The 56,654-nt window shown below is 30.3% G+C and carries 44 protein-coding genes, 1 other RNA gene and 2 riboswitches; of the genes, 14 read left to right on the forward strand and 31 right to left on the reverse strand.

Annotated elements, in window-relative coordinates:
- Positions 1-479 precede the first annotated feature (479 nt).
- The 7 genes from ACMHJW_RS12835 to ACMHJW_RS12865 form a co-directional block, all read right to left on the reverse strand.
- A complete protein-coding gene (locus tag ACMHJW_RS12835) occupies positions 480-2,171 on the reverse strand; it encodes a helix-turn-helix domain-containing protein (RefSeq protein ID WP_413533814.1) in 1,692 nt (563 codons plus the stop codon).
- A 362-nt stretch (positions 2,172-2,533) separates the two neighbouring features.
- Positions 2,534-3,727 carry an AbiH family protein gene (locus ACMHJW_RS12840; protein WP_280038131.1) on the reverse strand — a complete coding sequence of 398 codons (1,194 nt, stop codon included), beginning with the start codon at positions 3,725-3,727 and terminating at the stop codon, positions 2,534-2,536.
- Positions 3,728-3,747: 20 nt separating this feature from the next.
- The gene (locus tag ACMHJW_RS12845) at positions 3,748-4,944 is read right to left on the reverse strand and encodes a GIY-YIG nuclease family protein (protein ID WP_413533815.1); all 1,197 of its coding nucleotides are present in this window, start codon (positions 4,942-4,944) and stop codon (positions 3,748-3,750) included.
- Complete coding sequence (locus ACMHJW_RS12850) at positions 4,937-6,931, reverse strand: DEAD/DEAH box helicase (protein WP_413533816.1); 1,995 nt, start codon at positions 6,929-6,931, stop codon at positions 4,937-4,939. Before ACMHJW_RS12850 ends, ACMHJW_RS12845 begins: the two co-directional genes overlap by 8 nt.
- Before the next feature lie 24 nt (positions 6,932-6,955).
- Positions 6,956-8,071, reverse strand: a complete 1,116-nt coding sequence (locus ACMHJW_RS12855; RefSeq protein WP_413533817.1) for a Fic family protein — start codon at positions 8,069-8,071, stop codon at positions 6,956-6,958.
- A 391-nt stretch (positions 8,072-8,462) separates the two neighbouring features.
- On the reverse strand, positions 8,463-10,151 hold the full coding sequence (locus tag ACMHJW_RS12860) for a hypothetical protein (protein ID WP_413533818.1): 1,689 nt from the start codon (positions 10,149-10,151) through the stop codon (positions 8,463-8,465).
- A 9-nt stretch (positions 10,152-10,160) separates the two neighbouring features.
- Positions 10,161-12,863, reverse strand: a complete 2,703-nt coding sequence (locus tag ACMHJW_RS12865) for a class I SAM-dependent DNA methyltransferase (RefSeq protein WP_413533819.1) — start codon at positions 12,861-12,863, stop codon at positions 10,161-10,163.
- A 159-nt stretch (positions 12,864-13,022) separates the two neighbouring features.
- Here ACMHJW_RS12865 and ACMHJW_RS12870 point away from each other — a divergent pair, with 159 nt between their 5' ends.
- Entirely contained in the window at positions 13,023-13,391 is a 369-nt protein-coding gene (locus ACMHJW_RS12870) for a hypothetical protein (protein ID WP_280038140.1), read from the forward strand.
- A gap of 41 nt (positions 13,392-13,432) precedes the next feature.
- Here the strand turns inward: ACMHJW_RS12870 and ACMHJW_RS12875 are convergent, their stop codons facing one another.
- The 7 genes from ACMHJW_RS12875 to ssrA all read right to left on the reverse strand — a co-directional run bounded on the left by ACMHJW_RS12875 (position 13,433) and on the right by ssrA (position 19,381).
- Positions 13,433-13,984 (reverse strand): hypothetical protein, encoded by a 552-nt coding sequence (locus ACMHJW_RS12875; protein WP_280038142.1) that lies wholly within the window; start codon positions 13,982-13,984, stop codon positions 13,433-13,435.
- Positions 13,985-14,117: 133 nt separating this feature from the next.
- The gene (locus ACMHJW_RS12880; RefSeq protein WP_280038144.1) at positions 14,118-14,723 is read right to left on the reverse strand and encodes an ATPase; all 606 of its coding nucleotides are present in this window, start codon (positions 14,721-14,723) and stop codon (positions 14,118-14,120) included.
- A 15-nt stretch (positions 14,724-14,738) separates the two neighbouring features.
- On the reverse strand, positions 14,739-15,599 hold the full coding sequence (locus tag ACMHJW_RS12885; protein ID WP_413533820.1) for a transcriptional regulator: 861 nt from the start codon (positions 15,597-15,599) through the stop codon (positions 14,739-14,741).
- Between the two features lie 448 nt (positions 15,600-16,047).
- Positions 16,048-16,320 carry a helix-turn-helix domain-containing protein gene (locus ACMHJW_RS12890; protein ID WP_413533821.1) on the reverse strand — a complete coding sequence of 91 codons (273 nt, stop codon included), beginning with the start codon at positions 16,318-16,320 and terminating at the stop codon, positions 16,048-16,050.
- Positions 16,321-16,500: 180 nt separating this feature from the next.
- On the reverse strand, positions 16,501-17,316 hold the full coding sequence (locus tag ACMHJW_RS12895; RefSeq protein WP_413533822.1) for an RteC domain-containing protein: 816 nt from the start codon (positions 17,314-17,316) through the stop codon (positions 16,501-16,503).
- Between the two features lie 132 nt (positions 17,317-17,448).
- Positions 17,449-18,675: a site-specific integrase gene (locus ACMHJW_RS12900; protein WP_413533823.1), complete on the reverse strand. Its 1,227-nt coding sequence runs from the start codon at positions 18,673-18,675 to the stop codon at positions 17,449-17,451.
- Positions 18,676-18,983: 308 nt separating this feature from the next.
- Positions 18,984-19,381, reverse strand: a transfer-messenger RNA (tmRNA) gene (gene ssrA / locus ACMHJW_RS12905).
- Positions 19,382-19,514: 133 nt separating this feature from the next.
- Between ssrA and ACMHJW_RS12910 the strand changes: the two genes are divergently transcribed.
- Together ACMHJW_RS12910 and ACMHJW_RS12915 are read left to right on the forward strand one after the other, a co-directional pair.
- On the forward strand, positions 19,515-21,020 hold the full coding sequence (locus tag ACMHJW_RS12910) for an aldehyde dehydrogenase family protein (RefSeq protein WP_413533824.1): 1,506 nt from the start codon (positions 19,515-19,517) through the stop codon (positions 21,018-21,020).
- A 33-nt stretch (positions 21,021-21,053) separates the two neighbouring features.
- Positions 21,054-21,425: a DUF779 domain-containing protein gene (locus ACMHJW_RS12915; protein ID WP_413533825.1), complete on the forward strand. Its 372-nt coding sequence runs from the start codon at positions 21,054-21,056 to the stop codon at positions 21,423-21,425.
- Between the two features lie 55 nt (positions 21,426-21,480).
- On the opposite strand, the gene gltX is transcribed toward ACMHJW_RS12915, so the two are convergent.
- The gene (gene gltX, locus ACMHJW_RS12920) at positions 21,481-22,989 is read right to left on the reverse strand and encodes a glutamate--tRNA ligase (RefSeq protein ID WP_413533826.1); all 1,509 of its coding nucleotides are present in this window, start codon (positions 22,987-22,989) and stop codon (positions 21,481-21,483) included.
- A 119-nt stretch (positions 22,990-23,108) separates the two neighbouring features.
- Here gltX and ACMHJW_RS12925 point away from each other — a divergent pair, with 119 nt between their 5' ends.
- From ACMHJW_RS12925 to ACMHJW_RS12940, 4 genes are all read left to right on the forward strand, one after another.
- Complete coding sequence (locus ACMHJW_RS12925; RefSeq protein ID WP_413533827.1) at positions 23,109-23,978, forward strand: MBL fold metallo-hydrolase; 870 nt, start codon at positions 23,109-23,111, stop codon at positions 23,976-23,978.
- 86 nt (positions 23,979-24,064) lie between these two features.
- Entirely contained in the window at positions 24,065-25,726 is a 1,662-nt protein-coding gene (locus ACMHJW_RS12930) for a stage 0 sporulation family protein (RefSeq protein WP_413533828.1), read from the forward strand.
- Positions 25,710-26,171, forward strand: coding sequence for a gliding motility lipoprotein GldH (locus ACMHJW_RS12935; RefSeq protein WP_084106949.1), 462 nt, complete (start codon positions 25,710-25,712; stop codon positions 26,169-26,171). Before ACMHJW_RS12930 ends, ACMHJW_RS12935 begins: the two co-directional genes overlap by 17 nt.
- Positions 26,172-26,177: 6 nt before the next feature.
- A complete protein-coding gene (locus ACMHJW_RS12940) occupies positions 26,178-28,514 on the forward strand; it encodes a penicillin-binding protein 1A (protein WP_413533829.1) in 2,337 nt (778 codons plus the stop codon).
- A gap of 53 nt (positions 28,515-28,567) precedes the next feature.
- Here ACMHJW_RS12940 and ACMHJW_RS12945 read toward each other — a convergent pair whose 3' ends face one another.
- Positions 28,568-28,795, reverse strand: coding sequence for a hypothetical protein (locus ACMHJW_RS12945; protein ID WP_413533830.1), 228 nt, complete (start codon positions 28,793-28,795; stop codon positions 28,568-28,570).
- Between the two features lie 87 nt (positions 28,796-28,882).
- On the opposite strand from ACMHJW_RS12945, the gene metG reads away from it, so the two are divergent.
- Positions 28,883-30,919 (forward strand): methionine--tRNA ligase, encoded by a 2,037-nt coding sequence (metG, locus tag ACMHJW_RS12950; RefSeq protein ID WP_413533831.1) that lies wholly within the window; start codon positions 28,883-28,885, stop codon positions 30,917-30,919.
- A gap of 67 nt (positions 30,920-30,986) precedes the next feature.
- On the opposite strand, the gene ACMHJW_RS12955 is transcribed toward metG, so the two are convergent.
- The 7 genes from ACMHJW_RS12955 to ACMHJW_RS12985 all read right to left on the reverse strand — a co-directional run bounded on the left by ACMHJW_RS12955 (position 30,987) and on the right by ACMHJW_RS12985 (position 37,963).
- Positions 30,987-31,286 carry a hypothetical protein gene (locus tag ACMHJW_RS12955; RefSeq protein WP_413533832.1) on the reverse strand — a complete coding sequence of 100 codons (300 nt, stop codon included), beginning with the start codon at positions 31,284-31,286 and terminating at the stop codon, positions 30,987-30,989.
- Between the two features lies 1 nt (position 31,287).
- Positions 31,288-32,259 (reverse strand): SPFH domain-containing protein, encoded by a 972-nt coding sequence (locus tag ACMHJW_RS12960; RefSeq protein ID WP_413533833.1) that lies wholly within the window; start codon positions 32,257-32,259, stop codon positions 31,288-31,290.
- Positions 32,260-32,316: 57 nt separating this feature from the next.
- Positions 32,317-32,643, reverse strand: a complete 327-nt coding sequence (locus ACMHJW_RS12965) for an iron-sulfur cluster assembly protein (protein WP_291046743.1) — start codon at positions 32,641-32,643, stop codon at positions 32,317-32,319.
- A gap of 173 nt (positions 32,644-32,816) precedes the next feature.
- The gene (locus ACMHJW_RS12970; protein ID WP_413533834.1) at positions 32,817-33,548 is read right to left on the reverse strand and encodes a M57 family metalloprotease; all 732 of its coding nucleotides are present in this window, start codon (positions 33,546-33,548) and stop codon (positions 32,817-32,819) included.
- A complete protein-coding gene (locus ACMHJW_RS12975; protein ID WP_413533835.1) occupies positions 33,479-33,898 on the reverse strand; it encodes a hypothetical protein in 420 nt (139 codons plus the stop codon). The genes ACMHJW_RS12970 and ACMHJW_RS12975 overlap by 70 nt, the downstream gene beginning before the upstream one ends.
- Before the next feature lie 71 nt (positions 33,899-33,969).
- Positions 33,970-35,127, reverse strand: a complete 1,158-nt coding sequence (locus ACMHJW_RS12980; RefSeq protein ID WP_413533836.1) for a hypothetical protein — start codon at positions 35,125-35,127, stop codon at positions 33,970-33,972.
- Between the two features lie 28 nt (positions 35,128-35,155).
- Positions 35,156-37,963: a TonB-dependent receptor gene (locus tag ACMHJW_RS12985; RefSeq protein WP_413533837.1), complete on the reverse strand. Its 2,808-nt coding sequence runs from the start codon at positions 37,961-37,963 to the stop codon at positions 35,156-35,158.
- Positions 37,964-38,111: 148 nt separating this feature from the next.
- Here ACMHJW_RS12985 and ACMHJW_RS12990 point away from each other — a divergent pair, with 148 nt between their 5' ends.
- Both ACMHJW_RS12990 and ACMHJW_RS12995 read left to right on the forward strand, forming a co-directional pair.
- Positions 38,112-38,792 carry a response regulator transcription factor gene (locus ACMHJW_RS12990; RefSeq protein WP_413533838.1) on the forward strand — a complete coding sequence of 227 codons (681 nt, stop codon included), beginning with the start codon at positions 38,112-38,114 and terminating at the stop codon, positions 38,790-38,792.
- Positions 38,793-39,062: 270 nt separating this feature from the next.
- A complete protein-coding gene (locus ACMHJW_RS12995) occupies positions 39,063-39,830 on the forward strand; it encodes a sensor histidine kinase (protein WP_413533839.1) in 768 nt (255 codons plus the stop codon).
- Here the strand turns inward: ACMHJW_RS12995 and ACMHJW_RS13000 are convergent.
- Positions 39,827-40,237: a hypothetical protein gene (locus ACMHJW_RS13000; RefSeq protein ID WP_413533840.1), complete on the reverse strand. Its 411-nt coding sequence runs from the start codon at positions 40,235-40,237 to the stop codon at positions 39,827-39,829. The genes ACMHJW_RS12995 and ACMHJW_RS13000 overlap by 4 nt on opposite strands.
- Before the next feature lie 110 nt (positions 40,238-40,347).
- Between ACMHJW_RS13000 and leuS the strand changes: the two genes are divergently transcribed.
- Entirely contained in the window at positions 40,348-43,203 is a 2,856-nt protein-coding gene (gene leuS, locus ACMHJW_RS13005) for a leucine--tRNA ligase (protein ID WP_413533841.1), read from the forward strand.
- A gap of 135 nt (positions 43,204-43,338) precedes the next feature.
- On the opposite strand, the gene ACMHJW_RS13010 is transcribed toward leuS, so the two are convergent.
- The gene (locus tag ACMHJW_RS13010; RefSeq protein WP_413533842.1) at positions 43,339-44,415 is read right to left on the reverse strand and encodes a hypothetical protein; all 1,077 of its coding nucleotides are present in this window, start codon (positions 44,413-44,415) and stop codon (positions 43,339-43,341) included.
- Positions 44,416-44,592: 177 nt separating this feature from the next.
- Between ACMHJW_RS13010 and ACMHJW_RS13015 the strand changes: the two genes are divergently transcribed.
- Both ACMHJW_RS13015 and ACMHJW_RS13020 read left to right on the forward strand, forming a co-directional pair.
- Positions 44,593-45,132 (forward strand): GNAT family N-acetyltransferase, encoded by a 540-nt coding sequence (locus ACMHJW_RS13015; RefSeq protein ID WP_413533843.1) that lies wholly within the window; start codon positions 44,593-44,595, stop codon positions 45,130-45,132.
- Positions 45,133-45,142: 10 nt separating this feature from the next.
- Positions 45,143-46,084, forward strand: coding sequence for a hypothetical protein (locus tag ACMHJW_RS13020; protein ID WP_413533844.1), 942 nt, complete (start codon positions 45,143-45,145; stop codon positions 46,082-46,084).
- A gap of 82 nt (positions 46,085-46,166) precedes the next feature.
- Here the strand turns inward: ACMHJW_RS13020 and metE are convergent, their stop codons facing one another.
- Positions 46,167-48,488: a 5-methyltetrahydropteroyltriglutamate--homocysteine S-methyltransferase gene (gene metE, locus ACMHJW_RS13025; RefSeq protein WP_413533845.1), complete on the reverse strand. Its 2,322-nt coding sequence runs from the start codon at positions 48,486-48,488 to the stop codon at positions 46,167-46,169.
- An 87-nt stretch (positions 48,489-48,575) separates the two neighbouring features.
- A riboswitch (cobalamin riboswitch) is annotated at positions 48,576-48,723 on the reverse strand.
- Between the two features lie 98 nt (positions 48,724-48,821).
- Between metE and ACMHJW_RS13030 the strand changes: the two genes are divergently transcribed.
- Positions 48,822-49,283, forward strand: a complete 462-nt coding sequence (locus ACMHJW_RS13030) for an Lrp/AsnC family transcriptional regulator (protein ID WP_413533851.1) — start codon at positions 48,822-48,824, stop codon at positions 49,281-49,283.
- A 55-nt stretch (positions 49,284-49,338) separates the two neighbouring features.
- Here ACMHJW_RS13030 and ACMHJW_RS13035 read toward each other — a convergent pair whose 3' ends face one another.
- The 5 genes from ACMHJW_RS13035 to ACMHJW_RS13055 form a co-directional block, all read right to left on the reverse strand.
- Positions 49,339-50,877: a DUF5074 domain-containing protein gene (locus ACMHJW_RS13035; protein WP_413533846.1), complete on the reverse strand. Its 1,539-nt coding sequence runs from the start codon at positions 50,875-50,877 to the stop codon at positions 49,339-49,341.
- Between the two features lie 80 nt (positions 50,878-50,957).
- Entirely contained in the window at positions 50,958-51,818 is an 861-nt protein-coding gene (locus tag ACMHJW_RS13040) for a DUF4465 domain-containing protein (RefSeq protein WP_413533847.1), read from the reverse strand.
- Positions 51,819-51,835: 17 nt separating this feature from the next.
- Complete coding sequence (locus ACMHJW_RS13045) at positions 51,836-52,975, reverse strand: PKD-like domain-containing protein (protein ID WP_413533848.1); 1,140 nt, start codon at positions 52,973-52,975, stop codon at positions 51,836-51,838.
- Positions 52,976-52,989: 14 nt separating this feature from the next.
- Complete coding sequence (locus tag ACMHJW_RS13050) at positions 52,990-54,126, reverse strand: YncE family protein (protein WP_413533849.1); 1,137 nt, start codon at positions 54,124-54,126, stop codon at positions 52,990-52,992.
- Complete coding sequence (locus ACMHJW_RS13055) at positions 54,123-56,120, reverse strand: TonB-dependent receptor (protein WP_413533850.1); 1,998 nt, start codon at positions 56,118-56,120, stop codon at positions 54,123-54,125. The genes ACMHJW_RS13050 and ACMHJW_RS13055 overlap by 4 nt, the downstream gene beginning before the upstream one ends.
- A gap of 98 nt (positions 56,121-56,218) precedes the next feature.
- Positions 56,219-56,401: riboswitch (cobalamin riboswitch) on the reverse strand.
- Positions 56,402-56,654: the final 253 nt, after the last annotated feature.

Below are 56,654 nucleotides of genomic sequence, written 5' to 3' on the forward strand. Positions count from 1 at the left end.
ATGACACTAAAAATAAACCTAACGGAGTAAATCTTTAGCACAAAAATGATTGTTGCGATACTATCATACTTCAACAAGGGCAAAAAACGATTTTGTTAATCTTGGATTTTGTTTTGAAAACGTAAGGCGGCTATTTTACATAATGTGATTATAGTGGGCTTGACCCCGATAGCCCGTAGGTGACTATAATGCCACATTATGTAAACATAGCTTTGATGGGCGGCTGGGTTTCGAGTTTTGGTTGATGAGTTTTAAGTTTTTTTGTTGTTGTTGGCAAATGAAAATAATCCCCAACTGAATAAAAATTTAGTTGGGGAATTCTAATATTTAAAACAATATAATTAGTTTATCATCTTAGTACATTATTAGATTGATCTTGGTACCAAAATATACATATATAAATCGTTTAAGCCTATTTATCTTTAGAATCACGCCTATAATATGTATATTATCTTGGTACCATTAAAATAATTTGTATTCTATTTTAAACGTACACCTCCAAGAAATAATTTTCCTTTGTTAGATGTTTTGTAACGTTGATATTTTGAATTAGGTTTATCAGGAAGTGTCCTCTCTATCAAGTCTTCAGCCAATAATCTACCTAAATATCTTTCTCTAAAAGATTGTTTATTCGAATATCCCATTTTATTTAAAATCTCATCTAAAGGAAGAGGGTCTAAACAAAGAAATAATATCTGTAATAAGTACATATTCTTTTTAGGTATAATCTTGGTACCTTTTTCATCCCATCTTGGTACCTCTTTCCATTTATCCTCGGTAAACTGTTTGTTTACTGCCCAATCTAAATTTTGCATCTTGATACCTTCTTCATCCCATCTTGATACTAAATTAAAAATTACATCAGATTGTTCAATTCCCTCTATCTCATCGGATAAAGGTATATGACTTAGATGTTCTTCATTTATATAATTATATGATTCAATACCTAAGAATTCAAGTAAACTATTCGAAAAAGGTGATAAATCTCTTTGTAGCAGAGGAATCTCTGTTTTAAAGATATTATCTTCAAAGAATATAGGTACAGCACCTTTAGCATATTCCGCTAAAAATTTAGCTATGTTTCTGACCCCTGATCCAATTTCGTCAGTCCATCCGAATGCAGTAAAGAATTTTCTAATATTTGGATTTTTAGCAAAAGGAGAAAAATTTTGAATATCCAATGCTCCGGTAAAAGTTGCTTTATTTGGATTTGTCGCTATTACTTTGTTTTTAAGGATAATAATTTCAGTAGGATGATTATTAGTATACTCTCTATGAACAATTACATTCCCAACTAATTCACGAAATATATTTTCTCTTAAACTTATTCTTTGCCCATTTTCATCAATATAAAATCTCTCTTCTAAATGTTTACGAATAAATTCCATTAAATATAAATACGTATCAATTAGATTTGTTCTCAATGGTGGAGTTATTCTATCATCCCATCGGTCTGTATTATCACGTCTTACCATTGCTTCAACTTTGTAAGCTGGTAATAAACTCTGGATGGTCTCATCTCTCCCAAAAATAAGCGCAGCTGCTAACGTGAAACCTTCTTCTCCTGTTTTAAAATCCTTACGATATAATGATGAACTTCTAAGAATATCTAAAGGTTCCATATTAATCCAAGGATGTGATGGATTAGAAGTTTTAATTAAACTTTTAGCTTTTTCAAAAAGCGAAAGATCTAAGTCTTCAAATTTTAAATACTCATAAATTTCACCTTCCGTGAAAATTTGTCTTTTACGAAAATATATTTCATTTTTTTGAGTATCATCAATTATTTTGATATCAGCTTCATCAACTCTATCATATATATCATTATTATAAAAATGAACTTGAGAACTTACAGCTAATTTTATAATGATGATATTCTTCCCCTTATAGTTGTAACTAATTGGAGAAATTGTAATAGGTGGATTTATTGTGGATGGATTATTTACAGTAGTTGTAAGTGTTGTAATAAAATTACTAATTTTATCTTCTGGAATACCAAGTATATCTCCATTATCTTCAACCCCTGCAAGTATTACCCCACCTTCTTTATTTAGAAATGAACATATCGTATCATAAATTGCTTTAGGTACTTTTCCATCTTCACATCTTTTAAATTCAATACGGGTACCTTCCCCTTTGGCTAGTATATTTTCAATTTCTTGGTTTGTCATTATTTACAAAATTACATTAACAATCATCAATTTAAAATCTTATAATATAAAAGAAACAAAAGGTTATTAACATGTTGTTAATTGTCTTGATATAAATCTATTGAACATTTATTTAATAAAATATTATTCTAAAAATAATTCCTCTGTTTCTTATGTTAACATAGCTTTGGTGGGGCGGCTGTCTACGAGTTGTGAGTTTTGATTGATGAGTTTTAAGTTTTTTTGGTTGTTGGCTTTATAGTGATTAGTAGTTAGTGAATAGTAATTAGTTTATGATTATAAAACTTATTGTAAATGGGTTTTATAAGAAGATCATTCTCATCGAATTGGCAAGCAAATAAATATGCTTTAATAAATCAATCTTATCTTACTTTCCCAATCTTAGGTTTAGGTATATAATTTAAATTCATACTTAACTCTGTTGAATCATTTTCTGAAAAAATTAGTTTATCATTTTTCATATAAGCATCTACTTTTTCTGGACTTAATATATCAATTAGATTTACCAATAACTTCCCTTTTGAGCTTTGATTTCTAATGATTATGATAACTTTTCTTTCATAGGAATCATCATCTAAAAGAGTAAATATTTCCTTTAAATATACTGCGTCAGATGAATCTAATGAATGTCCCCAAATGAATACATAAAAATCATCATTTTTATTATTCGTCCCTATAAACTTATAATCAGTTGAATAATTTAGTTTTTGATATAATTTAGTAAAGGGTATAAAGTATTTTTTATCTTCTATATCTTTATCCAAACTATCAATTCCTAAAACAATAGAATGATATTCACCGATTTTGCCATGAATATGTCTTGTAAAATTCTTTTCATATACTTTATCAAAAGTTTGGGTATAATTAAAAGTATAATGTTCATTAATATTTCTAACTATATCCTCATTAATCTTATATTTATTAATCTCATAAAAGGGAGTGACAAAACAATCAAAATACATATTGAAAATTAATTTAAACTTTTCAAGCTCTGAAATTAATAGTTTTACAATTCTATCAATATCTAAATAACTCAGACTGTTTTTACAAATCAAATAAGTATCATTAATCCAAAATCTTAAACCAGTATGGAGGAAACTGTCAAAATTTAATATATTAAGCTTTAGAAGTGTAACTTTTACTAATTCATTACCATTAAGATATCTTTGAAAAAGATGATTATTTGCTAAATTTCCTGAAAAATATTTTATTGGAAAAATTTCAGAATTAAATGCCTTAATAAAAGATTGTATTATTTGAATAACATTTAGTATCTCATTTTCAAAATCTATCCAAGTTAAATCACTTTTAATTTCTTTAAAATGTTTATACCAAATATTATCATTTAAAAGCTCTTTTAACTTTCGTATCTTTTCTATGTTTAAATCAAATTGATTATCACTTTGAATATCTTTATAAACGGTATTAAAAATTTTCTCAAAATCAAACTCATTTGATTCGTCTACAACCCCTAATATATCAATAAAATTATTATATGAAGTTGGTAATTCATGATGTAAATCAAATCCATTTCCAGTAACTAATATTTTTTTCATCTTTTAATTCAGAATAAAAATTATTTTAACTTTATTGATTGAGAATCATTATCATACTTATAATTAACAATAGTTCCGTTAATTAATAAATTAATTGCTTCTTGAATTATAGGCAATGGCACTACAAACCATTCTCTTGGATTAATTCTTTCACCATTGTTATATATATCTAAATCAAGGCAAACATTGCCAAAAAAGCGATGTAAAAGACTTTCAAATTTATGTATGTTGACATTCGCTATTTCGCAAGAATAAACTTCTTCTACTTCATCAAATAAATAAGTCGATGATTTTGAAGCATTTTTAATTCTTTCTTTGACACTTATTGTGCTTAAACCAATTTTGTATAAATCATTTATTGAAGCTATTTCAGGATTCTTTGATTTTGATTTTAAGATGTATATCCATCCTGAAGAGATATCATCTTGATGATCAACTCCTGCATTTTTGAATAATTCTTTTTCACCACCATCAATCACATCAGTAATTAATTTTCCGTTTTTTTGAATTGCTTTTCCTAATGACCGAAACAACATATTTGAAATAGTTCCATTCTCAAAAATTGTAACTGTTCTACCTTCTAAACGAATTCTATCACCTGAAGTATTTTCTTTTAAAACTTTTTCAGCTTTAGAAACTTCTAAATAAGCTAAAAGACCGTCAACTAAATAAAAATTACCTTCTTTAAGATTAGTTTCAGCATTTCTAAATTCTTTGAATTTTCTTTTTCCTTCTTTTAATTCCTGATGAACTTGTTTGAACATCATTTCATATTTAGTAAATTCTTTTTCAGGAATTGATGAACGCTGTGCGATATAATCAGCTTTATCTCTTGTAGGTTCTTTAGGAACATAATTAAAATCAAAAATAGAAGAATCACCATCAGTATCTAATAAACCTAACTCATCATCAGCTAAAATATCTTCCAATGATTCTATTTTTGGTTCATAATCGCCTAATAAATTGTATCGATCAAAAGCTTTTAATACACCTTTTTTGTTATCATTTGTTCTTAATTCTTTTAATCTAGAAGATAAAGTATATTCAGACATAGAGCTATTCGAAGGCTCTCTTTTATTCGTTTCATAAAAGGAATTGATCTCTTCAAATGCTTCAATTAACCGATCTTCATCTGTTTTTATATAATTCTGAGGTTGGTTTGAATTTAGTAAACCCAAATCATCATCATCAAAAATATCGTCTAATGTTTTAGCCATTTTGTGCTTTTTTACGTTTAGCATCTTGAATGAACAACAAAGCCTGAGCTAATCTTTGCTCTTTTGGATCATAAGATTGAATACTTGGTTTATCTCCAGTATGTTTAACCCATTCTTTGATTTTAGGCCATAAAATAACAGCTTCTTCCTCAGTCATATCAATTTTGGTCACATTAATTGTGTCCTGAATCGATTTTAAAACAGAAGTTGTTACGTTTTTTGAAAGAATCTCGAATGCTTTTTGGAATGGGTTGATTGTATCAATCAAATCAATCTTAATATTATCTATATTCACAAAGCTTCCAGCCATTTTAATGAATTTTTTTGAACCTTGCTCTTCAACTTCTCCATTTTTAATGACAGAATCAACCACTACATATTGACGAACTGCTTCCACATCTTCTTCACTTAGATCAGGATAAACTTCACGAATAATACGAGGTATTAAAACTGTATTAATTACTTCAGGTTCTATATTTCCTGGCATAGCCTTAATCATTGTGTCATCTTGAAGAATACGAGCCTTTAGATCATTTAAATCACTTTCAATAATATCTTTCGCTCGTTGAGATTTAGGTTTCTTAAAGCCTTTAATTTTGATTGTATTTTCATCGTCATTTTCTAAATCATCCTCTTCATCATCGTCCATTGGTTTGAATTTGAAGTTAGGCGCTAATACTTGCTCCATTAATAAAGAAGCTGTAATTGCTTTTAGCATATTGTTTACCGACAATTTCACATCCTCTTGCATTGCATCTGGTTGTGCAATTAGATTTGTAAACTGAGCATGCGTTTTATTGTTACTATCTCGTGTAGCACGACCAATAATTTGAATAATCTCCGTTAATGAACCTCTGTATCCAATTGTTAAAGCATGCTGACAAAACGGCCAATCAAAACCCTCTTTTGCCATTCCTAAAGCAATAATCATATCGATATCTTCAGGAGTTTTTACTCCGCGTAAATAAGCTGTTATTTTATCACGCTCTTTTTGATTATCATTTACTAAATCTGCGATTTTTAAGATTCTACCAGATCTTTTACTCTTTACATATAACACACCCGTTTCCGTATCTTGGTATTCTAACTCGCCAATGCAATCAATGATGTGATTTACCTCTTCCAATTTCTCTTTTGAAGATTCAGCCGAATTTACACTTGGTATATGAATAATAGTTTTAAGATTTTCATCTAAAATCTCTTCTAATGCAGACATTCCTCTTTCATCGTCATGTTTATAGTATCTCCCACGATAGAAATGATAGCCTATTCCTAAAGATTTTAAATATTCATATCCATTTAATTGATCGTAATAATTATATGTTACTTTGATAAACTTTTCTTCATCCTCTGGTAATAATACAGGTACGCTGTCTCCTCTAAAATAAGAACCTGTCATTGCTATAATATGTGCATTTGACTTTTGCATTAAGTTACGCAATACGTTTCCTAATTTATTATCCCCATCAGCTGATACGTGGTGAAACTCATCAATCGCGACTAAACAATCGTTAAAATCTGTTTCAGTTAAACCCTCGAATGCAAAACGTAATGTAGCGTGTGTACAAATTAAGATCTTTTCATCTGATTGCATAAAGTCTTTGAATGCTTGAACTTTACTTGTATCACTTCCAGGAGAACATAAATTATACTTTAGATTTAAGTCCCAATCAGCAAAGAATCCATATTTTGAAAGTTCAGTTGGAGCAAAAGAATTACCAATGGATCTTTCTGGAACTGCAACAATTACTTTTTTTATACCTTGATTAATTAATTTATCTAAAGCTAAAAACATCAAAGCTCTTGATTTTCCTGAAGCAGGAGGAGCTTTTAATAATAAGTACTGTGCAGAACGAGCTTCAAATGCTTTTTCTTGCATTTCACGCATTCCATATTCATTTGTAGATTTACTTTGTCCAGTTTGTTTATAATTAACATTAACTAGATTAATTGGTTGTTTATAGTTGTTTGTTGTATTGGTTTCCATATTTGTTGAATAGAGTATTTTGTTTTACACGCGTACTAATTGCATTAAAGGTTCGAAAGAATAAAGGGCCGCTCTTCTACCAGCAGCTTTTTCTCTTAAAACCAAGTATCCATTTTCTTCTAATTTTTTAATAATCAGAACAGCAGTAGCATTTGGGATTTTCGTTGTATTTACAAACTTATTATTTCTAAACACAGGATATGTAAAAATAAAATCTAAAATTTCCATATTCCATTTGGATGATAACAAATCAGAAAATTCAACTTTAGTTGCTTCATATAAATTCTTTATACTTTCAGCAATTTCTAAATTACGGATAGCTTGACTTTCAACAGCATTTAAAAAGAACTTTATCCATTGATTCCAATCATTTGAACGAGAAACCTCTCTCATCTGTTCAATATATTCATCTTTATTTTCTTCGAAATAACCACTAATATAAAAATGAGGTTGAGAAAGAATTTTTTCTTGCCATAAATTTAGCGTTATTAGCATACGACCAATTCGACCATTTCCATCTTTAAACGGATGTAATGCTTCAAATTCTAAATGCATTATTGCTGTTTTAATTAAAGGCGGTAGATCGGAAGTTTTGATATACTCAAAAAGATTCTCTAAACCTTGATCTAAGTTTTCGGGATTAATTGGTATAAACTGAATTTCTTTTTTGCGGGTATCTGCTAAATAATTTTGCTCTTTTTTAAATTCTCCTGGTGATTTGTTTGCACCTCTACCTAAATATAAAAGTTGTTGATGCATTTGTTTGATAAAACTTATAGAAAAACTATATCCACTTTCTAAAGCACTTTGTGCATTCTTTAAAGCACGTTGATATAAAATAGTCTCTATAACATCAGCTTTAGCATTCGGATTATCTTGTCCTTCATTATCAGCTTCATATAACATAATTTCATCCATTGTACTTATTGTACCTTCGATACGAGAAGAAATTACAGCTTCTTGATTTCTTAAAGGAGCTAATAAAATTTCTGTATTATGTAAATTTTTTAGCATCTGATCAAATCGTGCAAGAGCATCCGTAGCACTTACAAGTTCCTGTATAAAAGATGCATAATTTATATTTTGTGGAGGAAAATTATTGTAATGATATTTAACTGCATTATCTATATTAAAGTCCATAGAATATTATTTGTTTACAAATTTAGTCTAATTATTGTTTACAAATGTATTTGATTACAATTTTTTTTGTGAATTAACTACTCAAAAATATTTGATTACAAAAAATGTAAACAAAATTTATTGCTTACAATTTATAAATAAAAGTTGTAAACAAATTTTGTTGCTTACAACTTCTGTAAACAAAATGAATAGATTACAATTTGTCTTTATATTTTGTAAACAAAATATAATCCATTATTTCTTCTTCCCTTTTTTCTCTTTTGCAAACAAAGTTTATTTCGTTGTCATTTCGTCATAGAGTTTGAAAAGATACTTTAATCGCTCTTCTTCTAAATGAAGCGAAGCCAAACGGTTATTAGATCACAAAATTAAATTTGATTTATAGAATTATTTATGCTTTTTTTAATTGTAGTGAATTGATAATCTCTCTAAATCTTGAACTCATCTTATCATTATATCCTTTCGCTTTTGCTTCTCTCATTACATATTTATTAAAAGGAAGTAATTTATTTTGTTCAGATTTTTTGGTTTCTATTATATAGTTATCAATAAGATCGTTCAGAATAATTGTACCATCATTAAAATAATCCTCTAGCTTAATTAAGATTTCAAGGGGTAGCATTATAAAATCTTTGATTAAATAATCTTCAGAAATTACTCTATCTTTCTTTAATAAACTAAATCTATTGTTTAGTAAATATCTTACACCTTCAATATCAAAACTAGAATCTTGATAAATTACTATAGGATAAACATTCAATTTATCTAATACTTCAAAATTATCATATTCATTAAGAATAGTAGATAATTTATTTTCAATGACATTTAATAATTGAGTAATTCCTTTAGGTTTATCCTTTTTTTTATCTGATGTGGTAAGTTCAAATTTTTGTAATATTTCATTATTAATTCTTTCCAAATCACCACAATGTTTAACATTAGCATTTAGCATAACATCTTTAAATTCGAAAAGAAATATATTTTTTCCTTTCCTAATATAAAAATCAGGCTCTCCATCTCTTAAATGCTTTTTCAATTCTTCACCTTCAATAAGTTTTTTATAATTATTAGAAAAGCAACCTTTCATAATTTCATAAAAAAGATATTTTTCTGTAAAACGCTCTCCAATTAATTGTTTTAATTGGGGGTAATTCTTAATTTTATTATCATTTCTACTAATCAAAATTGAAACTAAATCAAATAAAAAACTTTGGAACAATTTATCTATGAAAAACTTAGATGAAATAATACTATATAGATTATTACCGTTGTTATAAACAGGTTTACTTCTTAGTCCACTAAAATCTGGTTTTCGTCTAAAGTTTTTAATATCAACACTCATTGAATCTAAAAACTTTTTACCATCATGATAAGTATTTGGATTTATTTGTATCAAATTTGAAGCTCCATCTTCATTAGTAACATTTTTGAGATAAGTATTCAAGATGAAAATTAAATAATCTTCCCATTTTTCAATTTTATTTTCTTCTAGGAATGCTTTTAAATATTCTCTAAATTCAGGATCTTCTTTACAGAAAATCATAAAGTAATAAAATCGTATAAATTCAACTCTATAATCTTTAGGAAATATTATATCATTTATTTTTAATTGCTCTGGTAAATGATGTAAAACTTGAGATTCAGGATCTTTAATTTTTAATAAATCTTGAGATGAATACTTAATTCTTTCATCACAACAAATTAAATAAGCAATAAATAAATTAGAAAAATCATCTTTTGATTCAAGTACTTCTACATCATTATCATTGTGATTTTCTAAAATATATTCAATCAGAATAAGTATGGCAGTCTTATCTATGAATTGATAATCACTTATTTCATTATTTATAAACTCTAAAATTATATGCTGTAATTTTTTGTTCATATTAAATAAAAGAGGAATAAGAAAATGAAATTCATCTTGATTATTTGTCTGTAAATCTTTTTTTAATAATAAATAAGATAGCCATCTAATAGCACTTTTCGAAGGTATTATTTTAATTAACTCTTTTAGATTGTCATTCCCATTAGGAAATATGCAAGAATATGTAATTTGCCTTTTTACTATTAAACGCTCCATTTTTTTATGTTATTTCTTCTTTACTGTCTTTCTAGGTTTCGCAAACAAAGTTTCTTTCGTTGTCATTTCGTCATAGAGTTTGAACAGATACTCTAATCGTTCTTCGTCTGAATGGAAAGGTGCTAAACGATAAATTTGTTCTATTGCCAAATCCAATTCTTTGTGCGCTTGTTCTAGTCCACTTGGCATTGTTTCAGGGTTATATAACCACGCCATTGTTTTCTCGGGATATTTGGAACGTTCGTCTAATATTGCAAATACATATTGGTTAATGGTTTCTTTTTTCTTTTCGCTTAATGTAGGAAATGGAAATGTATTGTAACAAAGTTTTGCAGAATAACGGTAACGTGTTTCTAATTTTCCACCTACAGCATCTACCCAAATCATGTGCATTTTGGAGTGGAGTACGCCGAATAACCAAGGTTGAGCGTCGTAAATAGCTAAAGCTGAATTTAAAATAATAGTTTCTTTTGGTAAAAAACCTAAGGGTATATATTCTCTTCTTTCTGATGAAGTAGAGGGAACAATTATCGCAGATTCTATTGCAGTATTTCTATCTCTAAATTGATGTGCTCGTAGTGCTAATTTATTTGTTCCTTTATCTTTACTTGACAAACGGTGATTTCTACTTTTCTCAATCTTATTTTTTATAAAATCAATTTTTAGTATATCGTCTAAATCTTCATCTTCAATCCAAAAACAATATCTATTAATTCCATTTATAAATTCTGTTGAACCAACTAATCTTCTAATATATTTTTCTGAATTTGGATAATTAAAAATTAAATTATTTTTTTCTTCTTCATCTAAAATTAATCCACCTCCATCATTTGGCATATTACCAAAGTTCATTCTCATAAAACCAGCTATTGATTTCATTCTTTCAGTAATAATGATATTAGGAGCATCTAATAAATAGGCATTAATATTTTTAACTTGTTTAGCTATTGATTCTGTAAAAATATATTTCGGTGAATTGGAAATATTTCTTAAACCGACAATAATTACTGTTACCCCCGCATTACCTTTGGCATTGTTTACCCATTTAAATGATTGATAAGCAAAAGAAATTTCTAAGGAATCTCGTAATATTTTATCCCATAATAAAGCAACTTGCTGACCTTGTGAAATAGAATTTGTAGATACAAATGCTAATTGAGCGTTAATACCTTCAATAAATTTTGAACCTTTATAAAGCCAAATGGATATATAGTCTAAATCCTTAAATTTTTTAAAAGAATTAAAAACTAATTCCATATCTGATTTTTGTTCAGCGTCTTGAATTCTTGCTCCTAAATAAGGCGGATTTCCAATAATGTATATTTCGTCGTTTGCTTCTTTCGGACAAGCTATTTCCCAGGCAATACGAGCCGCATTACCAGCAGTTATATTTCCGCTTTCTTTCAGTGGTAAAATAGGATTTGATTTACCGTAATCCAATAATTCCAACTCAAATACCTGATTCATTTGGTGTTCGGCTAACCAAAGCGAAAGTATCGCCATTTCGTGTGCAAAATCTTTGATCTCTATTCCGTAGAATTGGGACAATTTGATTTCAGAAAAATAAATTTTACGTTGTGTTGCATTCAGATCCAATAATTCTTTGATAATCTGAATTTCGAGATTTCGTAATTCTTTGTACGTAATAATCAAGAAATTTCCACTACCACAGGCAGGATCGAAAAATTTAATTTTTCCTAATCTGTCCAATAAAGCCTCTAATCCTTTTATTTTTCCTTTATTTTTTTCGAATTCTTCGTACAATTCATCCAAGAATAAAGGTTTGATTAACTTCAGAATATTGACAACCGAAGTATAATGCATTCCCAAATTATTACGTTCGGCTGGATCTGCAACTGCCTGAATCATCGAACCAAAAATATCAGGATTAATTTCGGACCAATCTAATTCGCCAGAATCCAAAAGAATTTGACGTGCTTTAGCCGAAAATTTAGGACACTGAATATCATCACGAAATAAACCACCATTTACATACGGAAATTTATCAAAATGAAGTTCAAAACTTCCCTTTCCATCAGGTGTATTTAACTTTTTGAAAAGTGTCGTTAAAAATAAATCAACATCAGAACCATCTTTTTTGGTGTTATTTGCAAGTGTTTCTGTAAAAATACTTTTCACTTCAAAAATCCCCGTATCCTCTGCAAAAAAACAAAACAATAATCGTGATAAAAAGATATTCAACTGATGACTTCCTTGCGCTATCCAGTCAGGATTATCAACCACCAAAATATCATATAATTCTCCTAATTTATAGGCAGCATCACGATCTAATTTATTGTCATTGCTAACTCGGTAAATCTCTGCACCAGAAAGCGGTAAGAAAAAATCTGTCTGTTCGCCTAACTGTTCTATCGGGAACTCTTTATTATTTCCTAATTTGGTATCAACAGCTAAGACATCTTTAAAATCGGTTACAACAATAAAACGAGGTTTTTGTTTCTTGATTTTTTCATCTTTTGCCAACTCATCAATCAGGTTCAAAAGATTAGCCTCTTTTTCTACTTTGAAAAATATTTTCCCTTTGTAAAACAATTCACCATCTACCTTAGAAAGATTATAATCACCTTTTTTAAGACGTGTAATTGTTGTTTTTGACAACCCAAAAGATGATAAGAAATCGTAAATAAAGTTTTCTTGCTCAATATTTTGAGATAAAGTATGTAGATTTTGTTGAATTTCTGTTTTTTTCATTGAAAGTTAGTTGGGGCTTTAGTTTTCTTGAATTGTAAATTTACGGAATTATTTAGTAAAAATATTTAAATTGTAAAATAGCAATATATGTTTGAAGAAAATTATTATTTTAGATGTAATAATTAATTTTATTCATTAATACATATAATATTAATACAAATGCTAGATAAATTCTTTAAAGTAAATCTTCCTTATGGATTAATTAAAAATGAGCAAAACGAATGGGCAGTTTTTAATAGAGAGTATCAACCTTTAGGTTTTACTATTCGTGAAAAAGGGAGTGTATCACAAGGCTCTTTTGACCATTTACCTATTCACACAAAATATAATCGTTTAACAGAAAAACTTTTATTAGAAATAACTTTTGATGTTGAAAAAGGAATTAAAAGAAATGATAATGGAGAGATTTACCAAGTTTTCTTATATAATGACGGAACTAATCCTGTAAATATTGATGAGAAAAAATTGTGGGATGATTACTTCAAACGATTAAAGAAATTATGTAAGCTTTCTTTGAAAGAGTATTAATAAAAAAACCTCAATTAATAATTCAATTGAGGTTTAATCTTCTATTGCTTTCCTACGATAGGATTTAAACGATTTCTTAATTCATTTTCTAATACAGGAACAATCCAATTGTAATTATTTACGTCAATTTTTACTGCTGAAATACGAAAAACTTCATATGATAGATTATGCCTAGCTTTTAATTTCATTGCAAAAGTTGTTTTCTCAATAGGTTTGTATATATGTTCATGTATTCTTTTACCTACTGATCTTGATTTCCCGATATACAAAGGAATCCATTCTTGATTACTATCAGTCAATTCTTTTAGCCTTTTTTTACGAACATTTGGAACAAATCTTCTTAAGAATTCTTCATCACACCAACGTTTTGTAAAATCATTTTTCCAATCATTAATATCTTCAAAAAAACCATTGTTTTTAATTTCAAACATATATAAGCCTTTAAAATTAAACTCTTTAAAATCTAATTCTCGGTTTGAAAAATCTTCGAATTTAAAGGTTTCTATTTCTTGAAATTGTATTTCATCCATCATTGCTTTTAAATCGAGATCTAAAGCTGTTAATTTATTGTCAAGTTCTTTTAATTTATCCATTTTGTTAAGTTGTATTCGAATTATTATTTAAAGATAAACAGAGAATTATGATTCTCTAAAATTATTTTATATTCTGCTTTTGCACTTCGACTAGACCCTTCGACAAGTTCAGGATGACAGTTGAAGGATCTCATCAGCTTCTCTTATCCTTTCTGTCTGGTGGGATGGCGAGAACATTCATCATTTTACGGAGACGAGAACGAACACGTTCTGTATAGTATTTTTCGATTTCGGAAGCGGAGAGATTTGTTGTTAAATGAGTTTTGTATCCATAATCCATGAACAAGTCATAACGACTAAGAAGGATTTCTTGCATAACGTTACATTCGTTTCCGAAGTATTTGATGTTATTTTCTGTTCCTAAATCATCAAAGCAAATACTACATTTTTGGAATTCGTTAGGTAAACCTTTTGTGTATTTTTCGATAACATCGAAACCTCTGCGTAGGAATTCGAAATTGACATCACGACAGGTGATGTAATAAAATTTATGTTCTTTAGCTAAGATGAACTGCATTAGCCTAAACCATGTTGTTTTACCTACGCCCATTGGTCCAGTTAAAAGAATTCCTTTGTTCAGGTCTAAATCTAATTCTTTACACTTCGCCTCATCTTTAAAGAAATAAGCTGCTAAGCGTACGATGTATGATAAATCTTCTTTTTGAAGTGTATAATTAGGGCCATATTTTTTACGCCCTAATTGCTCGAAGTGATATAGAAATTTTTGGTAATTGATCATTGCTTTATGTTTTTGTTATAATGGTTCGTCGTAACGTTTGTTGATTGATGTATCTAATGGTTTTTGCACACCGAAACTTGGTGGATTCGTTTTGGTGTAACGATCAGCATTAATCATCCAATTATTTGCAGCTGCTTTCCAATTTATCATTTTGGTTTTCCCACCGACTAACCAACCATTGGACTCGAAGTAGTAATAAAATTTTTCACCCTCTACTGTATTTTGATACTTCTCTTGGAAAAAAGCAATGACCTCATCTAATGTTGGAATTGTACCTTTTTCTTTTTTGGCGGAACTTTTTTCTTTTTGGTTCATTTCGATTTTATCAGTAGACTGATTTCTAGTTACGTTATTTTTTTCTTTTTCATTAAAAATTAATGAAGGGATTTGTGCTTGCGAACACAAGCTCTGCTTGTGGTTTATATGTTTGTTGTTTATATGTTTTATAAAAGGCTCGATACCTTTTTCTATGGCTGTATTGGTATCTGTTTTAATAGCTCTATCATTTTTTACTTCAGTTTGTTTTTTATCCGTTGTCATAGGTTGAGTATTTTTTTTACTGCTTATTCTTGAAAATTGAGCTGAATTTGTAAAATCGATTAAGTACACTTTACTCCCTAAAAATGGATTGTACGATGGTTCGTAAATAATATACCCATTGTTATGTAAAATTTTCATTGAACGGTGATAGGTACTCTTTGACATAATTTTACTTAGACGCATAATTTCGTCTCGAATCACAATAATTGGATTAGAGAATTGCTGCCTGTTCCAAGTATTGAATAAGGCTAAATAAATTGAGATTTGACTTGGAGACATCTCATGGTCTCCTTGTACTTTTTGAAAGAAAAATGATAAGTGTTTGATGTAATTCATATTATTAGTTTTTAGATGTTAATATTGGATGTTAGATATTAGATATTAGATTTGAGATGTTAGTGTGATGAGATCCTGAAAGAAGTTCAGGATGACAGGTTTTATCTTCTTTTTGGATTGATAAAAAAGAACCAAAAAATCAATTTTATTATATTCTATATGTTCTTTTTTCCTTGATGAAAAAAGAAACCAAAAAAATCAAGACTTAGATTTTCGACGGTCAATCATCATTTCGCTACTCTAAAATGTTTAAATCACTCCCTTCGGTCGGTAAACATTTTTCCGTTTCGCTCAATGGATTGACACTCGCCTGCTAATCTCATGTCTTTTAAAGTTGAATGTGTTATATGGTTTAGTATTAATAGGAAAATAAAAGGCAGGGTTATTACTTTTTGAATCGTAATTAAACCTGCCTAACCTAAACCAACTAACCAAATGAAAAATATCTTTAAAGTAACCTACTTACTTTATTCTGTTCGAGTAAATTATCTATATCTTCTACGTCATAGTAATACACTTTACCAATGCGTGAGAATGTAATTTGATTATTTATTCTCATTTTTTTGAGTGTAGAATTTGAGATACCTAATTGTTCGCACACATCTTTGGTACGTAACCATTTGTGTTTGATGTTATGCTCTAAATAATCTTTAAGATCAGTACAAATCAAATTTGTGATTTGTTGAATGTCTTCTGGATGAATACGTTTACATTTTTTCATTTGTGTCAGGCTTAATTTTTTACTGAAACAAAGTTGAAGAAGTTGAAAATATATTTTTCTATAGTAGAACTCAAGTAGAGAAAGATTTTTTTATAAATTTATTTTATCCCTTTATTCATAAGGTATTTTAAAAACAAAAAAAACCGTAACAAGTAGCTACGGTTATAGAATATTAAATTATTAGTAAGAATTGAATTTGTCCTCTAATTTACTTTTAAACAAATCAATGTATTTTAGTTGATTTCCTTTTTTCGCTTTAATATCGTTGAGTTGAGTATGGAAATTTTTAAGTTCAATGCTGAATATTTTTTCAAATAATTCGATTAATTGATTTAGTTCGACTTCCCCTTTATTAACAGAGTCTGATAAATAAATACCATAAATTAATATAATTAAATTAACTTTAGTATCCGTCCATTTTAAATTAGATGATATTATAGAGTTTGGATTTTTTAACTGGTACAATCTTTCATCAATATATTTAATTAATGCTTTTATAGCATTTCGTTTACCTATAATTTCTGAAATAGAATTGATGGCATAGCTCTCGTTTGATGCAAAAATAAAATTGTTCTTTCTCCATTTGTAATGCCCACGAAGAAAGAATTTTTCTTCATCTTCTACTAAATTAAAGTATGATAACATTTGAACTTCGTGATCCTGTAAAGTCTTTAAACTTTCTCTTTTTTTTTGTAGAAGTTCTACTTCTTGTTCATCTGTAATACAAAATGATAACTTTTTAGCTTCTAAATTCTGTATTGATTTAAAGTAATGAAGCTTTTCATATATTTTGGGATATTCTTTTTTAAAAAAATAAACTTCTGTGTCGGATGAACTAAATTCATGAGAACACAAGATGTTTTGAGTTTCATCTAAAAACTCAGTAATTAATCTAATCGCAATTTTAGCTCCAGTTATTGGATCATTGCTTTTAAATATTATTTCAGCTAATTTACTCTCAAAATTGCCAAAATTAGAAATCAAATTCTTACCCATAAAAATTTTGGTTAGTATACTAGTATGTTAATTAACATAAAGTTAACAATTATTTAATCATTCTAAATTAAATATTTAAAAACATATACAACACTCCATAATTGGAGCTTTAAAGTATAGTTTGTTTTATACTCACATTATGTTCTTTTTTTGAACAATGTTTTTGAGCTGCTGCATATCGTTGCTCACTTTCTGTTCGGTAATCCTTGCATAATGTTGAGTAGTTGTAATGCTGTTATGTCCTAACATTTTTGAAACTGATTCAATAGGAACACCATTAGACAAAGTAACCGTAGTAGCAAATGTATGTCGCGCACAATGGAATGTTAATTCTTTATCAATACCCGAAAGTGCTGCAATCTCTTTTAAATAAACATTCATTTTTTGATTACTGAATACAGGTAATAATTTGCCATTACTACATAAAGGATGATTCTTGTACTTTTCTATAATCTCTATTGGGATATCTAATAAAGGAATTTTTGTTGGAGTTGAGGTTTTTTGTCTGTACGTATGAATCCATAATTGTCCATCGATTCCTTTTACCATATGATTTTTGGTCAAGTTATCCACATCTACATAAGCTAATCCGGTATAGCACGAGAATATGAAAATATCACGAACTAAGTTTAATCGTTCAGCTGGATGTTCTTTTTCATAAATTTTGATGATTTCTTCTTGTGAAAGAAATATACGTTCGACCTTTTCAATCTTTACTTTATAATTGATAAAAGGGTCTTTCTGAATCCAATCATTCGCTAAACAATAATTAATAATCTTTTTGAAGTTCTTGATGTATTTAACTGTTGTATTGTTATTGCAGTTACGAACAGAGCGAAAATAGAAATCTAAATCCATAATAAATGCATGGTCTATTTTGTCTAAACGGATATCGTCTTCTTTATATTGATGCTTTAAGAAATCTTGTAAATGCTTTAAAGTTGTTTCGTAACGGAGTACAGTACCAGGTGCAAATTCTTTGTTAGCCAATTTAGCCATTTGTTCGTTGTGTAGCTTAAAGATTGGAATGAGCATACGAACTGCTTCTTCTTTTTTATGGTTTAGAAGGTTTTTGACATCATCTAACGTAAGTTGTTCATCTCGTAAACTGTATTCGATTTCGATGTTAATAATCTTCATTTTTAGGACATCAAGGTAACCATTGATTGAACTGGCTTCTTTAGAATTACCCTTGATTTTGGAATTTTTTGCATCCCAAGTTCTAGGATCGATGAATTTTTTGGTACTGAATTCCCAACGTTTTCCATTAATGGTGATTCTTACATACAACGGAGTTAAGCCTGTTTTATTGGCTTTAGCACTTCTTGGGTAAATGTGAAGTTTTAAATCTTGTTTCATTTGATCAATTTTTGATGGTTAATAAAAAATTAATTGGTTTTTTCTAAAGAATCAAGATGTTCGATATATGAATAGGTTATAAAAAAGGCTATTAATACACCCATTAAAAATGTTAAAGAAACTGTTTGTAAGCCTTATGAATAAAGGGATTTTCAATTTTAGCGAGACCCTAATTTTAGGAATTCTTTTGGGTCTCGATTTGGTCTCTCCTTAAATGTCTAAATATGTCCGTTAAAGGTATATTATGTACATAAAAAAAGCCCTATTTCTGCTGAAATAAGGCTTTTAACTGCTAAATGCTGTTAAAAAAGTGGAGCTGGCGGGATTCGAACCCGCGTCCAAACAAGCAACAAATAAGCTTTCTACATGCTTAGTTTATTCTTAATTTTCGACGATATCCTGAGAACAAACACTCTGTCAATCGCTTATCATCTAAAATCTCGAAACCTGTCCGATGCACTAAGGTTTCTATTCTTACTTTCCCGTGTCCCTGAATCAAACGCCGTAAGTCAAGGCTTTTGAGGGACATTCAGCTTCTATACCTTGTATAGACGTGGCGTATTCTTACTAAAATTCAGAATTATGCAGCTAAAGCGTACTCTTCGTTGCCAGTTAAAAAGTTGAAGTGCCTGATTAAAGTGAGTACACAACCTATCACTGCATGCTTACTTACCCATTGGCCCTGCTGTCAAAACCAGTCAGCCCCAAAATTATGGTTGTCAATAAATAATTGACGGATGCCAAATGTACAAATTTCTTTCAAATAAAATTAACTTTTTTTAAACATCTACATATTACATAAATAAGTATTTTAGTATAAATTATAAAAATTGAATATCATGGGAAACTTAATTAATGTACCTACTTTCAAAGATCATTATGATAATTACATCAATGGTGAATTTACACCTCCTATAAACGGAAAATACTTTGACGTTATAACTCCTCTTACAGGAAAAGTATTTACAAAAGCTGCTCATTCTTCTGAGGAAGATTTAGACAGAGCTGTAGATGCAGCTTACGAAGCTTTTAAAACGTGGGGGCAAACATCTCATACTGAGCGAAGCATTATTTTAAATAAAATTGCAGATCGTATGGAACAACATTTACAAGATCTTGCAGCTGTTGAAACCTATGATAATGGAAAACCAGTAAGAGAAACTTTGAATGCTGATATTCCTTTAGCAATTGATCATTTTAGATATTTTGCTTCAGTAATTCGTGCAGAAGAAGGTTCTATAAATGAATTAGATAAAGATACTGTTTCAATTATTATTCACGAACCACTTGGTGTTATTGCTCAAATTATTCCATGGAATTTCCCAATATTAATGGCTGTTTGGAAATTAGCCCCTGCTTTAGCTGCCGGAAACTGTGTTGTTTTAAAACCAGCTGAATCAACTCCTATTTCTATTCTTTATCTTTTTGAATTAATTGGAGATTTATTACCAGCTGGTGTAGTTAATATTGTCAATGGTTTCGGAGGCGAATTAGGACGCGCTTTAGTTACAAATCCTAAAGTTTCAAAAGCAGCATTTACGGGTTCTACAGCTACAGGACGTTATGTAATGCAATATGCTACAGAAAATATTATCCCTGTTACATTAGAATTAGGAGGAAAATCGCCAAATGTTTTCTTCGAATCTGTAATGGAACATGATGATGATTTCTTAGATAAAGCAGTTGAAGGTGCTGTATTATTTGCTTTAAATCAAGGTGAAATTTGTACATGTCCTTCTCGTTTATTAATTCAAGAATCTATTTATGATAAATTCATTGAACGAGTTGTTGAACGAGTAAATGCCATTAAAGTTGGAAATCCTTTAGATCCAGAAACAATGATTGGAGCACAAGCTTCTCAAGTTCAATATGATAAAATATTAAGTTATATCAAATTAGGAAAAGAAGAAGGTGCTGAGCTGTTAACAGGTGGAGATGCTAGTCACTTAGAAGGTGAATGCGAAACAGGCTATTACATTAAACCTACTTTATTCAAAGGAAATAACAAAATGAGAATTTTTCAGGAAGAAATTTTCGGACCAGTTTTAGCCGTTACAACATTTAAAGATGAAGCAGAAGCAATAGAAATCGCTAATGATACTATTTATGGTTTAGGTGCTGGTGTTTGGACACGTGATGCACATCAATTATATAAAGTTCCACGTGCAATTCAAGCTGGTCGTGTTTGGGTGAATCAATACCATAGCTATCCTGCTGGAGCGCCTTTCGGAGGTTATAAATTATCTGGTATTGGACGTGAAAACCACAAAATGATGTTAGAACATTACCGTCAAGCTAAAAATATGTTGGTTTCTTACAGCAAAAAGAAATTAGGATTTTTCTAGACAAAACAGTCAAATCATCAAAAAAATAACAGAATGAAAAGAGTTGATGCCACTGAAAAAGCAATAAATCTTCTTCAACAATTAAAAGAAAAACATGGCGATCTAATGCTCTATCAAGCGGGAGGATGTTGTGAAGGTACTCAACCACAATGTTTCCGAAAAGGAGAGTTTTATCTTCGCTACAAAGATGTTTGTATTGGCGAAATAGATGGTGTTGAATTTTGGGTGGATAAAGATTTGTTCGAATACTGGAAACATGCTCATTTCGAATTGGATGTTATTGATGCTATTGGTGCTGGAGGTTTTTCGTTAGAAGTTCCGCTTGGGAAAACATTTAAAATCAATTATCGAATATTTTCTCAAGATGAACTGAATCAATTAGACGAAGTTAAAATCAATTTATAAAAAGAAAGCCATTTGCATTGCAAATGGCTTTTATAGTTTAAATACTCGAATAATTTTATCCTAAAACTTCAATCGCTTTATTGATACGTGCAATTGTTTCCTCTTTACCTAAAGTTGACATAATTACAGGAACATCTGGACCTTGTAATGCACCAACTAAACTAAGACGTAAAGGCATTCCGATTTTACCGAAACCTATTTCTTGTGCTGCAACAAAATCTGCCATTGTATCATGTAAAACTTCCGAAGTAAATTCTGATGAATTTAAAACTTCAATAAATTTCCCTAAAATATCTTTTGAATCGTCTTTCCAAGCCTTTTTAGCTGCTTTTTCATCATAAGAAGAAGGAGCAATATAAAAGAATTTACCTTGTTCAAAAATATCTTTCACAAAATTTGCTCTTTCTTTTAGTAACTCAATCACTTTTGTATCTAAAGAAGGATTAGCTTCAATTCCATTTTCTTTCAAAACTTCTTCAAAAGATGGTAATAATTCTTCAACAGATTTTTGTTGCAAATATTGATGATTGAACCATATTGCTTTCTCTGGAGAAAAACGTGCACCTGATTTTGAAACTTTTTCTAATGAAAATAATTGAATCAATTCTTCCATTGTAAAAATTTCTTGCTCAGTTCCTGAATTCCATCCTAATAAAGCTAACATATTAAGTACTGCATCAGGAAAATAACCTTCTTGTTTATATCCTTTTGCAACACCTTCTTCTGTTTTCCATTCCATTGGGAAAACTGGGAATCCATGTTTATCTCCATCACGTTTACTCAATTTTCCTTTACCTTCTGGTTTCAAAATCAATGGTAAATGTGCAAAACGAGGTGCTTCCCAACCAAATGCATCATACAACAATTCGTGTAATGCCATTGATGGTAACCATTCTTCTCCACGAATAACATGCGATATTCCCATTAAATGATCATCTACGATATTTGCTAAATGATAAGTTGGCATTCCATCAGATTTAAACAATACTTTATCATCTAAAGTAGACGCATCTATTGAAATTTTACCACGAATCATATCATCTAACAAAACTGTACGAGTTTCATCAATTTTAAAACGAATAACGTAAGGTGTTTCATTTTCAATTAAAGCTTTTGTATCAGCTTCTGTCATTGATAATGAATTTTTCAATTTTCCTCTTGTCGACCAATTATAGATAAAAGTTTCTTTATTCTCTTCTGCTTTTGCTCGCGCTTCATCTAATTCTTCAGCTGTATCAAAAGCATAATAAGCTTTTCCGTTTGCTAATAATTCGTTTACATATTCTTTGTAAATCTCTTTACGTTCAGATTGACGATATGGCCCTAAATCTCCGCCAAAACCAACACCTTCATCTGGTGTTAAACCTAACCATTTCAACGAATCGATAATATATTGTTCAGCACCTTCCACATAACGTGTTTGGTCTGTATCTTCAATTCTCAATAAGAATTTTCCGTTATTATGTTTTGCGAAAAGATAATTGTATAACGCTGTACGTACTCCTCCAATGTGTAATGCACCAGTTGGACTAGGCGCAAATCTTACACGAACTTCTTTTGCCATTGTAATCAAATTTTTTGCAAATTTAAGTTGTTCAAATCTATAATAGATATTTATTTTAATAATATTCTATTTTTTTATCTTCGTTAAATCAATAAGATAATTTTTAGAAATCACAAAAAATGAAATTATACACAATAGAAACTGGAAATTTTAAATTAGATGGCGGCGCAATGTTTGGAATTGTCCCAAAATCGATTTGGAATAAAACAAATCCCTCAGATGCTCGCAATTTAATCGATTTATCAATGCGCTGTTTATTAATTGAAGATGGTGATCGATTAATTTTGATTGATACAGGAATAGGAACAAAACAAGATGCTAAATTCTTCGGATTCTATTATTTATGGGGAGATTTTTCATTAGATAATTCATTAGCAAAACACGGATTTCATCGCGATGATATTACAGATGTTTTCTTAACTCATTTACATTTTGATCATTGTGGAGGAGCTATTCAGTATAATAAAGAAAAAGATTATTTAGAAGCAGCTTTTAAAAATGCTAAATTTTGGTCAAATGCAAATCATTGGGATTGGGCAGTACATCCAAATCCACGCGAAAAAGCTTCTTTTTTGAAAGAAAATATTTTACCAATACAAGAAAGTGGCCAACTAAATTTTATTGATTTACCTCAAAATGGCTCTATTTTAGAAAATTCTCCGCTTGGTTTTGATATACTTTTTGTTGATGGACATACCGAAAAACAAATGTTACCAATTATTACATACAAAGGAAAAAAAATAGTGTACATCGCAGATTTAATCCCAACCGTAGGACATATTCCACTAATTTATGTAATTGGGTTTGACACACGACCTTTAATAACAGTTGAAGAAAAAGGAACGTTTCTACAAAAAGCTGTCGAAAATGAATATATTTTGTTTTTTGAACACGATCATGTTAACGAATTGGCTACGTTAAAATTAACAGAAAAAGGAGTTCGATTAGATCAAACCTATTCATTTTCAGAAGTTTTCGATTCTATTTAGAATCAATTTTATAAGCGAAATGATTTCACAATTTCAGAAAAATATTTTCATACCTTTGTGTTGTCATTAAAAAAAATTATAGAAGCATGGGATGTGGATCTTGTGGAACTTCTAATGGCCTTCCGAAAGGATGTAACAATAATGGTGCTTGTGGCACTGATGGTTGTGGAAAATTATCAGTTTTTGATTGGTTATCGAACATGCAACTTCCAAATGGACAAGAAAAGTTCAATTTTGTAGAAGTTCGATTTAAAAACGATCGAAAGTTTTATTATAAAAACGAAAACAACATATCTCTAAATATAGGTGATGTAATCGCTGTTGAAGGAACGCCCGGTCATGATATCGGGGTTGTTACACTTACGGGTGAGCTTGTTAGAATCCAAATGAAAAAAAAGAATCTTTCGTGGACTGCGGAAGATGTCAAAAAGGTATATCGCAAAGCGAACCAAAAAGATATCGAAACTTGGATAGAGTTTCGTGATAGAGAAAAACAAACAATGGTAGATTCTCGAATTATGGCTAAAAACCTTAATTTAGAAATGAAAATTTGTGATGTTGAGTATCAAGGAGATGGAGCGAAAGTTACATTTTATTATACAGCAGAAGGACGTGTCGATTTCCGTCAATTAATCAAAGAATACGCAGGTAAATTTGGCGTAAGAATTGAAATGAAACAAATTGGATATCGTCAAGAAGCTGCAAAAGTTGGAGGAATCGGATCTTGTGGACGCGAATTATGTTGCTCTACATGGTTAACAGATTTCCGCTCTGTGAGCACGGCTGCTGCACGTTATCAACAATTGTCAATTAACTCTCAAAAGTTAGCAGGACAATGTGGTAAATTAAAATGTTGTTTGAATTTTGAATTAGATTCATATTTAGATGCATTAAACAGTTTTCCATCAATGGAAAGCCGTTTCGAAACTGAAAAAGGTTGGGCACATTGTGTTAAAATAGATGTGTTCAAAAAAGAAATGTGGTTTGCTTACGACAAAGGAGGAATTGTTTGGTATAAATTCTCGGTAGACGACATTCAAGAATTTTTAGCAATCACTGCAAAAGGTCAAAAAACCGAACCTTTAGAAGATTTAGCTAAAAATGTAGAAGAATCAAAACCAGATTTTAAAGATGTAATCGGAGAAGATTCTTTGGAACGTTTTGAGCGCAAAGAAAAGCAAAACAAAAAACGTAAAAGAATTAAGAATAATCAAAATTCTGGAAACGAAAAAGTTGCGGCAAATGCGAATAATCAAAAACCTCAAAAGGCAAAACCAAAACAGCCAAATGAGCGTAAAGATCAAGCAAATCGCCCTGAAAATAAACAAGGAAAGAATCCAAATCAGTCTAAAAAGAATAATCAAAATAGACCAAACAAAAATTCGAATCCTAATCAGAATCAGCAACCAAATCAGCCAAAAGAGAAGCAACAGCCAATTCAAGCGAAAAAGCAAGAAGCTCAACCAAATACTGATCAGCAAAAGCCGCAAGGAAATACTCGCAATCGTAATCAACAAAAACGAAAACCGAATAATCCAAACAATAATAGCCAACAAAATAATCAGGCTAATCAGTTAAATCAACAACCTAAAAAACAACCTCAGCAAAATAATCAAACCGCTGAGCAAAAACTGAAAGTTAAGGAAGAGAATCAACCAAATAATTCTCAACCAAATCCAAATAAATCGAAAAATCGAAATAAAAAAAGATTTAATCGTGGACCAAAACCAGATGATACGCAACAGTAGTTTGCTTTTTATTTTAGTCTTTTTATTGTTTAGTTGCGAGGCTAAACATTATTATCAAGACACAAAAGATGTAAAAGACGAATGGAAAAGTAATCAACCTCAAACCTTTACGTTTGATGTTAAAGATCCTAAACCTTCGGCAGTTAACATTGGATTTGTGTTAAGAAATAATACGTCATATGAATATAGTAACTTATATTTGTTCACGAAATTCATCGATCCTAAAGGAAATGAAATGATTGATACTTTACAGTATTACATTGCAAATCCTGATGGAAGTTGGATTGGTAAAGGAATGACAACAAAAGAAATGATGTTGGTTTATCGCGAAAATTTACCAATAAAAGACTCTGGTCGCTATCAACTAAAAGTTTGGCAAGGTATGCGAACAAAGAATTTGAAAGGAATCGAAGACATTAGTTTGATTGTTGATAAAGCTGAATAATACAGAATGGAAAACAATAAAAATCCTAAAACAAGCAAAACTTCTAAAGCAAAAAAGAAGTTTAATAGCTTTTCATTAGCCAAAAAAATAATCGTAACCATTTGGGTACTATTTTTTGGTGCAGTATTAGGCCTTTTCGGAATCTTTTGGGCAACATCTAACGGCTGGTTAGGTGAAATTCCCAATGTACGTGATTTAGAAAATCCTGATATTTATGTATCATCAGAAATTATTTCTTCTGATGGCGTTTTGTTAGATCGTTTCGAAGCAGAACGTAGAACACCAGTTGATTACAAAGATTTACCTCCTTATTTGGTGGATGCATTGTTATCAAAAGAAGACGTTCGTTTCTTCGACCATTCTGGTGTAGACGTTAAAGCGGCTGCTCGTGCAATTACTTCTGGAGGAGAATCTGGTGGTGGATCTACAATTACACAACAGTTAGCTAAACAGTTGTATACAAAAGATCCTTCTTCGAATAAAGTAAAACGTGTTATACAGAAATTAAAAGAATGGGTTACTTCTGTGCAATTAGAAAAATTGTACACAAAAGAAGAAATTATTGCAATGTACTTCAATAAGTTCGACTTTATCTACGGGGCAAAAGGAATTGAATCTGCTTCTAAAGTTTATTTCAATAAAACAACAAAAGAATTGAATTTAGATGAAGCCGCAACATTAGTTTCGATGTTCCAAAATCCTGTTGCTTATAATCCTGTAAAATATCCAGAAGTTTCTAAAAAGCAAAGAAATCTTGTCTTAAAGCAAATGATGAAATACAACAAAATTTCTCAAGCTGAAGGAGAAGCTGCTCAAAATGCACCATTGGTTACAGATAAGCAAGATATTATGAAACATGATGAATCACATTCAGCATATTTCAAATCTGCTTTGAGAAAGGAAATTCAACAATGGATGGTTGATTATGAAAAAGAAACAGGAAAATCTTATAATCTTGAAAAAGATGGACTTAAAATCTATGTTACGTTAGATTCTAGAATGCAAGCGCTAGCTGAAGAAGCAGTAAAAAAACAATTAAAAGTTTTACAAGATCAATTCTTTGGAGAACAACGTGGACGTAGTTTAGCTCCTTTTTATAATGTTTCGGCAGCTAAAAGAACTCAAATCTTTAAACAAGCTATGGCTCGTACTGATTTGTACAAAAAGATGAAAGCTGAAGGAAAATCTGAAGCTGAAATCGAAACTGTTTTCAATACTCCCCGCGACTCTGTTCAATTCTTTACATGGAATGGAGTTCAGTACAAAAAAGGAAAAACTTTGATGGATTCTATCGAATACCACAAACATATTTTACAAGCTGGTTTGATGTCTATGGATCCAAAAGATGGAACAATCAAAGCTTGGGTTGGAGGAATTGATTGGGATTATTTCAAATTTGACCACGTAAAACAAGCACGTCGTCAAGTTGGTTCAACATTCAAACCGTTCGTTTATGCAACAGCGATTAATCAATTAGGTTTAACACCTTGTCATACGGTTTCTAACGAGAGAATCCCAGGAAATTGGTCTCCTCGTAACGCAAATGGTAAATATGGCGGATCTCAAGATTTAAGAACTGCATTAGCATATTCAACAAATATTGTAGCAGCCAGATTAATCATGCAAACAGGAACAGAACCTGTTATTCAAATGGCTCGTGACCTTGGTGTTGAATCTCCTATCGTAAAAGATCCAACAATTGCATTAGGTTCTGCCGATTTATCTTTATATGAAATGGTTGGTGCTATGAGTGCTTTTGCAAATGGTGGTATTTATATCAAACCTCAATTAATTTTGAGAATAGAAGATAAACAAGGAAAAGTTATTAAAGACTATACCCCAAAAACACGTGAAGTTGTAAACGAAAATGTAGCGTATACGATGATAGACCTTATGAAAGGTGTTGTAGATAGAGGTTCTGGAGCACGATTGAGAAATCGTTATGGTATAAATGCTGAAATTGCAGGTAAAACAGGAACAACGAATGAAAACTCTGATGGTTGGTTTATGGGATTAACACCAAACTTAGTCACAGGAGTTTGGGTTGGTGCAGAAGACCGATTTGCTCACTTTGCGAGCACAGCTACTGGACAAGGAGCAAATACAGCTTTACCTATTTGGGCATACTATATGCAAGGAGTATATAAACAAGGTGGAAAATTTGGTGTAACTCCTGGAGATAAATTCGAAAAACCAAAAGACATCGAAAAACATTGGGATTGTTCGAATACATACGGATTTCATAATTATAATGAAATGTATGATCCAGGTCCAATTATCGAAGGAAGTGGTAGTGAAAGCGTAGGCGAAAACTATGAAGTTCCAGATGAAGATGGTCAATAACTAATTGATATAAACAAATAGCCACTCAATATTGAGTGGCTATTTTATTTTATTTAGATTTCTTCGTTTTCTTTCTCTTCATCATAATCAAACTGATTGTTGTATGCTTCGCGCTCTTGCGCTAATTTCTTTTCACGTTGTTTTTTCTTAAAATCTCTAATCGTCATATACGTTAACAACACAACAAGCCCTGCAACCAAAAAATAATTAGCATACGTAAATAAATTCGTAATTGTATCAGTTACCACTTCATCTGGGGTTACAGTTGCTTTTTCTTCCATAGTATAGTTTTACCTTATAAAATTAGAAAAAGGTTTTAACAAAACAAACAACAAATCGTATCTTTGTCACTTATAGATTTTAAGTAAATGAGTCAACCAAAAAGATATACAATTACAGCAGCTTTACCTTATGCTAATGGACCTTTACATATTGGTCACATGGCTGGTGTTTATGTACCTTCTGATATTTATGCACGTTTTTTGAGAAGAAAAGGAAAAGATGTCGCATTCATTGGAGGATCGGACGAACATGGTATTCCAATCACTATTCGTGCTAAAAAAGAAGGTGTTACACCACAAGATATTGTTGATCGTTATCACGAAAACATCAAAAATACATTAGCTAATTTTGGGGTTACTTTCGATATTTATTCTCGTACAACATCTGAGAAACACAAAGAAGTTGCACAAGATTTCTTTAAAAATTTGTATGATAACAACAAGTTTACAGAAGATGTTACAGAACAATTTTACGACGAAGAAGCGCACGAATTTTTAGCAGATCGATATATCCGTGGTGAATGTCCGAAATGTGGAAATCCTGATGCTTATGGTGATCAATGTGAAAAATGTGGTTCTACATTAAGTCCAGAAGAATTAATCAATCCACGTTCAGCTTTATCTGGAAATACACCAATCAAAAAAGAAACAAAAAACTGGTATTTACCGTTAGATCAATACCAAGATTTCTTATCAAAATGGATATTAGAAGGTCATAAAAATGATTGGAAATCGAGCGTATATGGTCAAGTAAAATCTTGGTTAGACGATGGTTTAAAACCTCGTGCAATGACACGCGATTTAAACTGGGGAATTCCTGTTCCTGTAGAAGGAGCTGAAGGAAAAGTAATGTATGTTTGGTTTGATGCGCCGATTGGTTATATTTCTTTCACACAAGAATGGGCTGAACAAAATGGAAAAAATTGGAAAGATTATTGGCAAAACGAAGAAACAAAGTTGGTTCATTTCATCGGAAAAGACAATATTGTTTTTCACTGTATTATTTTCCCAACCATGATGAAAGCTCACGGCGATTACATTATGCCAGATAATGTTCCTGCAAATGAATTCTTAAATTTAGAAGATGATAAAATCTCAACTTCTCGTAATTGGGCTGTTTGGGCGCACGAATATTTAGAAGATTTCCCAGGTCAACAAGATACATTACGTTATGTTTTAACGGCAAATATGCCAGAAAATAAAGACAATAACTTTACTTGGAAAGATTTTCAGACAAAAAATAATTCTGAATTAGTTGGTATTTTAGGAAACTTCATCAATCGTGTAATGGTTCTTTCTCACAAATATTACGAAGGAATTGTTCCTAAAAAAACAATTGAATTTGAAGAATTAACTGAAATCAAATATTTTGCAAAACGCATTGGCGATCATTTAGAAAAATATGAATTCCGTGCTGCATTAACAGAATATATGAATTTAGCTCGTCTTGGAAATCAATTTTTACAAGCACAAGAACCTTGGAAAAAAGGAGATGATCCAGAAGCTGTAAAAGGAATTATGTATGCTGCAACACAAATTGCTGCTGCATTGGCACAATTGGGAGAACCTTTTATCCCTTTCGCTTCAGAAAAAATGTTAACAATGATGAACTTAGAAAAAATGAGTTGGGATGATTTAGAATCAACTGACGAATTTGTAGCAACAGGACATCAATTAGGTCAATCTGAATTGATTTTTGGAAAAATCGAAGATGAAGCTATCGAAGCACAAATCAATAAATTAAACGAAAGTAAAGTCAAAAATAATATGACAAATCCAAACGCAGAACCTCAAAAAGAATTGATTTCTTTTGATGATTTCCAAAAAATGGATATCCGTATCGGAACTATTTTAGAAGCGAAAAAAGTGGAAAAAGCAGATAAATTATTCGAACTAAAAGTTGATACAGGAATGGACGTTCGTACGATTGTTTCTGGTATTGCAGAACATTTTACGTTAGAAGAAATCGTAGGAAAACAAGCGATGGTATTAGCAAATTTAGCACCTCGTAAAATTCGTGGAATAGAATCAAATGGTATGTTATTATTCGCCGATAAAGCAGACGGAAAATTAACATTTGTAAATCCAGAAGAAGAAACGCCAAACGGTGTTCAAGTTGGATAGACTTAGACTTTAAATATAAGTATTGAGATATTAGAAAGCCACTTCGATGAAGTGGCTTTTTTTCTATTTATCCTTCCTTTTTCCATTCTTTTGTTAAAGAATTATAAACATTAGATTCTCCAATACCCAATCCATACCAAATAATATAAGTTGAATCATTTTCCTTTTGATAAAAAGCTGGGCTATCCATTTCTTCTAATATTCCTATTTCAGAAACATTATCAGGAATTCTATTATTAATTTTACGAAAGAATTCAACTTTTTCAATTAATTCCTCTGCATATTGTTGTTCATCACTTTTAAAATTACAACTAGTAATTCCAATTAAAAATGACAATATAAAAATAAGTATAGTACTAACCTTCACTTTAAGGATGTTCTGGGAAAGTAAACGAATCTCCTTGATTTGGTTTATTCTTTCTCTGCGTTGATGAATCTTCTTTTTTAATTTGATGTTCGTTTAATTGATGCGCTGCAGTAAATGATGTTACCATTGTATTCAACATTTCCGAAGCTGCAGTTGGTGAGTTTGGTAACAAAACTAGTTTGCTTCCAGATTTCTCTCCAATTGCTTGTAAGGTATCATAATGTTGTGTCACCACAATTAATGCAGATGCTTCTTGTGAAGTAATTCCTGCTCCATTTAATACATCAACCGATTCCAATAAACCTTTTGCTATTTCGCGACGTTGATCTGCAATACCTTGACCTTGCAAACGTTTCGATTCTGCTTCTGCTCTTGCTTTTTCAACAATCAAAATACGAGCTGCATCACCTTCATATTGTGCTGCTAATTTTTCACGTTCGGCAGCATTTATACGATTCATTGCATGTTTTACTTGCTCATCTGGATCGATATCCGTAACCAATGTTTTCACAATTTCGTATCCGTACGAATTCATTGCTTCTTGTAATTCACTTTTTACGGCAACTGCAATATCATCTTTTTTCTCAAAAACATCATCCAAACGAAGTTTTGGAACCTCAGCTCGAACAACATCAAAAACGAAAGAAGTAATTTGTGTATAAGGATTATCAAGTTTATAGAATGCATCATAAACTTGTGTTTTGATGACTTGATATTGGACAGAAACTTTTAAGCGAACAAATACATCATCTTTTGTCTTCGTTTCGACAACAACATCTAATTGTTGTATTTTAAGTGACATTTTTCCTGCTATTCTGTCCACCATCGGAATTTTGAATTGTAATCCTGGATTACGAATACTATTGAATTTTCCGAAACGCTCGATTACAACTGCAGTTTGTTGTTTTACTGTAAATACGAATAAAAAAAGGAAAATAATTCCAAGAAATATAATTATTCCTAAATATCCCATAAGTTTTAGTGTTTTGAATTTGTTGGATTAAGATACAAAAAAAATAGGAATGTTAAATTATAACATTCCTAATTCGAATTTTGCTTCTTCACTCATCATATCTCTATCCCAAGGAGGATCGAATGTGATTTCTACATAACATTTAGTTACATATTCTATTTCTTCTACACGTTGTTCTACCTCTAATGGTAAACTTTCTGCAACAGGACAGTTTGGTGATGTAAGTGTCATTGTTACTTTTACTTCTCCATCTGCATTTACCTGAGCATCGTATACTAATCCTAATTCGTATATATCAACAGGAATCTCTGGATCAAAAACTGTTTTGAATTTTTCAACCAGTTTTTCTCCAATCGAATCTAATTGTTCTTCTGTTAATGCCATTGTTTCAATTCTTAATAGTACAAATGTACGAATAGTTTATTTTACGTGGAATTTTTCTAAATAACTATTTTTAATGATTTAAAATAAAATAGTTATACTAAACGAAAATCGCTTCTTTGGAGAACCCAAAAAAGCGATTTACAAACACGAAGAACTTTTTTATAAGAAAAAGTTTAATCATCATAAGATGTATTAATACAATTATTAAGTTTTACTTTAAATTTCTTAATACAACCGTTATTTGTATAGATCAAATTTCCTTCTACGGAAGTCCAATCCGTTCCTATTAAATTTTGATTAATTCCAAATTTAGCTGATTGGTAGTTCTTAATAACAACAATATTTGGATTATCTGTTGTCCATACACCTAAATCGTCATTAAAGTTACCCATTATAACTGCATTATATAAAGCTGATTGTTGATAATTTCCTATAGCACATTCTTCTTTTTCAGTAACTATTTTAAATTTACATCCAACATCTGAATATAAATATTTTACAGAAAAAATATCCCAGTTCGAGAAGCCTTTCCATGAATTTAACGCAGTCCCTCCATTCATAACCGAGTTAGAATCTGAAGTTGGTGATCCTGGAATTTGATTAGCTCCCACAGAGCCTGATCCTTCTCCTAATGAATACCAATTAGTATGTCTAAATCCTATACAATGTCCTAATTCATGAACTAAATTATATGTTTTTTGACTTTCTAACACCTGATAATTATTGTTAAAATCTGTATTAACTAAAATTTCATTATATGCTTTTCCTGTATTTGTAGGGAATCCTGCAGCTGCAATTGTAGAATTTGGTAAAATACCACCATCACTTTTAACAACTATATCATAGTCTGAAAACCAGTTGGATCTAAAATAAATGTTACCCCACTTCCAGAGATATTTGACCAATGACTAATAGCATTACTTAAAGCTGTATACCAACCTGTCAGAGACTTATCTAATTTTACTCTAATAACTCTATTATCACCTGAACTTACTAAGTTGTGTGTGTTCGCTTGTTTTGCATTTATTTTTTTATAATCTTCTATATTTTTGGAAAACAAAATATCATCTTCAACAAGATAATAGTCTTTTAATTCTTTAATATCATCTAAGTTATGACCCTGTTCTATAATTTGATTGACAACATCATTAATCTCTAATTTTTCTTGAGAATTATCGTTTATTAGAGAGTCTTCGTCAGAACAACTATTTGTAATAAAAATAGTCATCAAAAAAAGAGTAAATATTTTTTTCATAAATAGTTTTTTTTAAAAGTTGATTATACAAAATGAGATTCTCTAAAATTTAGAGAATCTCATTTTAATTTTTATTTTAATCCAGTCCAAGCAGCCCATGTTGGGATAGCAGCTCCAGCACCTGCCCCTGTTACATTAGTTCCTAATTTGAAACCTGCTGGTAAATTAGATTCTGATGTTACATTAGATATTTTTACATTAGTTAATGGATTAGCTGTAAAATAAGCTTGAGATTCTGCTCCATTAAAGTTAATTCCTAAACCAGATCCACTAACAGCTCCTTTGAAATTCTCTATATATAAATTATCAATTGTTCCTTTTGTACCACGTCTTAACATCACACCTGCTTCACTTGTTACAGTTGCAAGATTACGTCCAATTAAAGTAACATTTTTAAGTGTTGGATTGGATATTGGTGCTAAAGTTGGATTAGTTGTGTTATTATCTGCCTCAATTCCACGGCTATCAGATGAAAAAGCTGTTGCAGTAGATTGATTAGCATATAAATTAGTTACCTTTCCATTCCATCCTTCAGTCCAATCAAATGAATCATCTTGGTTACCAATTGAGATTAAATTTTCAGCATTTACTGATCCTCCAAACCATTCAAATCCATCATCAGCCCCTTGGTAAGTTAAGATATTGTTTACAGTAGTACCATTTCCTACTGCATAGAAAGTCATTCCATTATACTCTGCATCTGGATTGATTAATGCTCCTGCATACTCAATTTTTATGTATGAATAAACTCCTGAATTATCTGCAGGATTATCTCCTCCATAAGTTAATCCAGTTACCTCAGCTTGTACATTTTTACCTAGGTTAGTAATTGCATTTCCACAAATAACAATTCCTCCCCAATCACCAGCTTGTGGATTTGATTTTCCAGAAGTCATAACAATTGGTTTTGCAGCTGTACCTTGAGCGTTGATTTTACCTCCTTGTTTAACAGCTAAATATGATGCTACTTTAGCATCTGAACCTGCATAACTTATTAATTTCGTTCCTGCTGGAATAGTTAATGTAACTCCCTTGTCTACAATAACTCCTTCTTTAATAGTATATACAGTATTTGCATTTAAAGTTCTATCTGCAGTAATAGTTCCTGAAAGAACTTCTTCTTTATTTGGTTCAATTCCTCCTCCATCACTGTTGTCATCATTATTAGAACAACTTGTTAAATATGTTAACGAAAGAATAGCTGTTAAGCTTAAGATTAATTTTTTCATTGTGTATGTTTTTATGTTTGTAATTCTGTTATTTAAAAATTTTATATTTTACTCCTAGACTAATGCCTAAACCTTTTCTGAAATTTCTAGTATCAATTTCTCCTTGTTGATTATCTTGTATTCTTCTTATTTTAGAATTTAATAGATTATCCACTGACAATTTCATTTCCCAACGATCTCCAATTTCTGCTCTGGAAATAAAGTTTAGTGTTACTACTCCTTTTTCTATTATATTTCCTCTTTCAAAAGATCCTAATGAATAAACTCGATCATGGAAATAATTACCAATTAATGTAAACGATGGTTTAAAGTTCCCTTTCAATACTTTATATGATAAATCTGCATTTAAAAGTAAAGGAGATGCCCCTTGCAACTTATCTTCTTTCTCATTGAAGTTTACACTTAAAGTATTCTTTGTGTCTTCTGCAACTTTATCAGAATCCAACTTTTGTTTACTATACATTACTGTTGCATTGAAACCTGCGGAAAGTTCGCTTTGTCCTACATTTTTAATAAGGTTTTTTCTCACTTCTAATTCAGCACCAAATACGTATGCATTTTCACCTGCATTAACAAATGTATTGTCATTTAATGCTGAGTTTAACAATACTTGAGAAATAGGATTTTGAATAAATTTACCAAATGCACCAAAAGATAATATCTCAGTAGATGATGGAAATAACTCCCATTTTATATCAAGATTATAGTTATCTGATGGATTAAGGAAAGGATTACCTACAGAGTTTTCTCCAATACCTTCATATCTAAAAGGTGCTTTTTCTTTAAACTGTGGTAAAGTATATGTTTTACTAGCCGAAAGTCGCAGGTTCTGACGAGAATCAAGGCTATATTTTATATTAAGTGCTGGTAAAATGAATGTTTTATCAATATCTGCATCACTAAATTTTACTCCAGACATCGGGTAATTTGTATCCCATTCTATCTCTTGTAAAACCTTATCCACACGTACTCCTAAAGAATATGTAAAATTATCATTTATAGTTTGTTCAAAATTAGCGAAACCAGAATGTAGAGTTAAATCTCCATTATAAGTATAAGGAACTAAACTTTCCATACGCTGTGTATTAATAAAGAATGTACCTGGAATATAAGGTGATGAAGCTTGATTATCTACATTTAAGAAATCATCTAATTTATTTGGATTAACTTTTACATCACCAGAGATTCTGAAGTTAAATTGATTAGACTCAAAATCTCTTGATTTCTTTCTTCCATTATAACCAATTGTTAATTTACCATTATAATCATTCTCAGCATTTTTGAACAATTTATAAGATAAAATTGCTTTTCCTGCATATTCTGTTTCATCAATATACTGAAAGTATCTATTATTTGTAGTTGGAGAACCTGTATTAAAAGCATAATTATCTCCATCATTATGGATTAAATTATTCGTAATACGATCTGGCATATCCGAATGAACAAGATTGTAAGAAGCTCCCCAATCAATATCTAATCTATCTGATAATTGGTGTTTTCCTAATAATTGTCCAATTAATAATAAATTTTGTTCTGTTAAAGTTTGACGTGTAAATTCGTATCTATTGTCTTGAGGTAAATATGAATCATACTCATTTACTGAACTTTTTGATCCGTTAACCATTATTCCATTAGCAAAAAGTTGATGTTTAGGATTTATCTTATAATTAACATTCAACATTCCTGTTGTTTTAGTTGAATATTCATATTTCTTAACCTTGAAATAATCAACTTCGATATTATCATTTGTAGTCCCAACAACTCTTTGAAAACCATCTTCATACGTATAGGAGTTACTAAAACTAGCTGTTCCAAAAACATTTAGTTTTCCTTGAGAACCTACATTAAATGATTTTCCTCCTGTCAAACCATAATCTTGATTAACAGGAAAGGCACTTTTATCTGGGCTCCAACGAGAGACAAATTGATAAGATTTGATAGATGTTGGCAAATTATTTCTATTAAATCCGTAATATTTCAAATTATTTGCAACTTTGAAAGTTCTATCAACAGCTCGCATACTAACTCCGCTTCCAAATTCTATATCTAAGTACCCTTTTCCTTCGTATAATTTTGATGAAATATCGACATTAGCACCTCCTATATCCCCATATAAATCAACATTATATACTTTATTTATCCCTACAGATTGAATAATATCAGTACCAAATAAATCTAATGAAACATTTTTGTTCTCAGGCTCATTAGATGGTAGTGGTAAACCATTTAACATTGTACTATTATATCTATCTCCAAGCCCGCGAACAAAAACACCTCCTTTTCCTTCTGATTTAGAGATTCCTGTTACCTGTTGAATTGCACTTTCCGCATTCGATAAACCTTTTCTTGAAAGTTCTTGCGATCCAACATTTTGTACAATTGTAACAGATTTTTTCTGTATATTAAGTAAAGAAGCCTCTCCAGATTTATCTTTTCTACCTGTTACAACAGCAGTTGATAAGTCTATCTTGTTATCTTTAAAATCTTCTGGTTTCAAATACATATTTAATGTATTTGACTCTGATAAGTTTTGAGATATTATTTGATATCCATCAACTTTAATCTCCAATTGATACGTATCATCGGGAACAGAGATTTCGTAATGACCTTTTTCGTCTGTTTTTGCTTGGATATTTAATCCTTCAACCAGAAAAGTTTTTTCAGAAAGTGGTTGATTTGTATTCTGATCAAATAGAGTTCCTTCTAATTTTATATTAGTTTGTGCAAAAAGTGCTGCTGAACCTAATAATAAAAGTAAAGTTAAATTGCGTTTCATTGCGATTGTATAATTCGTGTTTGTTTGATGCCAAAGTTGATGCAATTCAATGAAAAACATTTTTAGAAATTGTAAAGGTTTTGTTAGGGAAATGTTATGAAATTATTGTAACTTTAAATGAATGTTAAGAAATGTTTTTATCGGATTTCTCCTAAAATTTAAGCTTAATTTTACATCAACTAATTATATTTAGTTATTACAAACAATTATGAAGAACATTAAAATTTTATTAGTTGACGACGAACCAGATATTTTAGAATTTATTGGTTACAACTTAAAGAAAGAAGGTTTTGAAGTAGAAACAGCTCAAAACGGAATCGAAGGATTGAAACAAGCCAAAATATTTCGTCCAGATTTGATTCTATTAGATGTAATGATGCCGCAAATGGACGGAATGGAAATGTGTGCTGAATTAAGAAAATTAGATTCTTTCAAGGATACTTTAGTTGTTTTTCTTTCTGCTCGTGCCGAAGATTTTTCTCAATTAGCAGGATATGATGCTGGTGCGAATGATTATATCTTAAAACCGATCAAGCCAAAAGTTTTAGTAAGTAAACTGAATGCTTTATTAAAGCTAAAACAACCTAATGAAACTCCAAAAGACGAATTTATCAAGTTAAATAATTTCGAGATTAACCGCGAAACGTATAAAGTAAATTACCAAGGACAAGACTTTTTATTACCAAGAAAAGAGTTTGAATTAATCGCTTTATTGGCCTCTAATCCTGAACGTGTTTTCAAACGCGAAGAAATTTTAGAAAAAGTTTGGGGGAATGAAGTTGTTGTTGGCGGACGTACAATTGATGTACATATGCGAAAATTACGCGAAAAATTTGGGAACGATCGTTTCGCAACAATTAAAGGAATCGGATACAAAATAAATGACTAAAAGCTTCTAATGGCTTCAACTTTCAAAGTTCAAAACATTTTTCTATTTGCCTTTCTCAGTACATTATTTTTGGCTTTAGGATTTGTTTTGTTCTCTTTTTTATGGTTTGGAAATATTGATTTTATTCTCCAAGAAAAACTATTTTTCATCAGTTTAATGTTTCTTTTATTGATCGGATTATCAATTTTTTATTGGTTTTCCTTAAAAAATCAACGAAGAAAAGATTTCACTGAAATTTCAAAAAATATTCCTCAATTTCAATCCAGTACAATGAATTTCGAGGAACTTTCTCAAAAAATATCAACCATAACAGAAGACCAATCCAAAGAAATTGATGTTTTGAATGAGCGAGAAAATTATAGAAGAGAGTTTTTAGGAAATATATCACACGAATTAAAAACACCACTTTTTTCAGTACAAGGCTATTTATTAACCTTGATTGAAGGAGGTGTTGAAGATGAATCGATTCGAGATAAATATTTAAACAGAATCAATAAATCTGTAGATCGATTGATTTATTTGGTTAAAGATTTGGACATGATTGCCGAACTCGAACGAGGAAGAATTAATATTGAATTTACAGTTTTTAATTTAACTGCACTTGTACAAGATGTAATTGATTTATTAGAAATTAAAGCGGAAAAAAATAACATCAAAATTTCTTTGAATTATCCTATTCATCAGCCAATAAAAGTAGTTGGAGATATTCAGAAAATTCAACAAGTTTTGATTAATTTGATTGTAAATTCAATCAATTATTCTAATCCGAATACTAAGATTGATATTGATTTTGAAGAATATGATGATAAAATTCAAATCTCGATAAAGGATCAAGGTCTTGGAATAAAGCAAGAAGATATTGAACGTATTTTTGAACGTTTTTATAGAATTGATAAATCTAGAAATCGTAATAATGGTGGATCTGGTTTAGGTTTAGCTATTGTAAAACATATTTTAGAAGCACACAAACAGAAAATCTATGTAACAAGTAAAATTGGAAAAGGTTCTATTTTCTCTTTCTATTTACAGAAAGCTTAATATTGTTGTTGTTTCTTCGTAAATTTCAATGTAATATTATGTTTGAAGACTTTTAATGTATCATTCTTAGCTTCTTTCCATAAAAAATAAGGTGGTTTCAAATTAAATACATTTCCTTTTATATTCAAAGAATCTTCAAAAAGTTCTGCATAAAGTATACTATCTTTTTTTAAGAATGTTTTGTCTGTATAATCAATTAAATAATAATCATTTGTAAGATAAATAGGATCTTTAACGCGAAGTGTCGAATCCTTTTCATCAAAATTCCATTTGATATTAATTGGATTAAATCCATCTTCATATCCTACAAAAATGCGTGTTGTATTTACAATATGTCGAACAGAAAAAATTAAGCTAGCAAAGAAAACTAGTATACCGATATAGTATAATACCAATTCTTTTTTCATGGATTTAGTTTAGGTGTTGATTGTTAATGCACAAATATCGTGAATCTAACCCAAATGATACATAAAAAATGTAAATTTGCATAAATTTAATTTTAATATAACTCCCAATAATGCAATATAATCCGAATGAAATCGAACCAAAATGGCAAAAATTTTGGATTGAAAATAAAACGTTCAAAACTGAAAATCAATCAGAAAAACCTAAATTTTACGTATTAGATATGTTTCCTTATCCTTCTGGAGCAGGATTACACGTAGGTCATCCACTTGGATACATTGCTTCTGATATTTATTCTCGTTACAAAAAATTAAAAGGTTTCAACGTTTTACACCCGATGGGTTACGATTCTTTTGGATTACCTGCTGAACAATATGCAATTCAAACAGGGCAACATCCTGCGATTACAACAACTACAAATATCGAAGGAGGTGTTGATAAACAGGGAAATGCAATTGCTGGTTATGAAAACCAAATGAAAAAAATTGGTTTAGGTTACGATTGGGATCGTGAGATTAGAACATCTGAACCTGAATATTATAAATGGACGCAATGGATTTTTAATCAATTATTCGATTCATATTATGATAATTCAACAGATAAAGCTGAATCAATTTCAAAATTAATCGAAACCTTCAAAACAGAAGGTAATGCAAATGTGAATGCTGTTTCTGACGATGATATCGAGATTTTTTCAGCTGAACAATGGAATGCATATTCTGAAAAAGAACAACAAGCAATCTTATTAAAATATCGTTTAACTTTCCTAGCTGAGGCTGAGGTAAACTGGTGCCCAGATTTAGGAACTGTTTTAGCAAATGACGAAGTTATCAACGGATTATCTGAGCGTGGAGGATTTCCTGTTGTGCGAAAAAAAATGACACAATGGATGATGCGTATCACAGCTTATGCAGATCGTTTGTTAACAGGTTTAGATAAATTAGATTGGCCAGATCCAATCAAAGAATCACAGAAAAACTGGATTGGAAAATCGCAAGGTGCTTCGATCTTCTTTGGTATTGACGGACATAATGATAAAATCGAAGTTTTTACAACTCGCCCTGATACTGTTTTTGGAGTTTCTTATGTTACTTTAGCTCCAGAACATCCTTTGGTTGCTCAAATTACAACAGCTGAACACAAAGCGAAAGTTGATGCTTATGTAGATTATACATCAAAACGTTCGGAACGTGATCGTTTGGCTGATGCAAAAAATATTACAGGAGAATTTACTGGTGCTTATGCAATTCATCCATTTACAGGAAAACAAGTTCCGATTTGGATTGGTGACTATGTGTTAGCATCTTATGGAACTGGAGCTGTAATGGCTGTGCCTTCTGGCGATGAACGTGATTTTGCTTTTGCAAAGCATTTTAATATACCAATTATTAATATTTTCAAAGATCAAGATATTTCTGAAGCTCCTTATACAGAAAAAGGCGGATTCGAATTACAAGATTCTGATTTTTTAAATGGTTTAGATTATAAACAAGCTGTTGCAAAAGCAATTGAAGCTTTAGAAGAAAAAGGCTTTGGACAAGGAAAAACGAACTTCCGTTTACGCGAAGCTGTTTTCTCTCGTCAACGTTATTGGGGAGAACCTGTTCCGGTTTATTTCAAAGACGAAATGCCTTATACAATTCCAACAGCGGCTTTACCAATTATTTTACCAGAAGTTGACGAATATTTACCAACAAAAGATGGTGAACCACCATTAGGTCGCGCTACTAAATGGGCTTTTGATACAACAACAAATGAAGTTGTAGACAATAGCTTAATCAACAATGAAACAATTTTCCCAATCGAATTGAATACAATGCCAGGTTGGGCAGGATCTTCTTGGTATTGGTTACGTTATATGGATGCAAAAAATGACAACAAATTTGTATCAAAAGAAGCGGTTGATTATTGGCAAAATGTAGATTTGTACATGGGAGGATCTGAGCACGCGACTGGTCACTTACTATATTCTCGTTTTTGGCAAAAATTCTTGTTTGATAAAGGATTAGTTCCTACAGATGAATACGCAAAAAAATTGATTAACCAAGGAATGATCTTGGGAATGAGTGCATTTGCATATCGTATTAACGGTACAAATACATTTGTTTCTAAAGGTTTAAAAGATCAATATGAAACAACTCCAATCCATATCGATGTTAACATGTTGAAAGATGGAGGAGACGAATTAGACATAGAAAAATTCAAAGCTTGGCGAGAAGATTATGCTACAGCAGAATTTATTTTAGAAGATGGTAAATACATCACTGGAAGAGAAGTTGAAAAAATGTCAAAATCAAAATTCAATGTATTAAATCCTGATGATATTTGTAATCAATATGGAGCAGATTCTTTGCGTTTATACGAAATGTTTTTAGGTCCAGTAGAACAATCTAAACCATGGAATACACAAGGTCTATCTGGCGTTTATTCATTCTTGAAAAAATTCTGGCGTTTATATCATTCAGGAGCAGAAGAAACTTTCTTCGTTTCGGAAGAAGAACCAACAAAAGAAGAAATGAAAATCTTACATCAAACAATTAAAAAGGTTGATGAAGATGTAAACAATTTCTCTTTCAATACATCGGTTTCTACTTTTATGATTGCAGCAAACGAATTAGGAAAATTAAAAACAACTAAACGTGCAATTTTAGAGCCTTTGGCAATTATTATTTCGCCTTATGCTCCGCATATTGCAGAAGAATTATGGTCAAAATTAGGACATGATACTTCTATTGCTCATACAGATTTCCCAGTTTTCGAAGAAAAATGGTTGGTTGCAGATACAAAAGAATATCCTGTTTCATTCAATGGTAAAATGAAATTCTTGTTAGAATTACCTTTATCATTATCGAAAGATGAAATTCAAGAAATTGTAATGAAAGATGAACGAACAATCAAACAATTGGGCGATCGTACACCGAAAAATATCATTATTGTTCCTGGAAAAATCATCAATATTGTAGGATAAATAATTTTAGAGACTAAAATAAAAGCCTCGCTTTTGCGAGGCTTAATAATAAAACATCAAGAAATGTTTTAGAAATAAATTCAAAAGGAACAAAGCTTAATAAACTTTGTTCCTTTTTTATATTACATTAAGTAATTAATATCTAGTTTTTAAAACAATTTTACCCAAATCATTAATTTCTTCTTGACTTGTAAAAATTGCTTTTCCTTTCTTCGAAATTACATCCCAAGCAATAACACTTGTTATATCGTCTACAACTCCGTTTTCTGTTGCATCGTCTACCAATTCAAAAGTACGATCGTCTATCATACGAACAGGCTGTTGAAAATCTTGATTTACAATTAATAAATCTCCTCTTCCATCAAGAGCTGCTTGATAAATCTCTTGCAAATCTGTGAGAACTTGTCCTTTTCCTACAGCTTCATGCATTTCTTCAATATATTTCGCACGATTTTCATGTTGACGATTTTTCATAAAATCCCAAGCCAATTCCATGAATTCATTCTTTTGTGTTGGTGAATTGAAATCTGTAGATACATTTCCAATATACATCGATGGAATATCTGCTACCGAAAGTAATGTATTATAATTCACTTCAACCGCAACTACCAAACATGGCAAAGCTTGTTCAGGATTCGCTTTTTGTACAGCTTTATCTACTTGATTATAGAATTCTTTCAATTTGTTAGATTCTTTATCTGTATTAGAAAACAAGTGAGATAAATTATAATTAGATTCTGTATAAGGGAAATCATCATTCACAATTTCGTTTACAATAGAATCATTTAATGCTTCGTATAAATGAACTCCTTTTTGAGTAAGATATAAAACTAAGTATTCTTCATTACGATTCATTTCTTTGATAAGCGGACGAATCGCAAAAGAATCATCAACCCAAACACCTTCCAAATCTACTGGCCAAGTTGTACGAATAAATTCAAATGTATCTTTAGATAAATAAATATTTAAACTTTCTAAATTCTTATGAATTTCCAATTCTTCTGGCAATTGATTTAATCGTTCTAAAATATCTGCAACATCTCGTTTGTCGTATTCTTTCAGAATTCTTTCTTCAGCCTCTTTTACTAAATTTTTTAGTTTTATTGGATCTTTTTGATTATCTGGTTGAGTTCGGTGTGTGTTAAATGAAATTGTAATAGAAGGTGATTCTTTTTCACTTGCTAATTTTAATAATTGATCTTTAATACTCATAGATGAATAAAATTTAAAGTTGATAATAATTAAAGTTAAGGCTAAAAAAGACATAAAATATTATTAATTAATAAATTAACTTTTTTTTATAGAAATTAGAATAATTTTGATAAAATTTAATTTTTTAGAAGTTATACATTTGAATAAAGAATATTACCAATCAAAACATATCAAGAAATGAAATATTTACCAACACTCGAAACGGAGCGTTTGATAATCCGTCCAATTACGATGGATGATTTACAAGATTTTTATGAAATGGACTCTCAACCAGAAGTCCATACATTTTTAAGAGGTCAGCCTATCAATACAATCGAAGATACAAAAGAAATTATTGATGCATTACTGATCCAATACAAAGAACTTGGACATGGACGTTTGGCTGTTGTGGAGAAAGAATCAGGAAAAATGATTGGTTGGACAGGTTTTAAATACATGACCGAAAAAGAAGCAATGAATAATCAGTTTGACTTTCTTGATTTTGGATATCGTTACCGAAAAGAAACTTGGGGAAAAGGATATGCAACCGAAGCTGCAAAAGCTTGCATGGATTTTTACCTTGAAAACATGACTGATATTAAACTAAACGCGATCACTCATCTTGACAACAAAGCATCAAGAAATGTTTTAGAAAAAGTAGGTTTCGAAGTCACAGAAACTTTTCATCTTGATATGTGGGATTTGGATTGTTTTTGGTACGAATTAAAAAATAAATGATTACCAATTCATGAATAAATTTATCATTACACTAAACATCATTTTGATATCGAGTTTTTGTTTTGCACAAAAAATTTCGACAAATGATTATGAAGTTAAAACAACTTTAGCAGATTTTAATCTGAAAGGAAAAGTTGAAAAAATTACTTCGACAGCAACAGATTCAAAAGGAAATTCGACGAACTTACCTTTTTTAGAAAATGAATTTTACAACCAAATCTTATTAGAATTTAATCAAAAAGGATTGTTAACAAAGCGAACAAATTATTTGGATTATCAAGGGAAATTAGCTGTTTATAACTATGTTAATTACGATTACAATAACTCAAATTTTATTGATAAACAGACGAATACAGTTATTAATAATGGTGAAGATCCAAAACGAATTGCTTCGGAAAAAAGTTTTGTTTACGACAATAAAAATCGGTTGATAAACTTGACAGAAAAGATAGAAGGAAAATCGTCAAAATCGAGTTATGAAACAATTTTTAATTATTCGAATAAGTTAGATAAAATTACGACAAAAGTAGAAGGTTCTAAGATTAGCGAAAACAATTTGACTTACAATAAAAATGGCTTATTGGTTTTGGACGAAAAGTCTTCTTTTGATGGAAAAAAAGGTAGAAAATCTTATTATATTTATGATAAAGAAATGCCTGTTTTTCATGAAGAAATTGTAGGAAATTCGAGCAAAATAATGTTTTTTGAGAATGGAAATATTTCAAAATTACAATCATTTGATGCGAACAAAACATTGATTTTTCAAGCAGATTTTAATTCAAAAAATGAAATTGTCAACTTCAAAAAACAATCTTTCCGAAATGGACAAACTGTTTTAACTTCTTATCAAGTTTCGTACGAATATGATTCGAAAAATAACTGGATAAAAGCTTCTATTTCAACAAATGGAGAATTGAAATATATTGTAAAACGAGAGATAAAATATTATTAAATAACAAAAGGTTGAGCAATGCTCAACCTTTTTCACAAATAAATAACACGAACTACTTTTGTCACAAAGTAGGATGTTAAGTTTAAATCGCTTTTGGCGTATATATTTTTCTTAATTCTTTTGTTGCAGCAACCATTTCGATCAAAGCTTTTTCGGTTTCTTCCCAATGACGAGTTTTAAGCCCACAATCCGGATTTACCCATAATTGATCTGCAGGAATAACTTTTGCAGCCTTTTCTATTAAATCTACCATTTCTTCTTTCGAAGGAACACGAGGCGAGTGAATATCATAAACTCCTGGTCCGATATCATTTGGATAATTAAAATCTGAAAAAGCATTTAATAATTCCATTTGGCTTCTCGAACATTCAATTGTAATCACATCTGCATCTAAATCAGCAATATTTTGAATAATATCATTGAATTCAGAATAGCACATATGTGTATGAATTTGAGTAGAATCTTCTACATCACTTGAAGCTAATTTGAACGAATCTACTGCCCATTTCAAATAATTTTGCCATTCATCTTTTCTCAATGGCAAACCTTCTCGAATTGCAGGCTCATCAATCTGAATAATTTTAATTCCAGCTTTTTCTAAATCCGAAACTTCGTCTCGAATTGCCAATGCAATTTGTTTACATGTTGTTGATCTTGGTTGATCGTCTCGAACAAAAGACCATTGCAAAATTGTAACTGGACCTGTTAACATTCCTTTTACCTTTTGTGCTGTAATAGATTGTGCATATTCTGACCAATAAACCGTCATAGGAACTGGGCGATAAACATCTCCAAAGATAATTGGAGGTTTTACACAACGCGTACCATAACTCTGAACCCAACCATTTTTAGAGAAAACAAATCCTGCTAATTTTTCGCCGAAATATTCCACCATATCATTGCGTTCGTATTCTCCATGCACCAAAACATCAATACCAATTTCTTCTTGCCATTCTATCGTACGTTTCGTTTCTTGTTTCAATAAATTATCATATTCTTCAGCAGATAATTCACCTTTTTTATACTTCGCGCGCCAACTTCTTACTTCTTGTGTTTGTGGAAAAGATCCGATTGTTGTTGTTGGAAAAGGAGGAAGATTCAATACATTTTGTTGAACTACTTTTCGTATTCCAAAATTATTTGTTCTATTATAATCTTCTTCTTTTATAGCATTTACTCGCTCTTTAACTTGAGTTTGATGAATTAATTGAGAATTTTTTCGGTTATTAATCGAAAACTGATTCGCTTCATATTGTTTAACTAACTTTTCATCATTTGGATTTGAAAAATATTTTTTAAGAAAAGCAACTTCTTCTAATTTTTGTTTCGCAAATGCAAACCAATCTTTTATAGTTGTTGGAAGATTTTTCTCATTTGTTTCTAAATCTAAATCGCAAGGCGAATGTAATAATGAACACGAAGAAGAAATAATAACACGATTTTCTCCAATTTTATTCACAACTTTTTCAATTATTGAAAGAGATTTCTGAAAATCATTTTTCCAAATATTTCGGCCATCTACTAAACCTAAAGAAAGTTTTAATTGATTTGGAATATTATTTAATACTTCATCAATTTGATTTTCGTCTCGAACCAAATCAAGATGTAAAATATCAATTGGCAAATTAACAGCCAAGTTTGTATTATCCTTCAATCCATCAAAATAAGTAGCAAGCTGAATCGTTAGTTGCGGAAATTCTTTTCTAATTTTTTTATAAACTTCTTGATAAGCTATTTTAGATTTTTCATCTAAATCTAAAGCTAGAAAAGGCTCATCGAACTGAATTGTATTGGCTCCATGATTGATTAAATCTCGAATAATCTCAAAATAAACTGGTAATAAATTTTGAATTAAATCAATTCGATCAAATCCTTCTTCTTTTTCTTTTCCTAATAATAAATAAGTAATTGGCCCTATTAAAACTGTTTTCGGATTAAAACCTTCTTTTTTGGCAGCAATAAATTCATTTACAATTGAATTTGAGAAATATTTAAACTCTTGATTTTTTACAAATTCTGGAACGATGTAATGATAGTTTGTATCAAACCATTTTGTCATCTCCATCGCTGTGATATCTAAATCATCTTTTTGATAGCCTCTTGCCATCGCAAAATATAAGTCAAGTTCTGTATTCTTTTTATTTAACGCAACCGTATTGAAACGTGCAGGAATTGCACCAACTGATAACGTAAAATCTAAAATTTGATCATAAAAAGAAAAGTCATTACAAGGAATTAAATCAATTCCAGCAGCTTGTTGCAATGCCCAATTTTGTTTTGTAATTGTACGGCTTGCATCTAATAATGCTTGTAATTCAATTTTACCTGCCCAATAATTTTCGCAGGCTTTTTTTAGTTCTCGATTAGCTCCAATTCTTGGATAACCTAAAATTTGTGTTTGCATTTTGATTGTTTTTTTAAGGTTCAAAAACACAAACGCGAGTTGATAAAATAGTAAACCTATTTTGACAGACTGACTTCAAATCGCGAAAGTATCATCTTTTGTTTCTATTGGTAATCTGACTTATAATTTGCATTACTTACAGTTGCGCGACAGTTCGTGATTCTCACACGATTCCCCAATAACTTGTTGTTTATTTCTTTACAAATGTAATAAGACAAAATAAACAATTGTAAAACTTAAAAAAATAAGATAATACAACTTATAATGATTAATTTCACAAAACAAAACACTAAAACAACGATTATATATCGTATTAAAAAGAATATTATTTGGATGGAAACATTGGACCAAACTGATTTAGAATTATTAAGAATTCTACAAAATGACTCGAAATTAACTGTAAAAGCAATTGCAGCTTTAGTTAATTTATCTCCTTCTCCTGTTTTTGAACGTATAAAAAGACTAGAACAACAAGGTTATATCAAAAATTATAGAGCTGTATTGGATGCTGAAAAGCTAAACAAAGGATTTATGGTTTTTTGTAGTATAAAATTAAAACAACATGATCGGACAATTGGAAATAAACTTGTGGAAGATATTTTATTGATTGATGAAGTGGTGGAATGTTATAATATTTCGGGAGAATATGATTTTATTTTAAAAGTTCAAGTCTTGGATATGAAACAATATCAAGATTTTGTTTTCAATAAATTAGGTGCTTTAGAAAGTATTGGAAGTACACATAGTTCTTTTGTTATGGCTGAGATAAAAAATACGTACGGAATAAATATTTAGCTAAAAAACAAAAGGTTGAGCAATGCTCAACCTTTTTTCACAAATAAATAACAAACTACTTTTTGATTACTTTGAAAGTAGAGTTGTTAACTTTTATAATGTAAACACCTTTTGGTAAAGAAGAAACATCTAGTTGATTTTTCCCTTTTTGAAGTGTTTTCTCTGTCATTTTAGTTCCTGTAATAGCAAAAATTTCAGCTTTTGTCGATTCAATTGTTTCGATAAACAATATGTTATTAACAGGATTTGGATAAACATTAATTGATGATTTATTCAATTCTGTTGTACCTAAAACTCCTGTAGAAATTGTAATGTTTTGAGCGACTACTTTTCCATTCGAATTGAAAGAGATTTTAATTTTAGCAGTTCCATTTTTTAATGGATTAATAACTAATTCATCTTTTTCATTAATCGAAATTTCTGCTACATCATCATTTTCGATAATTTCTAAATCTTTAACAATTGCCGCTGATAAATTATCTGAATCTGAAACTTTATCTTTCAAATCAATTGTTGTTGCTGTGTTAATTTGATAAGTTGTTTCTAAATCATTAATAATTGGTGCTACATTATCTGGAAAAATAGGCAATGATGGAAACCAATAATAATCTTGTAATTTAATTGTCTGAACTAATATTCCTTGATTATCAAATTTATGAATCCAGTTTTGTTGGTAATTTGTTGCTGTAGTTGTTACAATTAATTCATCTGTAACAGGATCTACACGTAAACCTGCACCATAAAACATTTGTTTTGGAGATGTTTCTTGCCCTGGTATTGTTGCAAAATCTTCATTGAATGTTTCATTTTTGGTATCAAACTTAATAATTTTAGTACCTGCTTTGAAATAAATTACATTTTCTTTAGTAGAAGCACAAAAACTACCAGCATTCCATGCTCCCCAAGATCCAGAAATTGTTTTTGTAGGAATTGCAATTTCCGTTGTTTCTAAAGTAAATGGATCAATTTTTACAATTTCTTTTCCTAAAGCTCCCCAAACATATCCATCTTTTGTTTGAGTTACAGAAGAATAAGCTCCTTTAATCGTTGTTTTTACAGTATGTGTTTTAGGATCAATAACTAAAATTCCTCCACTTTGAGAAACAGCAAAAACATATTTAGATGTACGGATTATATTTCCAATTTGCCCTTTTGTTCCTTCGATTATTGAACCTACTTTCATATTTTTAATATCAAACAAATAAAGTCCATTTGAAGCTCCTATATATCCTGTTTTAGCATCAACACCAACAAAAGAGCGTCCATCTCCACCAATTGTTTCAAAAACTGCTTTTTTCTGTAATGTTTTTGCATCTGCAACAACTAAGCGATTTTTTTGTTTTGACATAATATAGAAATTATCTCCATAAATAACTCCATATTGAGACGTTACCCCAAATTCTTCTCCAGGATTAACGGTCTTATAAACATTATAATCAACAGATTGATCTTCATTAACAAAATTTATTGATCCATTTGCATGGCCATACCAATCTTCGTTTAAGATAAAAACACCGTTTGTATATTCTTTAGTTTGTGCAAAACTAGTTTGAATTACTACTAATGAAAAAATCGAAAGTAAAAGTTTCTTCATTTATTATTTCTATGTATTGTTTTTATTAATCCGAAACCATCAGTTGTTTAATGATGGTTTCGGATTGAATATTAGATTTATTATTTTATTTTTTCTACTTTTAGTTTATCCATTGTAAAGTAAAGTGCTGTATTTGCGCCCCAATCTCCTACATCAGTTGTTTCTAAAAAGAACATCAAATATTTAACTTCTCCAAGAGAAGAAAGATCGACATCTTGCCAATTTGTTGAAATATTATTTACTCCATTTCTAAAATCAACAAAATAATGCGTTACAGGTTTTTCTGTTGTCAATTGTTTGTCTGCAGAAACACCATAGATATGAATTGCAAAATAATCTCCTTTTTCAAATTTTCTTGCATAAGCATCTCCATTCAAAATCCCATAATATGACCAAGGGCTAATTGCTAATTTTACAGTCTTCGCTTTATAGTGATTAATCGTATCAGTTATCTCAACTACACTAGAAAATCTGTCTATTTGTACTTTTTGACCATATTTTAGTACTTTTTCTGATGGTTTCTGATCTGCATAAGAAACTAAAAAAGGTGTTCCAACTCCATCTGCACCTCCTTTTGCCATTGTTCCCCACTGATTATCTACCCAACCTCCTTCTTTATTAATTTGATCAGAATTATCAGTACTATTTGAAACTGTGAAACCTGTCCATGTAAAATATTCTGGCCATGCTGTATGTTTAAATTTGAATATACCAGAAGTTAATTCTGCATCTTCTTCAAATGTTCCTTTCCATATTTTACCTCCAGATGTTGATACTCCTTCAGAAAGATTAAATTTAGAAAGATCTAATGTTTCATAGTTTTTTAGCCCTATTATTTCGGAACTATAATTATCATCATCAGTACATGATGCTAAAAATGCAATAGACGAAGCTGCTATTAATAAATTAAAAAATAGTTTTTTTGTAAATTTAAAATTCATTTTATTTAAGTTTTATATTATAAATGTAAATCATATGCACCAGCAACTTCTGTTGAAATTTCGCCCAACCAACCTGCTTCTTGATTAGTTGCTGTATAAACCTTTATAAAGTCTATTCCTAATAATTTAACTGGTTTTCCATTTTTGTCAACAGCCCAGTCAATATCAATGTTTGAATCTTCGGAATTGTTAGCAGCATTATCTGCATAACCATAAGCTAATTGTTTACCTGTCCAAATTCCATTTTTTTCTGTATAATTATTTGCTAAAAGTGTTCCTGATAATTTTAACTGATCAGATCCAAACCACAATGGATAATAAGGTTGTTTATTAAAACCATTTTTAACTTTATAACCAGAATTTCCTTGATTATCTTCCCATTTTATATATTCTGATATAGCTTTAGGTTCTTCTACAGTAGGTTTATTATATGTAATTATATAATTCTTTATTGTTGTTGGATTATTATATTCACTTCCAGCAATCTCGTACCATTCATCATCATCTGGTTTTCCGTTTTTATTCTTATCATAAGCAACCATAATAATTCCTGGTTCTGACGATCCTGCAAAACCATTTCCTAGAATTTTAAAATCTCGTTTATCTTTTTGATTCAAAATTGTGTGATCAAAACCAAATACAACATAACCTCCGTAACCTCCTAAACTAATCAATCCTGTTTCTTTACCAATTAATTGATCACCAGCTTTGGCATTCATATTAGCTTGAGTATCTCCAGCTTGATATATTGGTAATTCATTTATAAATTGACCTACTGCCGGTAGATAATCAAATACTTTAGAAATGTATTTATTATAAGTTACTGTTTCTTGCGTAACATTAACCTTAGTTCTTAAAGTTTTTGATGTTGAACCAGATTTTATTTCTAATGTTAAATCGTAAGTTCCTGGTTTATCTGAAACAAAACCTAACATTTTTTCATTACCAATAATTTCATTTTCTAACTTCCATACATATGTTGTATTTTCGATATCGGAATTAGATGGTTCTATAGGTATAATTTTTAATCGTTGTACATTATAAGATTCTTGTAAATGAGCATTATCAGGCTCAACCTTAATAATAATTTCATCATCGCTACAGCTTTGAAAGAAAGCAAAACTTAGTGCAGCTAATAAGATTTTAGAATATTTCATTTTAAAAGTATATTTTATTTATAAACAAAAGCAAAATGAGCAGGAATATTTCCAGCAGCAGTTTTCCATTTAAACACACCATTTTTATCAAAACAATAGATGAACCCCATTGAAACATAATTTCCGACATCAGTTAAAAAAATATCTTCTGTTTGAGAGTTTACAGCAATTCCGTAAGGTGTTTCGATGTTTTCTACCATAGGATCGTTAACCAATGTCTTATTGATAACTTGTTCTGTTTTAGTATCAATTACTCCATACGTTTTAGTGTATTCGAAAGTTGTGTAGCTAAATTCATTTGAATAATAATATAGTTTATTATTAACAATTGTAAAATTGGAAACCGGGATATCAAATGTTTTTTTGATTTTATATGTTTTACTATCTAACACAAATAAATTTGAGGGAACATCATAATAATCTCCACGAGAAGTGATATACAAATCGCCATCCTCATCTTTTTTTAATCGGTGAAGATTAATTTCGACATCAATTTTTTGGGTTTCTTTAAATGTTGATAAATCAATCACAGAAACCGTTTTATCGTAATCAGGAAATCTATAGCCACCTGAGTTTGCTACATATAGATTATTGCCTACAATTTCCAATTCTTCTGGTTGATATCCTACCGTTACTTCACGTGTAACAGACAAATTAATTGTATCGATTTCAACAACTTTTCCTAAAGGGGCTTTCGGATCTAATTTCACAGGTCCTGCATAAGATGATGCATAAGCTTTTCCATTAGCAAATGTGATGTAACGGCCATTTTCTAAAGGAATAGTCCCTAAATGCTTTGCTGTCTTAACATCCATTACTTCAATGAAATTAGATACATTAATAACAGCATACAATTTATTACCATAAATTTTAATATCATTCCCAACATCTCCCAATTCCTTAACCATTGTTGGATTAACAGTTGCATAAATATTTCGATTATAAACTCCTGTTGGAAAATCCATATAATCTATAGTTGCCATATTGCTTCCCATATTTCCTTCATTGAGAAGGTAAAATCCTACAACATCTGTTTTTTCAGGGTTGGTTACATTCTCTTCCTCTTTATCAATCAAATAATTATCTTGATCACAAGCATAAAAGGTAATCGTCATTAAGAAAAAGACGAATAATTGTTTGAAATTTCTCATAATTTAGCGCTTAGTATTAGTTTGAATTGTCTTCCTGGCATTGGATAATTTAATACCACATCATATTGTTGATTCAAAATATTATTCAATTCAAAAGAAACTTTGAATAAATTTTGATTTAATCTAAATTCTTTATGTATTCCTAAATCATTTGTAAACCATGGATTAAGACGATTTATTTTTATATTATCTTGATGGACATTGTAACGTTCTCCAACGTAAATGAAACTGTAATTAAAATTCCACGTTTTATATGAAGTTCCTAAAACAAAAGATCCACTATGTTTTGGTGTATATGGAATTTGATTTTTGTAATATGTCTTTTTAGGATTCGAATAATCTAATGCTTTCAAATAACCATAGTTAAGCGTTGATAAAATTTCAAATTCACCTAACTGAAATATTGATTTAATCTTAACATCTAAGCCTTTTATTCTAACTTCATCTAAATTGAGCATAGTAAAACGAAATAAACTTCCAGATGGAGCAGCTACAATTTTATCTGTTACCTCGTTATAAAAACCATCTGCTTGAATCGTTATATTCTTAAAAATATTCGGCATTGATTTAGAGTAAGTGAATCCAATATTATATTGCGTAGAATATTCTGGTCGAAGATTAGAATAACCAATATTTGTATAATACAAATCATTAAACGTTGGCATCCTAAAAATGCGTTTGTAAAATGCTCTGATATTAAAATCGTAAGATTTGAAAGGCTGATAATTCGCAATCACAGTCGGAGTCCATACGTTTTTGTCAGGAGCACTAGTATTCATCCTTACTGATTCTTTAACAAAAGATCCTAACAAACTTCCTTGCAAACTTAATCTCCCTAAACGATACGTAGTTGCAAACGCTATAAGATTTGTATGACGAGTAGGAAAAGAAAAATTTTTAAGATCTGCCCCCATATTATTAAACTGATAATCTGTTGCAACATTCACATCCCAATTATCTGTAATCGAATAAAGATTAGCCCAAGAAATATAAAATTCACGTTGAGTATATTTATTTTCTGTTTTAACAGTCGAAACTGTATCTGTATAGTGAGTGAAATCGTATGCAAATTTTGCATTAATTTTTGATTGAAAATTTCTGAATCGTTTCTCATATTTTCCTTGCACAAAATAATTTCTATCAACTAATGTCTGACCACGACCATCAAAACGCCCACGGACAATTGCAGCAGGAATACCTCTATCAGAATCATACAAATATCCCTTTAAGTTCCAATTTGCTTGATCACCTTTTCCTATCAATCCTATTTCCAAACGTTTTCCATCAACTTGACCATCTCTACGCTTCAAAATAGTGTCATAAGCTGTCGATCCATCTAATTTTTTTCGTTGATAACGAAACTTATAAATACCATTAGTTTTGACATATTCCGTACTCAAAACAGCAGATAAACGATCTGTAATCTTTTGTTCAATACGAAGTGAAGGATTGATTAATTGAATTGAACCTAATTTATAACGAAGTGTAATATTTGTTTTTTTATTCCCTAAGAAAACAGGTTTCTTAGTTTGAAGATAAATTGCAGAAGCAGAAGCATAATCTTTGGCTGATTGAAAAATATTACTTTTTTGTCCATTATATAATGATATAACTTCCATATCATCTAAAGAAAATTTACCTAAATCGACAATTCCATTCTGTGCATTCCCTAATTGGATTCCGTCATAAAAAACAGCAACATGTTGAGAACCCATTCCTCGAACATCGATTGTTTTAAGTCCCCCAACTCCACCATAATCTTTAATTTGAACACCTGCAAAAAAACGAACAGCATCAGCAACAGAATGGCTATTTAAAGCCTCTAGCTGTTTTCCTTTTAATTCCTGAACAGGAACAACAGCTTTTTCATTATTTTTTAAAATATTAACTTGCTGAAGCTCTAAAATACTATCATGAATAATTTGTGCACTAGCATAACTGCATGAAAGTAAAATCAAGCTGCAACAAATAATTATGGTTTGAAAATATCTCATTTAGCAATAATCAATTGTTGCTAACGAGAGTGTTTGAAGAATTGAAAAAGATAACCTAATTCAAAATTTGATCTTCACGCTTTAATCCTCGAAAGCATTCAAAAATATATCATTTTGGTAGGTCTTCTGACTTACTTTTCATTAGAAATCCTTCCCATTAAAAACAGTGGATATTATTTTCTAAATGATAACAAAGCTTACAGCAGCGGGTCTGTTCAGGATTTACACCTGATTCCCTGTTACCGAACGTTTAAGTTCGCACCAAATGTTAATCAAATGTAAAATTATTATTTAGAATAAACAATTAAATATCTATCAATGAAATAAAACAAAAAAAACTAACTCACTCTTTTACTTAATTTTAATAGACTAATTATATAGATGATTTCTAGTATATGATTCAATATAATAATATTTTCACTAATAAAATGCATCTAATTAAAACTCTTAAAGAATCATAGTGTAATCAAGAATTTTATTCTAAAATAAAGAATAGTGTATATAAAAATGTTATAAGAAGTATTTTATAAAAAA

Source organism: Empedobacter brevis, from assembly GCF_965118635.1.
GTDB lineage: Bacteria > Bacteroidota > Bacteroidia > Flavobacteriales > Weeksellaceae > Empedobacter > Empedobacter brevis_A.

Bases quoted from the DNA above. Each gene is read 5' to 3' on its own strand.
- ACMHJW_RS12835 (WP_413533814.1), bottom strand. From the start codon at position 2,171: ATGACAAACCAAGAAATTGAAAATATACTAGCCAAAGGGGAAGGTACC.
- ACMHJW_RS12840 (WP_280038131.1), bottom strand. From the start codon at position 3,727: ATGAAAAAAATATTAGTTACTGGAAATGGATTTGATTTACATCATGAA.
- ACMHJW_RS12845 (WP_413533815.1), bottom strand. From the start codon at position 4,944: ATGGCTAAAACATTAGACGATATTTTTGATGATGATGATTTGGGTTTA.
- ACMHJW_RS12850 (WP_413533816.1), bottom strand. From the start codon at position 6,931: ATGGAAACCAATACAACAAACAACTATAAACAACCAATTAATCTAGTT.
- ACMHJW_RS12855 (WP_413533817.1), bottom strand. From the start codon at position 8,071: ATGGACTTTAATATAGATAATGCAGTTAAATATCATTACAATAATTTT.
- ACMHJW_RS12860 (WP_413533818.1), bottom strand. From the start codon at position 10,151: ATGGAGCGTTTAATAGTAAAAAGGCAAATTACATATTCTTGCATATTT.
- ACMHJW_RS12865 (WP_413533819.1), bottom strand. From the start codon at position 12,863: ATGAAAAAAACAGAAATTCAACAAAATCTACATACTTTATCTCAAAAT.
- ACMHJW_RS12870 (WP_280038140.1), top strand. From the start codon at position 13,023: ATGCTAGATAAATTCTTTAAAGTAAATCTTCCTTATGGATTAATTAAA.
- ACMHJW_RS12875 (WP_280038142.1), bottom strand. From the start codon at position 13,984: ATGGATAAATTAAAAGAACTTGACAATAAATTAACAGCTTTAGATCTC.
- ACMHJW_RS12880 (WP_280038144.1), bottom strand. From the start codon at position 14,723: ATGATCAATTACCAAAAATTTCTATATCACTTCGAGCAATTAGGGCGT.
- ACMHJW_RS12885 (WP_413533820.1), bottom strand. From the start codon at position 15,599: ATGAATTACATCAAACACTTATCATTTTTCTTTCAAAAAGTACAAGGA.
- ACMHJW_RS12890 (WP_413533821.1), bottom strand. From the start codon at position 16,320: ATGAAAAAATGTAAACGTATTCATCCAGAAGACATTCAACAAATCACA.
- ACMHJW_RS12895 (WP_413533822.1), bottom strand. From the start codon at position 17,316: ATGGGTAAGAATTTGATTTCTAATTTTGGCAATTTTGAGAGTAAATTA.
- ACMHJW_RS12900 (WP_413533823.1), bottom strand. From the start codon at position 18,675: ATGAAACAAGATTTAAAACTTCACATTTACCCAAGAAGTGCTAAAGCC.
- ACMHJW_RS12910 (WP_413533824.1), top strand. From the start codon at position 19,515: ATGGGAAACTTAATTAATGTACCTACTTTCAAAGATCATTATGATAAT.
- ACMHJW_RS12915 (WP_413533825.1), top strand. From the start codon at position 21,054: ATGAAAAGAGTTGATGCCACTGAAAAAGCAATAAATCTTCTTCAACAA.
- gltX (WP_413533826.1), bottom strand. From the start codon at position 22,989: ATGGCAAAAGAAGTTCGTGTAAGATTTGCGCCTAGTCCAACTGGTGCA.
- ACMHJW_RS12925 (WP_413533827.1), top strand. From the start codon at position 23,109: ATGAAATTATACACAATAGAAACTGGAAATTTTAAATTAGATGGCGGC.
- ACMHJW_RS12930 (WP_413533828.1), top strand. From the start codon at position 24,065: ATGGGATGTGGATCTTGTGGAACTTCTAATGGCCTTCCGAAAGGATGT.
- ACMHJW_RS12935 (WP_084106949.1), top strand. From the start codon at position 25,710: ATGATACGCAACAGTAGTTTGCTTTTTATTTTAGTCTTTTTATTGTTT.
- ACMHJW_RS12940 (WP_413533829.1), top strand. From the start codon at position 26,178: ATGGAAAACAATAAAAATCCTAAAACAAGCAAAACTTCTAAAGCAAAA.
- ACMHJW_RS12945 (WP_413533830.1), bottom strand. From the start codon at position 28,795: ATGGAAGAAAAAGCAACTGTAACCCCAGATGAAGTGGTAACTGATACA.
- metG (WP_413533831.1), top strand. From the start codon at position 28,883: ATGAGTCAACCAAAAAGATATACAATTACAGCAGCTTTACCTTATGCT.
- ACMHJW_RS12960 (WP_413533833.1), bottom strand. From the start codon at position 32,259: ATGGGATATTTAGGAATAATTATATTTCTTGGAATTATTTTCCTTTTT.
- ACMHJW_RS12965 (WP_291046743.1), bottom strand. From the start codon at position 32,643: ATGGCATTAACAGAAGAACAATTAGATTCGATTGGAGAAAAACTGGTT.
- ACMHJW_RS12975 (WP_413533835.1), bottom strand. From the start codon at position 33,898: ATGAAAAAAATATTTACTCTTTTTTTGATGACTATTTTTATTACAAAT.
- ACMHJW_RS12980 (WP_413533836.1), bottom strand. From the start codon at position 35,127: ATGAAAAAATTAATCTTAAGCTTAACAGCTATTCTTTCGTTAACATAT.
- ACMHJW_RS12985 (WP_413533837.1), bottom strand. From the start codon at position 37,963: ATGTTTTTCATTGAATTGCATCAACTTTGGCATCAAACAAACACGAAT.
- ACMHJW_RS12990 (WP_413533838.1), top strand. From the start codon at position 38,112: ATGAAGAACATTAAAATTTTATTAGTTGACGACGAACCAGATATTTTA.
- ACMHJW_RS12995 (WP_413533839.1), top strand. From the start codon at position 39,063: ATGAATTTCGAGGAACTTTCTCAAAAAATATCAACCATAACAGAAGAC.
- ACMHJW_RS13000 (WP_413533840.1), bottom strand. From the start codon at position 40,237: ATGAAAAAAGAATTGGTATTATACTATATCGGTATACTAGTTTTCTTT.
- leuS (WP_413533841.1), top strand. From the start codon at position 40,348: ATGCAATATAATCCGAATGAAATCGAACCAAAATGGCAAAAATTTTGG.
- ACMHJW_RS13010 (WP_413533842.1), bottom strand. From the start codon at position 44,415: ATGAGTATTAAAGATCAATTATTAAAATTAGCAAGTGAAAAAGAATCA.
- ACMHJW_RS13015 (WP_413533843.1), top strand. From the start codon at position 44,593: ATGAAATATTTACCAACACTCGAAACGGAGCGTTTGATAATCCGTCCA.
- ACMHJW_RS13020 (WP_413533844.1), top strand. From the start codon at position 45,143: ATGAATAAATTTATCATTACACTAAACATCATTTTGATATCGAGTTTT.
- metE (WP_413533845.1), bottom strand. From the start codon at position 48,488: ATGCAAACACAAATTTTAGGTTATCCAAGAATTGGAGCTAATCGAGAA.
- ACMHJW_RS13030 (WP_413533851.1), top strand. From the start codon at position 48,822: ATGGAAACATTGGACCAAACTGATTTAGAATTATTAAGAATTCTACAA.
- ACMHJW_RS13035 (WP_413533846.1), bottom strand. From the start codon at position 50,877: ATGAAGAAACTTTTACTTTCGATTTTTTCATTAGTAGTAATTCAAACT.
- ACMHJW_RS13040 (WP_413533847.1), bottom strand. From the start codon at position 51,818: ATGAATTTTAAATTTACAAAAAAACTATTTTTTAATTTATTAATAGCA.
- ACMHJW_RS13045 (WP_413533848.1), bottom strand. From the start codon at position 52,975: ATGAAATATTCTAAAATCTTATTAGCTGCACTAAGTTTTGCTTTCTTT.
- ACMHJW_RS13050 (WP_413533849.1), bottom strand. From the start codon at position 54,126: ATGAGAAATTTCAAACAATTATTCGTCTTTTTCTTAATGACGATTACC.
- ACMHJW_RS13055 (WP_413533850.1), bottom strand. From the start codon at position 56,120: ATGAGATATTTTCAAACCATAATTATTTGTTGCAGCTTGATTTTACTT.